Origin of the sequence: Streptococcus sp. SV2, assembly GCF_030440175.1 — a bacterium.
Lineage (GTDB): Bacteria > Bacillota > Bacilli > Lactobacillales > Streptococcaceae > Streptococcus > Streptococcus raffinosi.
Window position 1 is genome coordinate 1 of sequence record NZ_JAQFJQ010000010.1, and the last position, 57,671, is coordinate 57,671.

At 38.8% G+C, this 57,671-nt stretch carries 49 protein-coding genes (1 of these 49 running past the window's edge); 12 read left to right on the top strand and 37 right to left on the bottom strand.

What is annotated here, in order from left to right; translation table 11 throughout:
- Positions 1–96 (top strand): IS3 family transposase (locus tag PCY14_RS06540; RefSeq protein WP_227248006.1); only part of this gene is annotated, 96 nt, incomplete at its 5' end.
- Positions 97–147: 51 nt separating this feature from the next.
- Here the strand turns inward: PCY14_RS06540 and PCY14_RS06545 are convergent.
- Together PCY14_RS06545 and PCY14_RS06550 are read right to left on the bottom strand one after the other, a co-directional pair.
- On the bottom strand, positions 148–564 hold the full coding sequence (locus PCY14_RS06545) for a pyridoxamine 5'-phosphate oxidase family protein (protein WP_073685801.1): 417 nt from the start codon (positions 562–564) through the stop codon (positions 148–150).
- A gap of 111 nt (positions 565–675) precedes the next feature.
- Complete coding sequence (locus PCY14_RS06550) at positions 676–2,241, bottom strand: ABC transporter ATP-binding protein (protein ID WP_293920345.1); 1,566 nt, start codon at positions 2,239–2,241, stop codon at positions 676–678.
- A gap of 132 nt (positions 2,242–2,373) precedes the next feature.
- On the opposite strand from PCY14_RS06550, the gene PCY14_RS06555 reads away from it, so the two are divergent.
- Positions 2,374–3,207: a helix-turn-helix domain-containing protein gene (locus PCY14_RS06555; RefSeq protein ID WP_021145101.1), complete on the top strand. Its 834-nt coding sequence runs from the start codon at positions 2,374–2,376 to the stop codon at positions 3,205–3,207.
- 64 nt (positions 3,208–3,271) lie between these two features.
- A complete protein-coding gene (locus PCY14_RS06560) occupies positions 3,272–4,621 on the top strand; it encodes an MATE family efflux transporter (RefSeq protein ID WP_301363297.1) in 1,350 nt (449 codons plus the stop codon).
- A gap of 973 nt (positions 4,622–5,594) precedes the next feature.
- Here the strand turns inward: PCY14_RS06560 and msrB are convergent.
- The 3 genes from msrB to manA form a co-directional block, all read right to left on the bottom strand.
- The gene (gene msrB / locus PCY14_RS06565; RefSeq protein ID WP_021145098.1) at positions 5,595–6,545 is read right to left on the bottom strand and encodes a peptide-methionine (R)-S-oxide reductase MsrB; all 951 of its coding nucleotides are present in this window, start codon (positions 6,543–6,545) and stop codon (positions 5,595–5,597) included.
- A 131-nt stretch (positions 6,546–6,676) separates the two neighbouring features.
- Positions 6,677–8,005, bottom strand: coding sequence for a branched-chain amino acid transport system II carrier protein (gene brnQ / locus PCY14_RS06570; RefSeq protein ID WP_301363298.1), 1,329 nt, complete (start codon positions 8,003–8,005; stop codon positions 6,677–6,679).
- A gap of 215 nt (positions 8,006–8,220) precedes the next feature.
- Positions 8,221–9,162 (bottom strand): mannose-6-phosphate isomerase, class I, encoded by a 942-nt coding sequence (gene manA, locus PCY14_RS06575; RefSeq protein ID WP_021145096.1) that lies wholly within the window; start codon positions 9,160–9,162, stop codon positions 8,221–8,223.
- A 375-nt stretch (positions 9,163–9,537) separates the two neighbouring features.
- Here manA and PCY14_RS06580 point away from each other — a divergent pair, with 375 nt between their 5' ends.
- From PCY14_RS06580 to PCY14_RS06590, 3 genes are all read left to right on the top strand, one after another.
- Positions 9,538–9,990: a DUF3290 family protein gene (locus PCY14_RS06580; protein ID WP_021145095.1), complete on the top strand. Its 453-nt coding sequence runs from the start codon at positions 9,538–9,540 to the stop codon at positions 9,988–9,990.
- Positions 9,987–10,619 carry a DUF421 domain-containing protein gene (locus PCY14_RS06585; RefSeq protein ID WP_021145094.1) on the top strand — a complete coding sequence of 211 codons (633 nt, stop codon included), beginning with the start codon at positions 9,987–9,989 and terminating at the stop codon, positions 10,617–10,619. The genes PCY14_RS06580 and PCY14_RS06585 overlap by 4 nt, the downstream gene beginning before the upstream one ends.
- Before the next feature lie 66 nt (positions 10,620–10,685).
- Positions 10,686–10,883 (top strand): CsbD family protein, encoded by a 198-nt coding sequence (locus PCY14_RS06590; protein ID WP_014634703.1) that lies wholly within the window; start codon positions 10,686–10,688, stop codon positions 10,881–10,883.
- 71 nt (positions 10,884–10,954) lie between these two features.
- Here PCY14_RS06590 and PCY14_RS06595 read toward each other — a convergent pair whose 3' ends face one another.
- The 3 genes from PCY14_RS06595 to PCY14_RS06605 form a co-directional block, all read right to left on the bottom strand.
- The gene (locus PCY14_RS06595; protein WP_301363299.1) at positions 10,955–13,501 is read right to left on the bottom strand and encodes a carbohydrate-binding domain-containing protein; all 2,547 of its coding nucleotides are present in this window, start codon (positions 13,499–13,501) and stop codon (positions 10,955–10,957) included.
- Positions 13,502–14,130: 629 nt separating this feature from the next.
- Positions 14,131–14,388 carry a transcriptional regulator gene (locus PCY14_RS06600; RefSeq protein ID WP_143566794.1) on the bottom strand — a complete coding sequence of 86 codons (258 nt, stop codon included), beginning with the start codon at positions 14,386–14,388 and terminating at the stop codon, positions 14,131–14,133.
- Positions 14,389–14,750: 362 nt separating this feature from the next.
- Entirely contained in the window at positions 14,751–15,848 is a 1,098-nt protein-coding gene (locus PCY14_RS06605) for a DUF5937 family protein (RefSeq protein ID WP_060934037.1), read from the bottom strand.
- Between the two features lie 157 nt (positions 15,849–16,005).
- Here PCY14_RS06605 and PCY14_RS06610 point away from each other — a divergent pair, with 157 nt between their 5' ends.
- Positions 16,006–17,358, top strand: coding sequence for an MFS transporter (locus tag PCY14_RS06610; protein WP_021151687.1), 1,353 nt, complete (start codon positions 16,006–16,008; stop codon positions 17,356–17,358).
- A gap of 90 nt (positions 17,359–17,448) precedes the next feature.
- Here the strand turns inward: PCY14_RS06610 and PCY14_RS06615 are convergent, their stop codons facing one another.
- The gene (locus PCY14_RS06615; protein ID WP_301363300.1) at positions 17,449–18,834 is read right to left on the bottom strand and encodes an amino acid permease; all 1,386 of its coding nucleotides are present in this window, start codon (positions 18,832–18,834) and stop codon (positions 17,449–17,451) included.
- A 330-nt stretch (positions 18,835–19,164) separates the two neighbouring features.
- Between PCY14_RS06615 and PCY14_RS06620 the strand changes: the two genes are divergently transcribed.
- Both PCY14_RS06620 and PCY14_RS06625 read left to right on the top strand, forming a co-directional pair.
- Positions 19,165–22,314, top strand: coding sequence for a KxYKxGKxW signal peptide domain-containing protein (locus PCY14_RS06620; protein WP_301363301.1), 3,150 nt, complete (start codon positions 19,165–19,167; stop codon positions 22,312–22,314).
- Between the two features lie 138 nt (positions 22,315–22,452).
- Positions 22,453–22,935 carry a glutathione peroxidase gene (locus PCY14_RS06625; protein ID WP_014634708.1) on the top strand — a complete coding sequence of 161 codons (483 nt, stop codon included), beginning with the start codon at positions 22,453–22,455 and terminating at the stop codon, positions 22,933–22,935.
- Between the two features lie 107 nt (positions 22,936–23,042).
- On the opposite strand, the gene PCY14_RS06630 is transcribed toward PCY14_RS06625, so the two are convergent.
- The 24 genes from PCY14_RS06630 to PCY14_RS06745 all read right to left on the bottom strand — a co-directional run bounded on the left by PCY14_RS06630 (position 23,043) and on the right by PCY14_RS06745 (position 47,910).
- Positions 23,043–23,303 (bottom strand): SemiSWEET family transporter, encoded by a 261-nt coding sequence (locus tag PCY14_RS06630; protein ID WP_002885327.1) that lies wholly within the window; start codon positions 23,301–23,303, stop codon positions 23,043–23,045.
- Positions 23,304–23,634: 331 nt separating this feature from the next.
- Positions 23,635–24,558, bottom strand: a complete 924-nt coding sequence (locus PCY14_RS06635) for an aldo/keto reductase family oxidoreductase (RefSeq protein ID WP_301363302.1) — start codon at positions 24,556–24,558, stop codon at positions 23,635–23,637.
- 97 nt (positions 24,559–24,655) lie between these two features.
- Positions 24,656–25,870 carry an ABC transporter permease gene (locus tag PCY14_RS06640; RefSeq protein ID WP_293920312.1) on the bottom strand — a complete coding sequence of 405 codons (1,215 nt, stop codon included), beginning with the start codon at positions 25,868–25,870 and terminating at the stop codon, positions 24,656–24,658.
- Positions 25,867–26,760 (bottom strand): ABC transporter ATP-binding protein, encoded by an 894-nt coding sequence (locus PCY14_RS06645; RefSeq protein WP_049482268.1) that lies wholly within the window; start codon positions 26,758–26,760, stop codon positions 25,867–25,869. Before PCY14_RS06645 ends, PCY14_RS06640 begins: the two co-directional genes overlap by 4 nt.
- An 11-nt stretch (positions 26,761–26,771) precedes the next feature.
- Complete coding sequence (locus PCY14_RS06650; protein ID WP_301363303.1) at positions 26,772–27,575, bottom strand: DUF3169 family protein; 804 nt, start codon at positions 27,573–27,575, stop codon at positions 26,772–26,774.
- A complete protein-coding gene (locus PCY14_RS06655) occupies positions 27,572–27,781 on the bottom strand; it encodes a helix-turn-helix transcriptional regulator (RefSeq protein WP_021143931.1) in 210 nt (69 codons plus the stop codon). Before PCY14_RS06655 ends, PCY14_RS06650 begins: the two co-directional genes overlap by 4 nt.
- A 13-nt stretch (positions 27,782–27,794) precedes the next feature.
- Positions 27,795–28,103 carry a hypothetical protein gene (locus tag PCY14_RS06660; RefSeq protein WP_301363304.1) on the bottom strand — a complete coding sequence of 103 codons (309 nt, stop codon included), beginning with the start codon at positions 28,101–28,103 and terminating at the stop codon, positions 27,795–27,797.
- Between the two features lie 484 nt (positions 28,104–28,587).
- Positions 28,588–29,190, bottom strand: a complete 603-nt coding sequence (locus PCY14_RS06665; protein WP_301363305.1) for a nitroreductase family protein — start codon at positions 29,188–29,190, stop codon at positions 28,588–28,590.
- A 136-nt stretch (positions 29,191–29,326) separates the two neighbouring features.
- Entirely contained in the window at positions 29,327–30,181 is an 855-nt protein-coding gene (locus PCY14_RS06670; protein WP_301363306.1) for a VOC family protein, read from the bottom strand.
- Between the two features lie 134 nt (positions 30,182–30,315).
- Positions 30,316–30,765 (bottom strand): Rrf2 family transcriptional regulator, encoded by a 450-nt coding sequence (locus PCY14_RS06675; RefSeq protein WP_301363307.1) that lies wholly within the window; start codon positions 30,763–30,765, stop codon positions 30,316–30,318.
- Between the two features lie 186 nt (positions 30,766–30,951).
- A complete protein-coding gene (locus PCY14_RS06680; protein WP_008534994.1) occupies positions 30,952–31,815 on the bottom strand; it encodes an alpha/beta hydrolase in 864 nt (287 codons plus the stop codon).
- Positions 31,802–33,094: a PTS sugar transporter subunit IIC gene (locus PCY14_RS06685; RefSeq protein ID WP_008534995.1), complete on the bottom strand. Its 1,293-nt coding sequence runs from the start codon at positions 33,092–33,094 to the stop codon at positions 31,802–31,804. The genes PCY14_RS06680 and PCY14_RS06685 overlap by 14 nt, the downstream gene beginning before the upstream one ends.
- Positions 33,095–33,321: 227 nt before the next feature.
- On the bottom strand, positions 33,322–33,954 hold the full coding sequence (locus PCY14_RS06690) for a nitroreductase family protein (protein WP_060934050.1): 633 nt from the start codon (positions 33,952–33,954) through the stop codon (positions 33,322–33,324).
- Positions 33,955–34,046: 92 nt separating this feature from the next.
- Positions 34,047–34,733: a YoaK family protein gene (locus PCY14_RS06695; RefSeq protein WP_002888038.1), complete on the bottom strand. Its 687-nt coding sequence runs from the start codon at positions 34,731–34,733 to the stop codon at positions 34,047–34,049.
- A gap of 139 nt (positions 34,734–34,872) precedes the next feature.
- Positions 34,873–35,127, bottom strand: coding sequence for a type II toxin-antitoxin system RelE/ParE family toxin (locus tag PCY14_RS06700; RefSeq protein ID WP_021151667.1), 255 nt, complete (start codon positions 35,125–35,127; stop codon positions 34,873–34,875).
- Positions 35,117–35,332 (bottom strand): type II toxin-antitoxin system RelB family antitoxin, encoded by a 216-nt coding sequence (gene relB, locus PCY14_RS06705; RefSeq protein WP_008535010.1) that lies wholly within the window; start codon positions 35,330–35,332, stop codon positions 35,117–35,119. Before relB ends, PCY14_RS06700 begins: the two co-directional genes overlap by 11 nt.
- A 134-nt stretch (positions 35,333–35,466) precedes the next feature.
- The gene (locus tag PCY14_RS06710) at positions 35,467–36,309 is read right to left on the bottom strand and encodes an aldo/keto reductase (protein ID WP_301363308.1); all 843 of its coding nucleotides are present in this window, start codon (positions 36,307–36,309) and stop codon (positions 35,467–35,469) included.
- 93 nt (positions 36,310–36,402) lie between these two features.
- The gene (locus PCY14_RS06715) at positions 36,403–37,569 is read right to left on the bottom strand and encodes a hypothetical protein (RefSeq protein WP_301363309.1); all 1,167 of its coding nucleotides are present in this window, start codon (positions 37,567–37,569) and stop codon (positions 36,403–36,405) included.
- Positions 37,570–38,060: 491 nt separating this feature from the next.
- Positions 38,061–41,078, bottom strand: coding sequence for a glycoside hydrolase family 2 TIM barrel-domain containing protein (locus PCY14_RS06720; protein ID WP_301363310.1), 3,018 nt, complete (start codon positions 41,076–41,078; stop codon positions 38,061–38,063).
- A 3-nt stretch (positions 41,079–41,081) separates the two neighbouring features.
- Positions 41,082–42,986, bottom strand: coding sequence for a PTS sugar transporter subunit IIA (locus PCY14_RS06725; protein WP_021151663.1), 1,905 nt, complete (start codon positions 42,984–42,986; stop codon positions 41,082–41,084).
- Between the two features lie 110 nt (positions 42,987–43,096).
- A complete protein-coding gene (locus PCY14_RS06730; protein ID WP_021151662.1) occupies positions 43,097–44,143 on the bottom strand; it encodes a galactose mutarotase in 1,047 nt (348 codons plus the stop codon).
- Between the two features lie 68 nt (positions 44,144–44,211).
- Entirely contained in the window at positions 44,212–45,213 is a 1,002-nt protein-coding gene (gene galE / locus PCY14_RS06735; RefSeq protein ID WP_002888050.1) for a UDP-glucose 4-epimerase GalE, read from the bottom strand.
- 29 nt (positions 45,214–45,242) lie between these two features.
- On the bottom strand, positions 45,243–46,724 hold the full coding sequence (galT, locus tag PCY14_RS06740; protein ID WP_042771791.1) for a UDP-glucose--hexose-1-phosphate uridylyltransferase: 1,482 nt from the start codon (positions 46,722–46,724) through the stop codon (positions 45,243–45,245).
- 19 nt (positions 46,725–46,743) lie between these two features.
- A complete protein-coding gene (locus tag PCY14_RS06745; protein WP_014634733.1) occupies positions 46,744–47,910 on the bottom strand; it encodes a galactokinase in 1,167 nt (388 codons plus the stop codon).
- A 140-nt stretch (positions 47,911–48,050) separates the two neighbouring features.
- Here PCY14_RS06745 and PCY14_RS06750 point away from each other — a divergent pair, with 140 nt between their 5' ends.
- Positions 48,051–49,046, top strand: a complete 996-nt coding sequence (locus tag PCY14_RS06750) for a LacI family DNA-binding transcriptional regulator (RefSeq protein WP_014634734.1) — start codon at positions 48,051–48,053, stop codon at positions 49,044–49,046.
- A gap of 232 nt (positions 49,047–49,278) precedes the next feature.
- Here PCY14_RS06750 and PCY14_RS06755 read toward each other — a convergent pair whose 3' ends face one another.
- On the bottom strand, positions 49,279–51,444 hold the full coding sequence (locus PCY14_RS06755; protein ID WP_164376491.1) for an alpha-galactosidase: 2,166 nt from the start codon (positions 51,442–51,444) through the stop codon (positions 49,279–49,281).
- Between the two features lie 105 nt (positions 51,445–51,549).
- Here PCY14_RS06755 and PCY14_RS06760 point away from each other — a divergent pair, with 105 nt between their 5' ends.
- The gene (locus PCY14_RS06760; protein WP_301363311.1) at positions 51,550–52,377 is read left to right on the top strand and encodes an AraC family ligand binding domain-containing protein; all 828 of its coding nucleotides are present in this window, start codon (positions 51,550–51,552) and stop codon (positions 52,375–52,377) included.
- A gap of 534 nt (positions 52,378–52,911) precedes the next feature.
- Here PCY14_RS06760 and PCY14_RS06765 read toward each other — a convergent pair.
- Positions 52,912–54,417 carry a hypothetical protein gene (locus PCY14_RS06765; RefSeq protein WP_301363312.1) on the bottom strand — a complete coding sequence of 502 codons (1,506 nt, stop codon included), beginning with the start codon at positions 54,415–54,417 and terminating at the stop codon, positions 52,912–52,914.
- 51 nt (positions 54,418–54,468) lie between these two features.
- Between PCY14_RS06765 and PCY14_RS06770 the strand changes: the two genes are divergently transcribed.
- Entirely contained in the window at positions 54,469–55,953 is a 1,485-nt protein-coding gene (locus tag PCY14_RS06770) for a DUF1846 domain-containing protein (protein ID WP_301363313.1), read from the top strand.
- Between the two features lie 226 nt (positions 55,954–56,179).
- Here PCY14_RS06770 and PCY14_RS06775 read toward each other — a convergent pair whose 3' ends face one another.
- Together PCY14_RS06775 and PCY14_RS06780 are read right to left on the bottom strand one after the other, a co-directional pair.
- Entirely contained in the window at positions 56,180–56,524 is a 345-nt protein-coding gene (locus PCY14_RS06775) for a hypothetical protein (RefSeq protein ID WP_301363314.1), read from the bottom strand.
- Between the two features lie 171 nt (positions 56,525–56,695).
- Positions 56,696–57,671, bottom strand: partial view of a Gfo/Idh/MocA family protein gene (locus tag PCY14_RS06780; protein WP_301363315.1) — the 3' portion only. It continues 20 nt past the right edge of the window; only the last 976 of its 996 coding nucleotides appear in the window; the start codon falls outside the window, past its right edge — the gene reads right to left on this strand; it ends in the stop codon at positions 56,696–56,698.

The following is a 57,671-nucleotide window of genomic DNA, read 5'->3' on the forward strand; positions in this document are numbered from 1 at the left end:
ATTGTAGACTATATTGATTATTACAACAACAAACGCATTAAGGTAAAATTAAAAGGATTTAGCCCTGTGCAATACAGAACTAAATCCTTTGGATAAATTAATTGTCTAACTTTTTGGGGTCAGTACAATCCATAAGGGGAGTTTTTATTATAGTCTTAACGTACTGATGGTAGCAAGATCTTTGGTAACAATAGCGGTATCAAATCTCACCTCAAATAGAATCAGCGATTCTCCTGCGTAATCTATCGTCTTTTTATAATCTGGAACCTTTGCAATGAAATGTTCTGCCATATCAACTACAGTTTTCGAACTTCTTTTTGCGAGACCTTTGGCTTTGACATGCTGGTTTCCAGTGTGAGGAATAGTGGTAAAAGCGATAGAAGGATTTTCTTCTATTTCCTTAACTTTGTCATTATCTTTAAAGGACGAAAAATAAAGAATGTTTTCACAAGGGTCAAAATAGAAATTTACGATTCTCACATTAGGAACGTTATTCACAGAAGTTGCCAAGGCTATTTCTGTTTGTTCTGCCATTATTCTCAAAAATTCTGTTTTCGTGTTCATTTTCAAAGCCTCATTTCCTTAGATTAATTATATAGGTCTGTTCCAAGTTTGTAAATCGAAAGAAAAGACTAAGCAACTACTCTGTCTAACTTCTACTGAAAGTATCTGGTGTTATTTAATTCTTACGATTGACTTATTTTCAATTCTATAGACAGCATCGTAATCTTCCAGATCGTAATGATGGGCAATTTCAATAATACTATTAGGCAACTGTTTCAAGACATTACTTATTTCTTTTGAACTTGCTGCATCTAAAGAAGCCATCATCTCATCCGCAAGTAAAACCTGCTTTTCCCTCAAAATAGCACGTGCAATCTCAAGTTTTATGATTTGTCCACCTGAAAAGTTATCTCCAGTTAATTCATAGTCCAATTGATGACAACAAGCCTCCCATAGTCCAACTTTTTTTAGTGTTGAAATGAGCAATGAGTCAGAATAATCTTGATAAAGAGTTAGATTATGTCGCACACTTGTATGAAAGACATAGGGATTTTGATGAATAATTGCAATGTTATCTAAATTTGGAGTCAGCTCCCTTCCATCAATGCTTTTAAAAATGATTTTCCCACTATATGCCTTATCTTGCCCTGATATTAACCTAAAAAGTGTTGTTTTTCCAATACCACTATCACCAACCATAAGATTATGCTGAGACAATGAAAAAGTAACCGTAACATCTCGAAAAATCTCTTGATTATCATAAGATTTAGTGACGTTTTTTAACTGAATTTCTTCTAAAGTATGTATGTGAAGCCCTTTTGAAGGAATTTCTGACTCACTTCCAAATGTCAATAATTTATCTTTTATCACTTGACTTGATTGAATACTTGCAATAGCCTCCAGAATCTGTTGTAAGGGGTTAATAAGATATGTTGAAGCAGACATCATAGCAATAAGTGTAGTAATTGAATTTTGTTTCATGACAAGACCAATCACAAATGGTCCAATCAAGCCGACAGCTTTCAGAGGTCCTGTCCAAAACATAACTAAATTCTGAAGTGTATAATACTTAAATTGTGTCGTCTCCATCTCACTAAGGGTTATGAGAGTTTGCTTTACATTCTCTTTTTCTGCTTGGTTGCAAATAATCGTTTCAATCCCTTTACCAAAGTCTGTAATAGCTCTTAAATTTTTCTCTTTTGAGCTACTTAGTAATTCTCCTGACTCTTTCAATTTTCTCTTAAAAATAAACTGAGGCAAAATCATCAGAAAGGCACCTACAGTAAAAAGACTACCCACAATAAGATTTTGTTTGACCAGATAAATTACAGATACTAGGACAGAGGCGCCCCACACAGGCGAGATAAGAAAAGATTGAAGGAACTCCTGGTCTACAATTCCAAGATCTTGTGTCAAGAGTGAGCAAAGTTCAGAATCCGAGATGTTTTTAGGAAAGACAGCATGATTCTTTAAAATATTTTCTGATAGGCTCACATTAAACGCTCTAATAATAGAACGAAGCAGAATATTCTCTATATACATAAAAGCGTACACTGCCACCCAAAGAGAAATGCTCGACAATGTAAAAACTATTAAATCCCGACTATCACTACTATCTATATGACCTGCCATCTGGATAATTACAGGTATTACAATGCCTTGACAGGAATAAAGAAGCGCAAAAATGATATAAAGTACCATTTTCTTCTTGGGAAGTAGCTTAATAAATGTAACCATCATTGTGACACAGCAACTGATTTATTTTTTTCAATAATCATTGCTTTTACCTCCTTCAATTTGATACTATTATTTTAGTTTATTAATAGCAAAAACTATTGAAATTTCGGAAATCCGATAAGGAAGTTTTATATGGAACTAGGCCAAAAATTTAAGCAGATTCGAAAACAGAGAAAATATACTATTCAGAGACTCGCTCAAGTGGCTGGATCTGTAGCGAGTATTTCAGACTTTGAAAATGACAAAACATCACTCTCAAATGATACTCTTTTCAAACTTTTAAGACACCTAAAAGTCGAATATAATGAATTTTTCGGACAAGAATATCTTGTGGACGAAACCTACATAAAACTTGCTAATCAATACAATCAAGCCTCAAATAATTTAGATTTTGAAGCACTAAAACAAGTCACAGAAAGATTTCGCTTTTTAGGAGAAACTAATTATAGTGATTATCTGATTAGTCTTTGTATTACCTGTCAGGTTTCAAAACTTCAAAACCAGTCAGTTAACCAAGATATTGCTACAGAACTTCAAAACTATTTCTTTTCGATTGATATTTGGACACTTCTGGATATTGATTTACTGGATATGGTAAAGGATATCTTCACAGAAGATGCACTAAAAATCTACATTAAGGAACTCCTGTCAATTCTAGGTACAAATCCTAGAAATAATTTAGATAGAATCACTTTAGATGTTATTAGTCGTTGTATTTTCCAAATCATTCTTTACGGAAATCAAGAAGATAGTAATTACTATCTAAACGAACTAAAAACTATTCAATTACCAGATTATTTCATGTTACAAAAAATCTATCTTAAAGAACTAGAAGCCGCATTCCTTTATAAATTTATCGATAAGAACATGGGAAAGACTATACATAAAGAGGTTCTCCACTACTTGGCTTTTATGGGAGATGACGATAATTTGAGAGAATGGGACCAAACTTTCCGTCAATTATAGACTTTATTGGATAACAGTTGTACAATGAATTATATAATTTGAAAAATTTAGAAAGGAAAACAGAATGCACGAAACACATTCTCTCCGTGAGCGATTCCTTGTTTTCTTCAAGATTTTTGTGCCCATACTGATTTATCAGTTTGCCAACTTTTCAGCAGCTTTTGTGGACACTACCATGACTGGTCAATACGATCCCCTACACTTAGCGGGGGTAGCCATGGCAACGAGTTTATGGAGTCCTTTTTTCACCTTCTTAACAGGTATCGTATCTGCCCTAGTCCCTATTATCGGACACCATCTAGGGGCAGGTCGCAAGGACCGAGTGGCACCTGATTTCTATCAATTTCTTTATATGGCTTTGGGCCTATCACTGATCCTTTTTGCCCTCGTTTTTCTAGGAGCACCCTTGGTTTTGAACTATCTAGGTCTGGAGCCTTTGGTCAGAAAGGTCGCCCTTGGTTATCTACGATTTTTGAGTCTTGGGATTATTCCCCTTCTACTCTTTAGCGTGGTTCGCTCCTTCCTTGATGCACTTGGCCTCACGCGCCTTTCCATGTACCTCATGCTTCTGCTCCTACCTCTCAATGGTTTCTTCAATTTCCTCCTCATCTATGGCATTGCTGGTCTTCCAGAGTTGGGAGGAGCCGGAGCAGGTTTGGGAACTTCATTAGCTTACTGGGCCCTTCTCCTTATTTCCATAACGGTTATCAAAAAACATCAGAAGGTTAAACCCTACCACATCGAAAAGATTCAACCTCTTGATAAAGCAGCTCTGCTTGACGCCCTTAAACTAGGTCTCCCCATTGGTGGAACGGTTTTTGCAGAGGTCGCCATCTTCTCAGGTGTTGGTCTGATTATGGCCAAGTATCCATCTTTAGTCATTGCCAGTCACCAGGCAGCCATGAACTTCTCAAACCTCATGTATGCCTTTCCTCTCAGCATTTCCAGTGCCATGGCTATCATTATTTCCTACGAATTTGGGGCCAGACGCATGGATTCGGTCAAGAGCTACAGCAAGCTGGGACGGTTAACAGCCCTAGGATTTTCTATCTTTACCTTGATTTTCCTCTACTTCTTGCGTTATGATTTGGCTGAACTTTATGGGCATGAGCCTGACTTTTTGAGAATGACGGCCATTTTCATGACCTATAGCCTCTTCTTCCAAGTGGCAGATGTCTTTGCGGCTCCGCTTCAAGGAATCCTGCGTGGCTATAAAGATACCAAAGTACCTTTTTATCTCGGTGTCCTAACCTACTGGGGCATCACCCTCCCAGTTGGCTTCCTGCTTGAAAAAGCCACTGGCCTTGGTCCCTATAGTTACTGGATTGGTCTGATTGCCAGTCTTATCGTCAGTGGTCTCTGTTACCAATGGCGTTTAAATAAGATCGTTAAGCGTTACGAATTTCATCGTTGATATAACTTAAGCAGTCTCATCAGACTGCTTTTTATCTGCTCAAATCTTGATAACAAAGAAAAAGCCTCCTGCATATTGAAAACAGATGAACTGTTATCAATACACAGAAAACTTTTTTATGAGTGATTCTTTAGATTCAGATTTTCCTACAGCATTACCCAGATGAACTTATTAATGAAAACAAAGTTGTTTGATATGAAAAAAAGTGTCACAAAGTCCAGCCGGATCAACTAGGGCACTATAGAACATGACTAAACCACATAGTGCTAAGAAATGATAAAAATAAACGACCTTCTCTCCTGTTTTAGGGAGTAAGAGAAAAGACCAAAACCATAAGCCACAAATCGTTACTAATATGATTATTTTATCAACGCATTCCATAACAATTTCTCCATCATAGAAGATTTAGCACAATAAAATAGCCCAAAGGACTATCTGAATATTATCATAAAAACCTAACAAGTGCTGTCATATTCCCTAAGGGAAATCTCGGGGATTTTGTCGCTAGTTTTGTTTGAGTAAGTTTAGACATATAATATCATAATTGGGAGGTTGGGGAAGACTATTATTACACAAAGTACAATAATGTTTACAGACACCAAAACTAGTAATTAAAGGGAAAATCAATTCTTTACACTTGTTAGATTTCTCACTACTATAGTGTACTACTTTTTTGGTTTGATGTGTAAAACAATTTGTATAAAATTGTAAAAAAATGTAATGAAATGTCACTTTTTTGTCCTGAATGGTCATATCACATGACATGTTAGTTCTTGTAGCACATGGATTTTCCAATATTGAAACGCTCATTATTAAAGAGGCTGGCTCAAAAGAAACCAACCTCCTAAATAAAGTGTTAAAAAGCACTTAAACATGATGATTCGATTGTCAGATAGAGCCCCAAGAGCAAGCCAAACTAGAACTTTTGCAATTTCAATGCTTTTGTCCTGTATATCAGTTTATGCAACTCTCATCAGTCCACCTGATCAAGCAAGTAAGCATAACCTTCTTTTTCCATATCTGCCTTAGGAACAAATCGTGTTGCGGCACCATTGATACAATAGCGCAAACCACCTTTATCGCTTGGACCATCTGGAAAGACATGCCCTAGATGGGAGTCCCCCGCACGACTACGGACCTCGATACGTTCCATATTGTGAGAATAATCTTCCTTGTAGTTGGCTACCTCAGGACTAATCGGATGGGAAAAACTGGGCCAACCACAGGCAGAATCAAACTTGTCCTTGGATGAAAAGAGAGGTTCACCAGTCACCACATCCACATAGATGCCAGGTTCAAACTGATTCCAAAGGGGACTCGTAAAGGCACGTTCCGTCCCATTTTCCTGAGTAACCGCATAGGCTTCTGGGCTCAAACTTTTCTTAAGATCCTCCTGATTTGGCTTGTGATAGGCACTGGCATCAATGACTGGAGTTGAGGCTTGATTGACATTGATATGGCAGTAGCCCTTAGGATGCTTCTTGAGATAATCCTGATGGTACTCCTCAGCAGGAATAAAGTGTTGCAAAGGCAACAACTCAACCGCCAAAGGCTGACCGTATTGTTCGGACATCTCTTGGAAAACTTGCTTGATGACTGGTAGGTCATTGTCATCTGTGTAATAAACACCCGTGCGGTACTGACTGCCCACATCATTGCCCTGTTTATTTTTGCTTAGAGGGTTGATGATACGGAAGTAATGTAGCAAAATCTCTCGCAATGACACTTGGCTGGCATCATAAGTCACCTGAACAGTCTCAGCATGACCCGTCTGACCGATGAGCTCATAGCGAGTGGTCTCACTACGTCCATTAGCATAACCCGAAACAGCATCTAACACACCAGGAACACGTGAAAAGTATTCCTCCACGCCCCAGAAACAGCCACCAGCAAGATAAATAGTATGATTATTAGGATTTGACATTTTTAACACTCCCTTCAATAAATACTTGCATCTCCACGCCTTAAGTGTAACGCTTTTGAGAAGATTTCGCACTTATGGCGACTTGGGGAGAGAAAAAAAAATCCCACCACAATTGTGATAGGATATTATTTTTATTCCATTTCAAAGCTTTCGCTCTTGATCTTATCAGGTAAGATGAGAGACAAAAGGATACACAAGATGGCTGGTATCAACCATGGCAATGATGCTCTCGACAATGGGAGGAAGTTAATAAGGGCATTGAGTCCCGCAAGTTTAAACTGGCTTCCAATTACACTAAGCAAGGCAATCAGCGTGACTACTGCAACTGTCACTTGCATACCAGGTTTAGACAAGGCCACGAACTTGTTGGCAATCACAATCATGACAATCGCGATGGTAATTGGGTAGAGAATCAAAAGCACTGGTACTGAGAAAGCAATGATATTATTAAGTCCCAAGTTGGCAATCGCAAACCCAATCAAGGTAAAGATAATGGCGTAAGCCTTGTAAGATACTTTCGGAAATGCCTTGTGGAAGAATTCTCCTGTCGCAACGATAAGTCCTGCGGTTGTTGTGAAACAAGTCACTGTCACCATGATAGCTAGGAAAATCTGAGCAGCTGGTCCAAAGATAGCTTGTGTGGCTTGTGACAAGACGCTAGCACCAATATTGGCATCTTTTGGTAGTCCGGCCACTTGAAGTGGGAAATGATTTCCCAAAAAGGCTAATCCCAAATACAGAGCACCAAAGAGAATAGTCACTACAAAACCAACGACCCAAATCGTTGAGATATACTCTTTTTTAGACTTAAAGCCTAATTGGTTGAGTGTGACTACTGCTACTACACTAAAGGCCACAGAGGCTAAGGCATCCAAGGTGTTATAGCCTTCCAAGAAGCCTTTACCAAAAGCAGAAGCCTGATAGGCCTGACTAGCAGCCTGAGGACTATGACCACCGTATTTAAGTGCTCCTGCCACAATCACCATAACAATCATGATAGCAAAGACAGGTGTTAAGATGCGTCCAATACTATCTAGAATTTTAGATGGATTCATGGCAATCCAAAGTGCTAGAGCAAAGTAGATTACGGTAAAGACAAAGAGCCAAAGGCTAGTATGTCCACTTCCAATCAAAGGAGAGAAGCCAATTGAAAAGGCGGCGGCGGCCGTTCTAGGAATGGCAAAGAAAGGACCAATGGATAGATAAAGTACTGCCAAATAGACTAGGGCAAACTTAGGCGAGATTTTTTGAGAAATCTCATGAATGTAACCCTTAGGATTTAAAGTCCCGATAACCAGTGTCAGGATGGCAATACCAACACCTGATAGGACAAAGCCGGCAATGGCTGGCCAAAAATGACCTCCAGATTCAAAGCCTAACTGAGGAGGAAAGGTCAGATTTCCCGCTCCAAAGAACATACCAAACAACAATAAAGCTGTAAGGCTTCCCTTTTTTAACATAAGTTTCTCCAATCTAAAACAAACAAGATCTTATGCCCTAAATAGACACAACTTGTTTATTATCATTTTAGTCAACTTGTTTAGTATGACATGATTAGTTTGGAACTTCAAGCTATTGAAACGTATTTACAAAGGTTTTTAAAATTGCAAATTTTCTGTATCCTTGTACGAAAAAACTAGACAAGATTCTCATCTCGTCTAGTTTGATATTTTGATTATGGGTGACTGACAATCAATTCAAGCTCTCCCTTAATTTGCCATGTTTCAACATCGCTAGGAAGAATAAAGTGGCTGCCTTTTGCAATGTCATAATCTTGCCCATCTACTTTAAGGCTTCCTTGACCGTCAAGTACACTAAACAAACTGTAATCAGCAGTCTTTTCAAAATCAGCCTTACCTGAGATTTCCCATTTGTAAACGGCGAAGAAATCACTTGCTACTAAGAGCGTTGATTTGAGGTCATCTACTTTTGTTGTGACTGGTCGACTGTTGGCTGGCTCACCGATAGTAAGGACATCGATAGATTTTTCAAGATGGAGTTCACGCAGGTTACCTTGATCATCTTTACGGTCAAAATCATAGACACGGTAGGTCGTATCACTAGATTGTTGCGTTTCAAGAACCATGATACCTGCACCAATAGCATGCATGGTACCACTTGGCACATAGAAGAAATCACCTGCTTTAACTGGAACCTTAGTCAAAAGATTTTCCCAATCCTTACTTTCAATTTGCTGACGCAGTTCTTCTTTTGATTTGGCATTGTGGCCATAAATAATTTCAGCACCTGGTTCAGCAGCAATGATATACCAACACTCTGTTTTACCAAGTTCACCTTCATGTTCAAGTCCATAAGCATCATCTGGATGGACCTGCACACTAAGCCAATCATTGGCATCCAAAATCTTAGTCAAAAGTGGGAAGACAGGTTCTTGACGATTGCCAAATAATTCACGATGCTCTGCATAAAGAACATCTATAGTTTGACCGGCATAACGACCATTCTTAATAGTAGAAACACCATTTGGGTGAGCAGAAATAGCCCAGTACTCTCCGACATGGTCGCTTGGAATGTCGTAGCCAAAGACATCACGCAAATGCGTGCCACCCCAAATTTTCTCCTGCATAACAGATTGTAAAAATAATGGTTCAGACATAATAACTCCTTATATAAGAATGAATAGACTCAAAATCTATGTCTTAACATAGATGATTACCCACATCATGATAAATGAATCAGTTCCACTTTAAAGCGGATGTTCCAAAAATCACCTATAGCCAGTAAGCTCCATCATCAGCAAATCACAAACAGATTTTGACGAGTAATTACCTCAATTATAAGCATAATTTGTGAAAATATCAACAAAGTCCTTAAAGAAATCATAAGATTTTGGCTTAATGGCTGCAAGTCATTTCAATAGCAAATTTCCTTTAAGAATCCTACTCATTCCTTCATTTTTCGGATAGATTAATTGAATTTAAAGACTTTTTAATCTATAATGTTAGTGATACTATGAAAGGAAATCTTCTCAATGAAATTCTATTCCTACGACTATGTGCTAAGTCAGATTAGCCAACAAAACTGGGTTATGGTTGCCATTACTGCAGGACTTATTTTAGTGACCGGCGTATTTGCTTTTAAGGCCTTTAAAGAACGCCATGATACTAAGTTTCGTGAACTCTCTATTATTTCTATTTTAACCTTAGTTGCCGTGGTTCTAATTGCTATCAGTAATTTCCAAAGCAATCAATCAAACGATAACCAATTTAGAGCATCTCTTCACTTTATCGAGGTTGTCTCTAAAAATCTCGACGTTGATAAGAGCAAGGTTTATGTTAATACTTCTACCACTACAGATGGTGCTATTCTCAAAGTTGGAAACAAGTACTATCGTGCCATCTCAGGTTCAGAACCTGACAGCTACTTGCTAGAACAAATAAAACTTTACAAGTCTGATGTTGAACTCGTGGAGGTTAAAAAATGACATCTTTTTATCTTGCTGTTGCAATTAAACTAGCTTTGGGGCTTATTTCACTCGTCTTTGTTATCAATTTAACAGGTAAAGGAAACCTAGCACCTAGCTCAGCTACTGACCAAGTACAGAACTTTGTTCTTGGTGCAATCCTCGGTGGTACAATTTATAGTAGTACCGTTTCCATCCTTCAGTACATTGTTATCCTGATTATTTGGACTATTTTGATCTTACTTCTTAAATGGCTCATCACCAATATTCACTTTATCAAACATTTGATTGACGGTAAACCAACCGTCATCATCAAACAGGGTCAACTAGATCCTGAAGCTTGTCGCTCTATAGGACTTTCAGCTTCTGATGTCGCTTTAAAATTACGTTCTCAAGGAATTTTTCAACTCAAAGAGGTTAAACGTGCAGTTATTGAACAGAACGGCCAATTGATTGTGGTCCGTTCTGGCGATGAAAATCCAAAATATCCAATCATTACTGATGGGGTCATTCAAACAGAAATTCTTGATACTATTGGTAAAACGGAAGATTGGTTAAATGAAGAGCTTCAAAAATTAGGATATGAAAACGTTTCGGATATCTTTATAGCTGAATACGATAAAGGAAACATTAATGTCGTTACTTATTAAACAAATCACTTGCATTATCGTTTAATATTGTCTACAATGGTCTCATCATAAAAAGGAGGTTCTACTATGGGAATCGAAGATAAATTGAATCAAGCTAAAGGCGCTCTTAAAGAGGGTGCTGGCAAACTTTCTGGTGATAAAAAAACTCAAGCCGAAGGTGCTGTCGAAAAAGTGGTAGCAAAAGCAAAAGACGGTATCGAAGATGTTAAAGAAGGCGTTGAAGGTGCTGTTGAAGGCCTTAAAAATGCTTTTTCTAAAAAATAATAATAAATAAACAGAAGCTCTTTTCCTTTTTTGAAGAGGGCTTCTGTTTTTCTTTATGTTCTTAACTAGAATTACTTACGAGAATGCTTGCTTCCTTTTAAGGCAAATGAGGTTGTCATCATAACTGCTCCTAATGCGCCTAGTCCCAAACTGCTCACATCACCAGTATTTGGTAGACTTGATTTACTTGTTTGATTGCTTTGTGAACTTTTAGATGACTGATTAGCCTTAGAACTTGTTTGGGTATTTTGTTTCTGAGCAAGATTAGTTTGTACGACTGAGCTTACATTTTCCTTTTGACTCACGCCTACATGACCTTTTGATGCTTCAGAAGTTTGTTTTTGAGTAAGAATATTATCCAATTTCTCAGCAGTCTCTTGAGCTTGTTGTTGGGCACTGCTTGTCGCATTAGTCATTGTTTGTGTCGGTTGCTCTTTTGTAGGCTGGTTAGCAAGAGAGGTATTTGATTTAAGAGACGCTCCTTCAGAGCTTGAAGAATTTGATGTTGGCGTATTTTGATTTGATAAAGCTGTGTTTGTCGCTGTCATTGCTGGAGCATTGGTAGCTGAACTTGTACTACTTGTGCTAGTTGTATTCTCAGAACTTGTCGAAGCAGATTGGCCCCACGGTGTGTTTACGCTTCCGGTATTGGTAGAGCTTCCCCCATAGCTAGTCGGTCCACCGTAGCCTCCGAAGTTATCAGACATTGAGCTATTGCCAAAGCCACCGCCTGGGAAGCCGCCCATGCCACCAGCACCAGGACCATTGTTTGTGCCTTCTTCAGTAGCTGTTGCAGTCACACTAGCACCACTTGATGTCGTAATGGTATAGGTTTCACCCGAAGTTAGACTCTCGGTACTAAAGACCACATTTCCAAATGAAGTTGTTGCTGTTGTGGTCGCTACAACATTTCCAGAACTATCTGTAACTGTGATGGTATCTCCAGCACTACCAGAGATGTTGGCCATGATATAAGACTGGCTTGAACCCGTTGTAAAGGCCTGAGCCATTCCTTGGTTACCTATGGCCCAAACGGTACCGCCAGAAATAATACCTGTTCCATCGTAGTCGATAGCAGCATTATCTGCACTTGTCTGAGCGACGTAGAGAGAACCACTTTTCACTGTCACATTGCCGTTACTGTCGATACCATCACCGTCTGCCAGAATAGTTACCGTTGCACCGTCAATATTGATGCCCACTTCATTTTCCAAGTCAGAAGTCGAATTGGTTAAGCTTGAAGTATCAGCGCTGTCCTTGGTCGTCCACTCAGTGGCGTTAATACCATCATCACCAGCAGTGATATCAACGGTTCCACCTGTCAAATTGATATAACGCCCTTCAAGGCCTTCGTCACCTGCTACAACTGTTACTTTAGAATTGCCTTCGACAGTCAATTCATCTGTAACCGTGATACCTTTATCAGTTGCATTAATGGTTACCGTTGAGTCGGTAATCGTCAAATCACCACTGTTCACATCTGTTTCGTCTTCGACCTGAATACCGTCATCAGTTGCCGTGATGTTGACTGTGGCATTTTTAATAGTTACAGCTGTCGTCGCATTGATACCATCCTTTGCCTCAGAAGTCAAATCAAGTGTTACAGAGTCAACCGTTACACTGTCAGCCTTGATGGCGTGCTTTTCAGTGCTTGAAAGGGTCAAGTTACTTCCAGTACCACTGGTAATGGTCAAGGCTCCCGCTGCTTCAATCGCATTAGCAGACGTCGAAGAAATAGAACTGTCTGAAAGGACATTAACAGTCAATTCTGCTGAAGAATTGGAAGTAATAGACGAATCCGTTAAGGTCACACCATCCAAGTAGATTGTAACTGGATCTGTCACGCTACCTGACACAATAATGGTATAGCTTGAACCATTTCCGGTCAAAGTGTATGATCCTGCTTGATTGATGGTAATTGTCGTTCCATCAACTGTGACAGTACCGCTATCACTTGTTACCACGGTTGTTCCATTGAAAGTAATCGTTGTCGTTGAGCTTTCTGAATCACTATCTTCAGACTCAGTTGTCGTCGTTTCAGTAGCTGAATCTGAGGCGCTGTTGGTTAACACTGAAGCTGTTTCAGATGCAGTGGCTTCAGTGGTGCTTGAGCTTGTATTAGAGCTAGTGTTTTCGTCTGCATTGTTCGTTTCAGATGCTGAGGTTTCACTAGTTGTGCTTTCAGCAGTTTCAGAAGAACTTGCTTCTGGAGTTGCGGAAGTACTTGAATGATCAGATGTTTCACTGCTTGTTGATGTAGCAGTCGTGTCCTCTGTCGTACTTGTTGTACTTATTGTACTTATTGTTGACAAATCAGTGTCTGAAGTTGAAGTCGCAGTTGAAGTACTTTTAGCCGATTCTGTGCTTGTTTCAGTAGTGTCTGATGTATTGTCGGTCTGAGTACTTTCTTCAATTAAGTCAGCAGTGGTTTCACCTGTTGAAACCGTTGAGAGTGTTAATTCAGTGTTTGTCTCGTCTGCTGAAACCTTGCTGTCATTTAAGACAACTGAGCAACCAAAGATTAAGCTCGCTATCAGAACCGAGCCAGCAGTTTTCCATTTTGATGATTTCTTAATCGTATAACGTTCCTGTGTTTGTTTAGTTTGTGTGTATGTCATGTCTTGAACCTCTTACTTACTTTTGTGATGACTCTATTAAACACAAGAAACCTAAGATAAGACTTAAAGAAAAGTTAACCTTTCCTTAAAGTAAAAAATCCCCAAGATATTGGGAACATTCATACTATAGGATAAACCACTCTAACTTCTACCGAAACAATTAACCTTTCATCACTGAAGGTCATTCCTGTCTCATGCAGGCATTTGCTAAAGAGGTCTTCGTGGAGTTCTTGCCAATAGGATAAGCTTCAGTCTCCAAGGCCTTCCTTGTAGGATTCCCTCATTTGGTCAGCTTTCATATTTGTACTCCTATACTTCCTCTCTCTTCATTTTACCAAAAAACGCTAGGTCATCAGAAGTAAAATAAGGTTTCATAACATTTCAGTACATGCTAGGAATCTTGATTTTATGCGATTTTTAAAATTTTGAATTCCAACAGATTGCAGCACAAATTAATGAAATCTCTACTTTTTTCTCTACCTTTTTAGGTTTGAAAAATTGAATCGGATAACCAAATAAAAGACGCTCTAGTTTTATGATTAACTAGAGCGTCTTTTATTAATTAAATCAATAATAAGTTATTGGTACAACATACAACCAATAGTTTCAAGCAAAAATTTGATAGTAATTTACTTATAAAAATCCTTCATTAAGTTATTTAAGTCAGTTTTTAGAATAACCTGCCTATCTTGAGTTAATTGACATTTTTCCTCATGGATTAGTTTTTCTAATATCTTTTCTCCTAATACTCCACCAATATGAAACTTTCTTTCAGAAAAATCTAAACATAATTTGATATTAGGATTAGACTGATAACCCAACCATTGCTGTATTGCATTACTTCCTGCTTGAGTTAAAGAGTAGCTGATAGGGGATTCCTGTTCCATTAATTTATTTTGAATAAACCACTCAAATATTGAAACTCCTGCTTTCCCTGCTAAATGGTGAAAACATGTCCGTGCTTCACCAAGCTTAATTGCTTGAGGACGTCTAGACAGTTTTGCAATAGCTTGTCTTCCTTGCTCCGTGGTGAGAGTATTATCATTATTTAATTTATAGTAAATTCGGCCGTAAAAGTTAAATAAAACTATTTTAGGACTAGCCTTTAAAAAAGCAATTTCACTTTTCGATAAAGAATACCCTAAAGTTCTTTCAATCTCATTTTGGGTGAGAAAACGGTTAGATGATAAAACCGAGATAATTTGTGACGTTGACATAGTAGTTTACCACCTTTTTAATGATTAAAGCCTCAATTTTTAAAGAAATGGTAGAAATTCGGCATAAGTTGTGTAATGAGCTGTGTTGGCTCATAAAGAACGAATTTTTTAGCTTTAGTTGTCGTTAATAAGTTAGCATCCTTTAAAATTTGTAAATGTCTGGATATACTTGAATTACTCATTAATAAAATTTGAGCCAAAGATTGTGTCGTACTTGGTTTATCAATAACATAATTCATAATTTGTAAACGGACAGGGTCACTCAAAGCTTTAAAAATAGTAATCAAATTTTCCGGTGTGGAGTTATAGTAACTTGGCTGTTCTGTAATATCATAGGTAATAGCAATTCCTTGGTTGAAAGATTCAACAAACAGATGAGGCCAAATAAAATAACTTGGTAATAACATAATAGAATCACTATCTTGCAGTTGGATTTCTTGGTCAAAAGGTTTAATGATGGCCAGCCTGTCCTTTCTCCAATGAATGCGGTCAATTTGCAAATGATTAAACATTTCTTCAAAACCATTTTCCCTTAAAAAAGAAGCTTGATGTTGGATTTCTGTTAAGAGCTTTCGTTGAATACCTTTACTTTTCCAAGTTTCATCAAATATTTCTTGGCGGTACCAATCAATAAAAGAGAAAAGATGTTGATAAACACCAGAGGCATTCTTCCTCAAGTCTATAAGTAACTGATTATCCTCATTCAAAGAAAAATCCTTCCATTCTAATCCTTTTGCTAATGTTGGAATGAAGGAGTTTTCTCTGTCACTGGACACTTTCTCTAAATGTTCAATTAATTGAATAGTTGGGAATTCATCAAGAAATTTCTTTAAATTTTGTATCTCTTCTTCAATCGTTGTCGCATGATAGCGAAAATTACAAAGTAAAATAGGAGAAACACCAAGTTCATAAAAAAGTTGAAAATAGTGAAGCTTCTCATAGAAATCATCTGTCAATCTATCTTGTATCTCAATGACCCAATCAATATTTGTACCATGATGACGCGGGTTCAATAAGATATGTAAGCTTCTAAAAAGTTCATTTAAGGGTGAGTACACAAATTGTATCCTTTGTGTTAATGTTTCATCCGTTTTCAGAGCATAGTTACTAAATTGAACTGTAATAGTCATGTGCATGTTCCTTCTAAACGATTCGATATTTTCAGAATCGATTGATTAAAATTTTATTTCATTGTATCATATTTATAATTTTTAGAAAAGAGGTTATATTTATGATACACGATACCAAACATTTTATTTACACAGCTAAACCCAAGGAGGAAATTTTATGAGTAGACGGTTGCAGGATTTACTAATAACAGTTATCGCAGGTATGGGAATGTTATTATCAACTTTAGATACTGGTATTATCAATGTTGCACTATCTTTCCTAAAAGATCAATTCCATACAACAGCTAATACTGCAGCTTTTACAATAACTGGATATGCACTGGCATTGGCAATATTCATACTTCCTTTAGGCATTTTTAGTGACAAATTCGGCAAACTAAAAATTTCTTACTTAGGATTCGTTCTTTTTGGACTCAGCTCGCTTTTTTGTGGGTTTGCTAATAGTATTGGTTGGCTTATCGCTGGACGAGTAATTCAAGGAATTGGGGCAGCTGCCTTACAAGCTACTTCTGCAGCTTTGATTACAACATTAGTATCAGAAGAACAAAAAAATAGCTCTATTAGTATTTTAGGAGTTATGATAGGTTTAGGTCCTGTATTAGGTCCCTCTTTAGGTGGCATATTGCTATCTTTAAATGTTTGGCGATTTATTTTTTGGATAAATGTCCCTTTCGTAATTATTGGTATTATTTGCAATCACTATCTTCTTAACAAAGTTTCTGAGCAGACTAACAATCAAAAATTAGACACATCTGGAACAATTGTTAATGCAATAATATTAATTTGCCTATTGTTAGGACTATCATTATTAAGTAAGAGTCATTTACAAATAATCAGTCTTATTCTAATAACAATTAGTTTATTGATTGGTATTTTATTTTATCGAATTGAATTTAACCAAAAAAATCCACTTGTCAATGTTAAGGGACTTAAGGAGAATCCTAAAGTAATTTCTCACCTTTTACAGACGATTGCTTTTGGTTTTGCCTCTGCCATGATATTTTTACTACCTCCATTTATTTTTGAACAGTTATATCATTTAGGAGTAGGAGTTACTGGATTTCTTGTTTTGGGAGCTCCAGCTGGATTAGTTATCTTTTCACGAGTATCAGGAAAATTGAACGACGGGAGTAAAAACATAACTTTTAGCCACTTAGGTTTGGGTATTATTTGCCTGTCTTTAATTTTCTTAGTATTTCTTAACCCCAAATGGTCTTATCTGTTTCTAACTTTTGGACTTTTTATTTATGGTGTTGGTGGTGGCTATTTTCAGCCTGCAAATATCGCCAGTATTATGCAAGCCAGTCCCATGGAAATGCAAGGAAGCACGGGAGCTTTACAACGAATGGTACAAAATATTGCCATTTCGGCTGGTTCAGCAGTTGGTTCAACCTGTCTAAATCTTTGGCCAAACAATCTATTATTAGCTACTCGGATTGGATGGGGAATTACATTAGTGTTAGTTATTATGAGTTTAAAGGACATGATTTTTTCAAAACACAATAATTAACTATAAAAAAGATTTCAGTGACTACTGAAATCTTTTAGCTCTCTTCATTATACCAAAAAACGCTAGATCAACAGATCCAGCGTTTTCCTCTTAATACTTAGAATGTTTGTAACCGTAAAAGGCATAAATAGCTGAACCGATTAGCACTGCTATGCCAAAGGCTAACCAGGTCTGCCAACTATACTGACTCATAAAGGAGAGACAGACGATAATTGAGATAATTGGCAAGACCGGAACAAATGGGACCTTAAACTCATCCTTCTGCGGCAAGCCCTTGTCCTTACGAAGAATGATGAGGGCAATAGCCAAGAGAACCAGGTAAGCCAAGGTCGCAATGTTAACCAAAGATGCCATATTAGCCAAAGAGAAGAGTCCTGCTGAGATGGCTGAAAGAATACCAGTCAAAAGTGTCGCATGATGTGGAACCTTATGGGTCTTTGAAACCTTTTGGAAGGTTTGTGGAAGGAAACCATCACGCGCCAAGCTATAAACCATACGGCTAAGGGCATAGGCCATGGAAATACATACGGTAATCAAGGTCATAATGGCAACCACCGATACATAATTGGCAGCCCAAGGCACACCAATATAACGAAGGGCATAAGCTACAGCATCGTCAACATTTAGCTTAGTATAGTGAACCGCTCCCGTCAAGACTAGCGAAACCACTGCATAAAGTGCAGCGACGATAATCAAGGCGAGAACAATGCCTCGAGGAACATTCTTTTGGGGTTCCTTAATCTCATCTACTGTCATAGAGATAGATTCAAAACCAAGAAAACCAAAGAACATGAGAGAAGCCCCCGCCATAATCCCCGTCTTACCACCATAGATTTGGCCAAAGCCAAATGGTGCGAAGTTAGCCCAGTTGATTGGATTCAGATGGAAGAGACCAACTAGGATAAAGACCGCCAAAGCAGAAAACTTAAGCACCACTAAGAGCGAGTTCAAACGAAGGGCTTGTTTGGAATCCAATAGGAGGAGAGCCGTCACTAGCACCAAAACCAAGACTGGCAAGAGGTCAATATAAGTCCCTTGACTCGGATTAAAAGGGCCACTGATAGCTTGAGGAAGCTGTAGACCAAAGCTTGCCAGGAGTCCCTTGAGGTAGGCTCCCCAACCAGAGGCAACACTAGACACGGCATTCATGAAAACGATCATTGTAAGCCACCCCCCCATCCAAGCAGGGTACTCACCCCAAGAGGCGTAGAGATAACCGTAAACACCACCAGCCGATGGGTAACGTGAGGCAAACTCAGCAAAGAAAATAGCTGACATACCCACACAAACGGCTGAAATCAAAACCGAAATAATCAGGGCAGGACCTGCCAAGGTTGATGCTGCGGTACCAGTAATCGTAAAGATTCCTGTTCCCACCATGGCACCAATTCCCAAGAGGACGACATCCCTGAGGGTCAGATGACGTTTCATCTCGGTTTGAGCGAGACCGACATCCTTTTTACGAAAAATACTCATTTTTATACTCCAATTTTTGAGAAATACCGCACTATTATACCATATTCCAGGCCAAAAAAAGACCTATTTCTGTATTTTTATACTCCTATTATTAAAAAGCATGTTCAAGATTAGGATTTCGTAAAAATGATTTTCTAATGTATTGCCTATACCTATCAAAAACCACCTGCTCAAAATCTTGATCTAGTCGCCCATTTCTTCTACTGTTTTAGCAGATTTCTAAATATTTAAAATATTTAGAAAAGGCTATAAAAAGGATGCCAATTGCGTTTGATTCTTCTAATGAAAGATGTTAGAATGAGGTCATAAAAATGGAAAAGGGGAACTTTTATGGAAAATAAAGTTCATTTTAAACTTCATAAAGTGAAGAAACAATGGGTTACCATTGCCGTGTCTGGTTTGGCACTTGGTGCCTCATTGATTGGAGTTGGCGTCTCTGCCGACGAACAAGCTACGAATCAAGCCACCTCATCAAGCACACCTGAAAGCGTCAGCCAAGATCCCGATCTTGTCATCACAGAGACAACTACAACTACGACTAAATCTGAAGACGCAGCAACTGCTAAACCAAGCAATACAAATCCCACTGTCACGGCTGACAAACAGCCAGTCCTTAAAGAAGACCAAGCAAGTAGTTCTTACAATTTGTCCAGTGGCGAAATGAGAACTGCTCCTTCAACTTCAGAAGTCGCTAGCACAGCTACTGACGTAAACAGTCAAGCACCAGAATCTGTTGAAACTACTATCGTTTCTGGCGGTCAATTCAAGAGTGATGCTGAAGGCAACTGGTACTACCTTAAAGACGGGAAAAATCTGACAGGTGCTCAAAACGTTGACCATTTCGACCTTTATTTCCACGAGGATGGAAAGCAAGCTAAGGGCGAGATCATCACTGAAAATGGACAATCTTTCTACTATGACAAGGCCAATGGACGTAAGGTAACCAACACCTCTATCAATATCAACGGTCAAGCCTATACTGCTGATGCCCAAGGACGCCTGACAGTGGTTCTGCCTGAAACTAACAAACGCAACCAGTTTATCGAAGACAACAACCACAACTGGTATTACCTTGGTAAAGATGGCAAGCCCGTCACTGGTGCTCAGACCATTGATGGCTTTAACCTCTACTTCCACGAAGACGGTCGACAAGCTAAAAACGAAATCGTTACTATTAATGGTGATAGCTACTATTTCGATAAAGACAATGGTCGTCGTGCAACAGGTCACCAGGCTCTTGACAACGTCAACCATAAATACTTTGGTTTTTACTACTTCGACAAAGATGGCAAGATGGTCAAAGATGACTTCGTCACCGAGAATGGCGATCTTTACTACTTTGATGCTACTGGCAATCAACCTAATTTTGTCTTTGTTTCAGATAAAGCTGGTCATTGGTATTACATGAGTGACTTCAAGGCAACTAAAGGTTTCTCAGCCCCATTTGGTTTCGATACCGAATTCCTAGACCGTAGCCAATCCGACTATAAGACAAGCGTGCAAAACCTGAACGGCCAACAGTATTACTTTGATCCCAAGACTGGTATCATGGTAACCAATCGCTATGTTTCTGACGATCAGGGGAATTGGTATTACTTTGGCAAAGATGGTAAAGCGCTTCACGGTTTTCAAACAGTGGACGGTAACCTTCATTACTTCAATGATAGTGGCCAACAAGTCAAAGGTGACTTCCTTTACTACAATAACGATATCTACTATTTCGATAAAGACAATGGAAATCCAGTAACTAACCAATTCGTTAATAGAGACGATGCTTGGTACTATTTCGGAGCTGATGGTAAAGCCGTGTCTGGTTTCCAAACCATTAACGGACAGAACCTATATTTCTACGAATATGGTGTCCAAGCCAAGGGACAACTGGTTACTGTTGACGGCAAAACCTACTACTTCGACCCAAATACAGGTGAAAAGTGGGTTAATCGTTCACTTACCTTAAACGGTACGGTCTATAACTTTGACAATAATGGTGTGGCGACGACTAAAGCTGACCAAACCACAAATCGAAACCAATTTGTTAAAGGTACCGATCAAGAATGGTACTACTACGATGCTAATGGTAAAAAAGTCACTGGTTTCCAAACTATTAACAAGGACCTCTACTTCTTTAACGAGAAAGGCCAACAAGTTCGAGGAGGTATTTTCAACCTAGGTGATAACTACTACGTCGCCAACAAAGATACTGGTGCTATCCTTCGCAATGCCTTTTATCACGATACATCAACTGGACCTTATGGCAACTTCTCTGAAAACATCTACTACGCTGGCAATGATGGTGCCTTCAAGACAGGCTGGTTAGAAGTCAACGGTAATCGTTACTACGCTAGCGACTATTCTGATGACGACACCCCTAAAGGAAACCTCTACACAGGAGTTATCAACTCTCAACTATTTAGCCCAGATGGGAAACTCTTGACAAACGGTCTCTATCCTGAGTTCAAGCGTACTGGTGAAAATGCTTATGACCTTGAAGGTGTCTATGTCACAGATACTGACGGTAATATCAAAGAAGGTCCTTATCAGTATGATGGCAAGATTCTTGGATCAAAATATAGTAGCGTCCGCCAATCACAATGGTCAACTTTTGACGAATGGGATATTCTTAATGGACACCTCTACCATTTCGACTCAACACCTATGACCTTCACAGCACCAAATGGTCAAAAAGTGACCACAAACGTTGCCATTGCAACAACCAACAAGTCCCTTACCTATCGTGGTGTAACCTTTAATTTTGATGCCAAGGGTATTGACGCGACAAAAGAAAAAGCCATCCACTTTGACCAATTGCAGACAGATCCTAGCGGCACAAGTTATCTCTATGAAAATGGCCAAAAGGTCACTGGCTTGAAGACCTTTGATGACGTCTGTTACTATTTCTATGACGATGGCCATCAAGCCAAAGGTACTGAGGTCGCAATCAACAATAATGTTTACCAATTTGACCAATTGACTGGTATCATGACACGCAACGCCTTTTCAAAATCATACAACTACGAAGGTTCTCCACGTTTTCCATACTACCCAACACGCTACTATGGCAATGACGGAGCTGCTCTGACAGGTTGGCAAACCATCAACGGCAAGGACTACTACTTCCGAGATAGCGGAAACCTTGAAACAGGACGTTTTATCATCGGGGACAGAGCTTATAATGCTGATGACAATGGCGTGGTTGCTGATCGCAAGGGTGAACCAGCTTATCGCAATCGTATTGTCTACGATAAGGGCGACAACTATTATTACAATGACAAAGGTGAGAAAGTTACCGGCTTCCAAGAAGTTGACGGCAAGGTCCTCTACTTCGACGCTGAAGGCAAACAAGTCCTAGGACGCTTTGTCACAGTTGATAATTACACCTACTATTTAGACCCTAAAACAGGTGAAAGATACACTAACCGCTCTGTCCTCATCGACGGTAAACTCTATACCTTCGATAAAGATGGACATGTGGTGTCTTAAGATGAGATGAAACCTGAAACCGAGACGAAAGTCTTGGTTTTTTTGGTGGGGAAATGCTAAAAGCTCTACTGTAAGAGTACATTTCTTATGTCTCTATTTTTGCTATAATAGTCTCAAATAAATAAAAGGAGATTTTCTATGACATCCTTATACGATTTTACAGTTTCAGATCAAGCTGACCAACCCGTGTCTCTCAAAGACTATAAGGGCAAGGTCGTCTTAATCGTCAATACAGCAACAGGATGTGGTTTGACGCCACAATATCAGGGCTTGCAGGAACTTTATGACAAATACAAAGACCAAGGATTCGAGATTCTTGATTTTCCTTGTAATCAGTTTATGGGTCAGGCACCAGGTAGTGCTGAGGAAATCAATACTTTCTGCACCCTCAATTACCAGACAACCTTCCCTCGATTTGCCAAAATCAAGGTCAATGGTAAGGAAGCTGAGCCACTTTTTGATTGGCTAAAAAAAGAAAAATCTGGGCCACTTGGGGCAAGAATTGAGTGGAATTTTGCTAAGTTTTTGATTAACCGTGAAGGTAAAGTCGTCGAACGCTTTTCTTCCAAAACTGATCCACTGAAATTGGAAGAAGCTATCAATACTCTTCTTAATAACTAAAAACAAAAAACGAGAGTAAAACTAGAACGACAAACACTGACTGTCGCTAGTTCTGCTCTCGTTTTCTGCGTTAAGAAAAATAGTATATAAAGAAATTTTGCTTTATTTTAGAACAAAGCTGTCAATGCTGTAATTAAACCAAAGATAATACCTGGTGCATTGGCCGCAGCAAGGGGAAGGTCACGTTCTTTTTTAAAGAGACCATAGTAAACCCAAAGGCTACAGTTGACTGCAGCTACCAATGGTTGGATAAAGTTTCCTTTATGACCAGACAAATTGTCCATGATTTGTGGTACGTATGATACATACATCATAACTGACATGAAGGTTGCCACCCAACCAAGGGTTTTCATTTGTTTATCTGACATTTTGATTCTCCTCTTTCATAAAAAATTCACTCTGTCCTTTAGACCTGTGAGAATGGTCTCAGGACGTGTTTCAATCCTTTAAAATTAAAACAGAGTCTATCTTACGCTACCAGAGCAGAGAATGCAAGGATTCTGGGACAATGTTAATAAGATGTAAACTATCACAAGATTGTGATTGGTCACAATCTTGTGATAGTGGATCTGGTCTCTTATGTAGCGTTTGCATAAAAAAAAGACCTCAAAAAGTAAGGCTTGTCAAGAAAAAACTGAAGACCACAAAACAAAAAACCAGACTACCGATAAGAGTGGAATCTGGTTTACTAACAAGATTCTAAGGCAAATCATTTCCTGCAGCCAGGTAGATTTGGTACCATTCCTTGCGGGTTAGGGTAACTTCTGCTGCTTTCCCTGCTTCAAGGACATGTTGGGGCTTGGTCGTTCCGATGACCGCCTGCATCTTACCTGGATAGCGAAGGACCCAAGCAAGGGCAATAGCTGTCGGAGTGACTTGGTATTTTTTTGCCAAGTCATTGAGGACGTGATTAAGGGCCGCAAACGCCTCATTGCCGACAAAATTCCCCTTGAAATAGCCATGCTGGAGGACAGACCAGGCCTGAATCACCGTGTCGTTTAAGCGACAATACTCAAAGACACTGCCATCTCTCACAGCTGCTTTCGGCCCCTCCATATTGACATGAAACCCTGCATCAAAACTCGGTGTAAAGGCAGCACTCAACTGCAACTGGTTGATCTTGAGAGGTTGTTTGACTGCCGTTTTGAGCAATTCCATCATCATAGGATTTTGATTGGACACCCCAAAATGACGGACCTTGCCCACTTGCTCCAAGTGATCAAAAGCTTCCTCCACTTCTTCAGGCTCCATGAGGGCATCCGGTCGGTGAAGGAGGAGACTATCCAAGCGCTCGATCTGCAGACGCTCGAGGATGCCATCGACGGAGTCCAAAATATAGTCCTTCGAAAAATCAAAATAGGTAAAGCCGTCTTTGCGAATCCCACACTTGGACTGAATCCACATCTGGTCCCGAAGATCCGGACGGCGCTTGAGAACCTTCCCCAGCAGGACCTCACACTGGCCATCGCCATAGATATCCGCCAGGTCAAAGGTGGTGATCCCAATCGACAAGGCTGCCTCCACCAAGGCCTCCACCTCATCTTCACTCATCTGACTGATCCGCATCATCCCAAGGACAATCGTGGACAAACGCTCATTTTCAGCAAAATCAATATACTTCATCTCTGCCTCCTTTTCTGTATCTCTATTGTAGTGAAAAGGGTTTCAAAAATCAATTGGGAATCAAAAAACCCTCAGCTGTAACTGAGAGCTTGTTTGATTAGCGATAGCTGAGAGCACGTTTGATGGTCTTCCATGGTCCGAGGTCATCGGTCTGGAGGATTAAGCTCGCGTAGATTCGAGCGATGAGAACTGTTCCCACGATGGTAAAGAGCACCGCAATTCCTAAAGAAGCCCAAGATTCAAGACCAGTCGCATAGCCATTGATGGTACGGAAAGGCATAAAGAAGGTTGAGAAGAAAGGAATGTACGAACCGATCTTCAATAAGAAGACATCACCGGCACTTCCCAAGGTGGTTACCCCAAGGAAGCTAAAGATAACTAACATCATTAGTGGCGAAATCGCTTTCCCTGAATCTTCAGGTCGTGCAACTGTGGAGCCTAAGAAGGCAGAGAGCACCACATACATAAAGATCCCAAGGATAATGAAGAAGACCGTATTGAGCGAGATTGACTCTGCTAGGTGCTGGGTAATTGGAGAGTTTGGAGCGAGAAAATCCTTGACAACAGGGATATCTGCTCTAAAGATCCAAACAGCTACTAAACCAATCACATAGACAAAAATATGAGTAAAGATCACTCCGAAGAGTCCGAGCATGCGTGCGAAGAAATAGTCGGTTGCTTTGATACTAGAGAAGACCACTTCCATGATCTTGGTTCCCTTTTCACTGGCCACTTCTTGGGCTGTGATACTAGAGTAGAAGATCAAAATCATATAAAGCAACATTCCTAGACCACCTGCAACCATGGTCTGCACCATTTTTAAGCCTTCTTTTTTCTCATCAATTTTTTCTTTGAGAGAGACCTGTTGAGACAAGGCTGTGACTTGCTCTTTACTTAGATTGGCACGCGCTAGATTAATCCCTTGTTGAACTTGGCTTAATTTTGCGGCGACAAGGGTTTTCAATTCTGTTTTCATGGCTTGGTCGCCCACATAAGTGGCTTCTAGCTGGCCATCTTTTTCATCGACCGTTAGGTAAGCAGCTGCTTTCTCATCCTTGATGGCTTTTTTAGCTGCAGCTTCATCTTTGTAGTCCAAGGTCAAGCCATCAGTTCCTTTGAGACTTTCTTTGACAGCTGGCACTTCGGTCACCAAGGCCACCTGATTCTTCGCATCTGTAGAAGAATCCGTTAGATAACCGATTCCAACGCCCAACCCTAAAAAGAGGAAGGGACCGAAGACCATGAAGAGAAAACTCCATGATTTCACTTGTCTGATATAGGTTTCTTTCATTACGACAAACATCTGTTTCATACTTCTACTCCTGATTCAAGTTTAAAGATCTCATCAATAGTTGGGGCTTGGTGGTCAAAGGTCGCAAGGTAGTGGCCCTTGGTCAAGCGGTCAAATAATTCTGGACCCGCTGACGCGTCATCCAAGATTAGCTTCCAAGTCCCTTGCTTGGTCATGCTGACTTTGGTCACGTGTGGCAGAGCTTCTAGCTCTTCTTTGCTAAAGTCGTTAGAGACAAAGAGGCGAGTCTTGCCATAGCTATTCCGGACCTCTTGGACAGGTCCTGAAAGGACCACCGAACCATCACGGATCATTAGGATATCATCACACAACTCTTCGACGTTGGTCATGACGTGGTCAGAAAAGATAATGGTAGCCCCACGCTCTTTTTCTTCAAAGATGACCTGCTTGAGCACTTCTGTATTGACCGGATCCAATCCGCTAAAGGGTTCATCTAAAATGATCAATTTAGGTTCATGGATCAAGGTGATGATCAGTTGCACCTTCTGTTGGTTCCCTTTTGAGAGACTCTTGATTTTATCAGTCAATTTCCCTTTTACTTGGAGTTTTTCCATCCAGGTCGGTAATTTTTCCTTGACCTCGGCAGTGCTCATTCCTTTTAAGGCAGCCAAATAGCGGACCTGCTCAAAAATCGTGAGTTTTGGCATGAGACTACGCTCTTCCGGCAAATAACCAATTTCTTTGTAAGTTTCTTGCGTAATCGCTTTGCCATCTAGGCGGATCTCACCGCTGTAGTCCAAAAAGCGCAGGATGCTGTGGAAAATGGTGGTTTTCCCAGCCCCATTTTTCCCAACCAAACCAAGTATATGCCCTTGTTGAGCTGTTAGATCTACTCCAAAGAGGACCTGCTTATTCCCAAAGCTTTTTTCTAAATTTCTAATTTCTAACATGGATGATACATTTATTCTTTATAATAACGTTTGGTAATCTTGTATTGTGAAATAAGGATATAAATATAGATGATGGATACAACACTCAAAGCCAAGAGGATATCCGTCTGGAAGGCAATCCCAATGATTAAAATTCCAATTAGCATGATAGGTAAGATATAATTACTTAACTTAACCACCACTTCGAAATTTTCCTCGTAGCTTATCTGTTTTTCTGCCTCATCCATCATACTCATCATAAATTCACGCACTTCCTTGGTATTGACATTGCGGGGAATTGGTTTTCCATAAAGCAGATGGAAGGTCTTGCGAAAGAAGATATCTGATAAGAAAAATAGGACAATCAAGACAAGAAAAAGATAGAGCATGGTAAAAGTTCCAAAGATAAAAGCTAAGTGCCCTGTGGAAGGTCTATCCATATACACCCATTGACTATAAAAGATGATGACTAAAAAGTATGGCAAGATCATGACTCCTTTAAAAATGGTCGCTAACCCAAACAGTTTTTTATTCTGGATGTCATAGTGATAGGCTTCCTCTTCGTCTTCTATCTGGAGCATTTTTTGATGGACTTTTCTCGCGCTTATTAGTAAGGCTATCGTGACCATAAACAAGATAAGAAACAAAAGTATTGAGCCCAAAAGGAGTACTTCTTTACTAAAGAAGGATTGGATTTCAAGGGGCTTTTCGGATCCGAACATGCCTGTCAAAAAACTAATGACTCCTCCAATCAAGCCGGAACCTGTGATGATTCCGACATTTCTCCAAAAACGGTAACGTGGAGATCGTTCTTGTTGTTGCTTTTTCATAATCATTCCTCTTCCTCTACAAGACTAAAAACATTTTCCACAGGCTCTTTAAAAACCTGGGCGATGGTGATGGCAATAATTACAGAAGGGGTATATTCCCCTCGCTCCAAGAGACTGATGGACTGACGTGAGACCCCTGCTAACTTGGCTAGTTCGGATTGGTTGAGCCCATCACGCGCCCTCAGTTCTTTCAGTCGATTTTTTAAGATCATGGCTTTCGCCCCCTTATAGTTGAATACCTTGAATATCTTCGATACGGACTAATTTAGTTTCTCTTTGTTGTTTATTAATTTCACGACTCAATTTGACCCAATCTTCATCGATATCTATAATTTCATACTCAAATCCAACACCATCTACTGTAACAGTGGCCGTTTGGCCTTTCAATTCTTCTAAAAGTCTAGACATTTCTTTATTTCCTTTCACTTGTTTTTCTAATCGTCTGATACGTCTGTTCAATCCTTTTATCTTCTTTTCTGAGCTTGCATAAAATATAACTATAAAAGGGATAAAAAGAATCCATATGGCTCCCATAAGAATACCTCTCCTTCTTTCGTCTAAAACTATTGTAACGCTTCTTTTTATTTTTGACAAGTATCTTTGTCAAAAATAAAAAGGATATTGTCAAAATCATTGGAAATATGATATAAATAACACAACTTTTCTAACATCTTATAGCACTTCTCCTTCAAAAAAATGACTTGGAAAAATTGATATGCAAGATGCCGTTACGCAAGCGCCCGAAACCAAATAGTTTCAGATACTCGGAAATTGGGAAAATTGTCTTAGCCCGAGCCTAAAAATTTAAAATCTAGAAACTTAAAACTTAGTCATGAAACTTCGAAAAAGATTGCTGACGTCCGGTGTCACCTTAGCAAAATTCAAGCTATAACTTTCCTTGGGTATTACTATTTTTAAGATAAAAAAATAACAAGATTTCTCAATCTTGCTAATTTTTTTGTCTTATCATTTTGATATTGTTCAGTCATTGCCAAGCCGACTGACTAAATTAAAGTGATTATTTGTCGCCAAAAACTTTGAAACGACCTTCTGTTTGGATGTCTTTATCTCCTGCTGGTGCAACGATTTGACCAAATGGCGCTTGAACACGGAGTTTCCAGTTAGCTGGAATGTCATATTTTTCAGCTAATTGTACATCAACAAGTGGGTTGTAGTGTTGTACGTTCATGCCGATATTCTTCTCAGCCAAAGCCAACCACGTTGCATAAAGAGCGATTCCATGACCTTGCTCTGACCAAATTGGGAAGTTTTCAGCGTAAAGTGGGAATTGCTCTTGAAGGCCTTTCACTACATCTTGATCTTCATAGAGGAGGATTGTTCCCTTAGCTTGAGCAAAACCTGCCAAACGTTCTTTTGTTGCCTCAAAAGCTTCTGCTGGCGTTACTTTTTCAAGCTCTGAATAAGCGATTTCATTCCAGAAAGCATCTGATTCTTCATCCAGCAAAATCACCACACGTGATGTTTGTGAGTTAAAGGCTGTCGGTGTGTTAAGGACAGCTCCTTGAATGGTTTCAATCAATTCTTGGTTAGAGAGCTCAAGGTCTTTTCCTAATGCGTAGATAGAACGGCGCTTTATTTGTAAGTCTGTAAAGTAGGTCATAGTTATTCCCTCTTTCTTTGTGATGAATGTTAATTGTTAAAATTGTTAAGTTTATTTGTAATGACTTTGATTACAATAACCATTATAGGCCTTTCAAATGTAATGTCAATAGTTACGACTTAAAAATCACTAATTATTAATATTTTTTTCTCACTCGTGTCAAAATACCATCATTATCCTCGAAGATTAACGCATTAGAAGATAACCATTTGACCTCTGCTCCACGATTCTTAGCACGTTCTGCTATGGTAATCAAATCTTCTTTGTCTTCTACTTCAAGGACGTAGTAGGCAAGACCAATCATCCCTTTTTCACGTTTGGCTAAGTTTTTGCCACCCCATTCATTGACAGCCAAGTGGTGATGGTAATCACCTGAAGCAATCCAACTAGCACTTGAAATGGTAAACTTATCTGCCAACTCCAAAACATCCTGATAGAAAGCCGTTGCTAGCTGACTATCTTTGACCGATAAATGAATATGCCCCATGCGAGTATCTTTAGCTATCACAAAAGGCTCAACCTTGCGTCCCATCTCGTAAATTTCTTGAGCTGATAGTTCTTCTGTTACACCAACGATGCGACCATCCTCACGAATATCCCATTCAGCAACAGGCTTGTCTCTATAGAGCTCAATACCATTGCCTTCAAGGTCTTCCAAATAAAGGGCTTCACTATAACCGTGGTCAGCTGCACCGACAAATGGATAATCTAGCTCAGCAATATGTTTGAAAACATCTGCCAAATCCTCGCGAGATGGCAACAAAATTGCCATATGGTAGAGACCATAACTGGACTTGACCGCTTCCTCACGATTGGTTTCAATCAAGTGAACTAGCGGCTTATTTCCAGCACCCAAAACAACTTCTGTTGCAGTTTGAGATAGGATTTCAAGTCCTATAACCTGTGTATAAAAAGCTGTCTGACGTGCCAAGTCCTTCACATTGAGTACCGCTTCTGCGAGGTAAATCTTACTATTGTAGTCGTATGTCATATGTTTTTCTTCTTTGTTGTAATCATTCCTATGACATTATTATACTTAGTTTTATTGTAATGTCAATTATTACATCTCGGAAATAAAAAAGAAACCGAATAACTTTCGATTTCTTGGAGTCTCATATTTAAAAATCAAGCCCCTGCTTCCTTCCAATGAGTCTTGGCATCCTTTAAAATACCAGCTAGGGTTTTCTTTTGCAGTTCTTTTTCCATTGCCATTTGAACGTCTTCTAGGCTCTGATCCAAAATCCCATGAATATTACGTCCTACTGGACACTCTGGATTAGGATGGTCATGGAAACTAAAAAGTTGACCGCTTGGACCGATGCTATCCACCGCACGATAAACCTGAAGAAGATTAATCTCCTCCGGTGATTTGACTAATGTGGCCCCACCTGTTCCCCTTTGAACTGAAATTAAGTCTGCTTTCTTAAGTTGCGACAAGGTTTTTCGGATAATAACCGGATTGACGCCTACACTACCAGCCATAAAGTCACTGGTTAACTTGGTTTCATTGTCCTTGTTCAGTGCAATCAAGGTTAAAACGTGAACAGCAATGGTAAACCGACTTGGAATTTGCATATTAGGGACCTCTCATTCTTCTTTGTTATTTTACTTGATTATAACAAAAAGAAAGTTGTAAATCAATAAGTTACAACAACTTATTGAATCAATCTTAGGACTAAAAAAGATAGAGCCATCATAGACTCTATCTGATTGTGACTTCTAAAAATGATAACTAGAACTGACCAACCATCCTATGCTGACTCACTGTGGCTCTAGCTTAGTCTTTTGCTTCTTACGGACACCTTGCCCTTCGATATGTTGTTTGACAAGTTCTACAACTTCATCATTGGTTGGTAAGTCCGAGTGCTGAGCATCTTCGCCCGTAACAGTGATTTCAGTATAGCTTTTTGCTTGATTCTGATAGATGTACTTCCCAGCTGAAACACTGGCATCAGGAACCAACTCGTCCGAGTCATAGGTGATAGTCCCTGCTACCGAATAGACATGTAAGGTTGATGGGATATTTTTCTTGGCAGCTATGAAATCCGCCAGCATGACCGATTTATTTTTGATATTAGTTTCAGTGAAATTATAAGGTGTCCCGATGGTCATCAAGGAATTTATCTTGACATCGTAATCGCTAAGATAATTTTCAATAAAGGCCGTATAAATCAAACCACCATTTGAATGTGCTAGACCTTTGAAATTATTAAAATTATATTTATTTTGCAGGGCTTCAAAGGCCTGATTCATCATTTTGGTTTGTTTTTTGATATTGCTGTAGCCGTCGTTGTTATTTTCAAAGCCGATAACAATAATAGGTTCATTGTCATTTTTCTTGATTTTTCCTTCAAAGGTAATACGCCCATTGTTCCAAACCTTAACCTTGAGGAGGCTATGCTTAGTTCCACGACGGTCTTGGTTTAGCTTACGCACGAGACCATCAAAACGATTTTCCGTAGCGGAACTCCCCGGAATCATGATAATAGGAGACAATTTCGAGTTGTAGAAAGTCTCAATTTCCTTGACATTTTTTTTGGTCCAGCTATAAGAAGGTACCGCTAAGCCGATGAGAAAGACAGCAACCAAAACAAAGACCAACTTCATTTTTTTATTGAGCTTCATTAGTTTCTCCTTCCTCTTTTAAACCGTGTTGTACCTTATTAGAAAGTCTTACGAAAGGAATAAAGATAGCGACATCAACCGCAAAACAAAACAGACTAACAGCCAAGGCACGAAGGCTACCACCAGTACCAATGAAAGCATAGAGCAGGCTAGGGGTACCATCTGGTACAGGATAAACTGCCGCCGGCATAAGACGAAGCACCAAAGCAATTGCTGCTATACCCATGTTGACCATTGGTGCTAACAGAAAGGGAACAAGATAGACCAGATTAAGCAAAACTGGTACACCCACCATCAAGGGAGCGCCATTATTAAAGAGACTAGGAAAAACGCTGAGAAGACTGACTTTCTTGTCCTTATAACTGGTTGAGGTTAAAAGAAGGGCTACCAAGAGAGCCAAGACTGATCCAACGCCAGCAACCAAACCATAACTGTGATAAAGATTTGTCAGAGTAAAAAGATGGGGAAGCCCTGTCGTCGTATGATGGGAAACCGCATAAGTCAGATTCTCCAAAGCAAAGCTATCTTCAGCTATAGAATTGAGAGCGAAGGCTTGACTATTCCCAATCCAAGCAGAAAAAGTGCTCAAAAGGCCCATCATAAAGGTTGAGAAAAGATGATTACCAGTGACGGTAATGGTCGATGTAAACTGTCTAATAGACTGAAAGATATTTTCCCGTTCACCAATAACCAATAGAATATTAAGCCCAATTGCCAAAATTAAAGATAAAAAAATAGGACGAACCGTCTTAGGCTGATAAATATAGTCCTTATCTACAATTTGGTCATCACTGGCTCTTGAAAATCGGAAGATCTGACCAACCAAATAGCCCACGAAGATAGCCAGCATAATATTAATCGAAGCCGGTAAATTGATACGCGTCAAATCGCCATCGTTAAGTGGAGACATTAGTAACTCTTGCGATCCTATAATCAAACTGACCAAAAGAGAAGTCACACCAGCCGTACCAGTACTTCTACCATAGTGGCCAGCTGTGTATTTTCCAGCGAAATAAGTCGATAAGGGACCTGCTAATCCACCGAGAAAACTAGAAAGATTAATAAGTACCTGACCGGACGTCTTAAAGGCCGGCAACCAATCAGAAACTGAAAAAAGTTGGTTAATATAACCCATCTCCGAAAAAACAGATAGTGAAATCACCCGAATAATCCCTGAAAATAGGAAAAAGGGAAAAAGCGAAACCAAAGTTTTCTGCGTAATTTGAACAAAACCACGCTCACGAAACCAGAGAAAACTTCGGATCAAATAGTTTGTCATAAAAGACTCCTAAAAGAGGCCACACTCGGCCCTGTATTAAACATTCACTATCATTATAGCACAAAGGAAAAGGACTTACCTTAACCGTGGGTTAAAGCACAAATAATCACTTTCTCAATACTCCTGGCAACCATTTTCCTATTTCTTTATAGTTTTTAGAACCCTCTTTAGTCACCACATACAAAAACCGTGAGCCTCCACTTCCGAGACTTACGGTCAATTATTTATTAAGCAAAAGTCGTCACATCAGAAGCATTCAAACGAACAGACTCGAAACCTTCTTCATTGGACTTACCAAGGGCAATGAGTAAGATTGGTACATGACGATCAGCGTCAAGTCCGAAGGCTTTGGCGAGACCTTCTTTTTTATAGCCACCAATGGCATTAGTATCGTAACCATAAGAACGAGCGACCAACATCAACTGCATGGCAGCTAGACTAGCATCAATATGAACAATTTCATTCATCATTTCACGAGGAGCATTTTCATACATTGGTACAATGCTTGATAGTTGTTTCTCCTTGACTTCTTCAGGCATTTTTCCTTGCGCAACGGCCTTACCATAGATTTCTTCTGCTCTTTCTTGGCTCTTCAAATCCGCAAAAATGAGAACCATGGCTGATGATGTTTCGTTTTGTAAGCCATTGTAGCTGACAAAGGGTTCCAATTTTTCCTTGCCTTCCTCACTCTCCACGACGACAAAACGCCAAGGCTGCATGTTGACTGATGATGGTGCTGTAACAGTCTTGTCTAGGATTTCCAACAGTTCTTCTCTCGGAATCTTAACAGATGGATCAAAGTTACGAATGGAACGACGGTTATAAACGATATCTGAAAAATCATTGCTTACTACAGGCATCTTATGTCTCCTTTTTTTGATTAAATGAAAATAATATAATCAAAATTATAACACAAGACAATTGTTATCAAAAATAATTACTACAAAAATGCCTAAAGATTAGTTTCCTTGAGTCCCAGACGTTTCACCTCTGATGAATAGTAAACCATAATCGTAATCAAGCTAATCGTAATTAGCCAGATGGACTTAATATGAATAAAATGCATCAGAAGAGCTGATACAACTGCACCAACCACAAAACTACCTACGATAAAACCATAATTGACCGCCTGGCGACGATATTCTTTCTGATCCTCGCTCCCCTGAATAACATAGTAAAGTGCCGTCAGCATCCTTCGATAATTGCCTGAAGTCATAAAAATCACAAAGGGGTGATTTTCAATCTGACTACCAGTAAAAGTCTTCATCATGACACCTGCAGAAAAAGCAATAATCGGAAGCTCTAATAGAGCATTTGGTGTTAAGAATGGTAAAATGGCAGTCATCACACACAGAGGAAGTAGACCATAAACACGCCAGTAAGCATTCTTACGATGATCTTTAAACCACATGCCAAAAAGAAAACCTAAGGAAAAGAAAAGTATGGAAAAGCATCGTAACATATTATGGTACATGCTACTACTACGCCAGTCAGCAACTAACAGGAGAATATTCCCTGTCTGAGTGGCAACCAAACTATGGTAATACATATGACAAAAGACATCCAAAGCTCCTCCTGAAAAACTGAGCAAATTGGCCATCATACGTGTATTCTGAGGCAAAAGATTTCGAGACTCCATTACGTAACTCCCATCTATAAATAAACAAATGACAGTTTCATTATAGCAAATCAAAAGAAACAAGCAAAAAGCAACCCTCACGAGTTGCTTGCAATCCTATTAAAAATTTACTGAATCGGGGTCATCCTGAGTCTTGATTCTAATAAATATCACGTCTATGACCGACTTCGAGGGCAAGTATGATTAGTTCATTGTCCTGAATATTGACAATAACACGATAGGCACCAATACGATAGCGCCATTGTCCAGTGCGATTGGCAACCAAGGCCTTACCCTTGGCTCTTGGATTCTCTGTCACGAGATTGAGATAAGCCTTAATTTGTTTTCTAACAAAAGGATCCAACTTTTTAAAACTTTTGGCAAATTTAGGGGTTGGTACTATCTTATAGGTCATCCCAATTGAGCACCTCCCCACCGTTTTCTAGATACTCTTCATATTCTGCTAAGGCCAAATCAGCGACTCTAGCATCGTATTCATCCTCAATAGCTTCTAAAGTTTTGGTACGAATTAATTCTGACAAGGATACCCCTTCAAATTTCGCAATTGCCTGCATGAACTTCTTATCTGCTTCTGAAACTTTCAATGTAATTGTTGTCATGTCCTTAACCTCGTTCTCTTTTGTAACACCATTGTATTACCACTCCTCCATTTTGTCAATTTCGATGATAGATTCACACTTTTATTCGTAAAACAGAAGAAAAAAGCAACCCTCACGAGTTGCTTGCAATCCTATTAAAAATCTACTGAATCGGGGTCATCCTGAGTCTTGCTGCCTTGAATCTTATCCAATACTGCCATATCTTCCTCTGACAAATCAAAGTCAAAGATATCCAAGTTGGCCTCGATATTTTTTGCTGTCACTGACTTAGGTAGTGGCAAGAAACCTTTTTGAAGGCTCCAACGTAAGGCAACTTGAGCAACAGATTTTCCGTTACGTTCAGCCACTGCTTCAACGTCTTCATTTCCAAAAATGCTACCAGTACCTAGTGGACTGTAGGCTTCAAGAAGAATGTCACGCTCTTGGCAATAGGCAACCAAATCTTCTTGGGCACAACCTGGAGCCAAAAGAATTTGATTGACATGTGGCACAATTTCAGCCGTTTCAAGGAGAGCATCAAGGTGATGCTGCATAAAGTTAGACACACCGATAGCACGCAACTTACCATCTTTGTAGGCTTCTTCCATTGCCTTCCAAGCACCTGCATTGCCAACCTTCCAAGCATCATTCTCACGAAGAGCCTTTGGATTAGGCCAGTGGATGAGCAAAAGATCCAAATAATCCACACCTAGTCTTTCAAGAGACTCGTCGATAGAGGCCTTAGCCAAATCGTAATCGTGCTTGTCATTCCAGAGTTTAGTCGTTAGGAAAATATCCTCACGCGCCACATCACTATCTGCAATCGCCTTGCCTACAGAAACCTCGTTACCGTAGATTTGCGCCGTATCAATATGTGTGTAACCCGCCTTAAGTGCGAAACTAACGCTGTTATAAGCTTCTTCCCCTTCTGGAATCTGCCAAGTCCCAAAACCAATTTTAGGAACCGTAACGCCATTTGAAAGTGTATATGTTTCCATCCTGTTCTCCTTTTCAAGTTGTAACAGAATTATCTTAAAGGATATAAGATAAAATTGCAAAGATTTGCTACAGCTTGTTTGATGAATAGTTCCTTACTTCTTTTTCCGCTTCATTTTAAAGACAACACCATTTTCTTTAAGGATTTCCATGCTCACCTTTCCAACTCCTCTAATCGCTGCTACTTCCTCTTCCGTTTTCTTTTTAAAATCTTTAAATTCTATTAAGCCATGTTGACGAAGTATACGCTCCACACTTATTGAAAGACCTTGGAGGGCTTTGCTTGGTTCTATACTTTTTTCCAATTCTCTAATTAGTTTGTGCAATTCTGGATTTTTCTTTTTCGCAACATGTCTTTGTGGACGTTTTGCACAATATTTTTCGATTAACCAAGTAAAATAATATTCTGACTGGGACAGATCAACGACTTGATTAAAAACCATCAAAAGACTTTGCATACTATTGGCTTCAAATAAGATAGGGTTGACTTTAAGCGTTTCGGCAACTAGACGCTCTTCATCACCTTGTTCAATCATTTTTAAATAATTTTCGAACTCTGGATTTTTTGCATAGAGAAGATCAAAATAGAAATCCGCATCCTCAATATGTCCCGTCATTAGAGAGACCGTCATCATTGGTACTATCATCAAATCTTCTTCATGATATTCCATTTGCTCACATTCGAAAAAGTTTTTAGCCTTATCAAAATCCTCCAGATTACAATAGGTAGCCATCAATTCGTAACGGACTCCCATGTGATCTTGAACATCTATCTCTAGAATCTCTTCAAATTCCTTAATAGCAAACCGCTTCATACTGTTGCTTAAATAAAATTTAGCAAGATTATACTTCAAAGACAAATAAGGACGCTCGTCAAGATTAGCCCAGCCCATTTTTGGACCTTGATCCCACTTGGACCTTTGCTCTTTTTCTAAAGCAATTAGGCCTTTTAGATGTTCAAGAGGACTTTGAAAAGTCAAGAGCATCTGCTTAGCATCAAGATTTTCAGGATCTAGTTTTAAAGCTTCTGTCAAAAATTCCTGACTTCTTGAAGGATCGTCCTCATAATAATGATAAGCCTCTTCAATAAGTTTCCAGGCTCTCTCCTGCTTTGAATCAGGGGAAGTAATCTCATCAAAAAGCCCTTGGTTGTATTGTCTTGCAAAATCTTCAAGAGCCATGTCCACACTGAGATACTCTGTAATATGTTCTTCTAAGAATGCTTCTGCTTTTTCTGTGAAGTCTTCAAAAGATGGTGTCATCAATCTACTCCAATCTATGTTTTATTCTCTAATTGCTATTGTACACGTTTTCATAGAACATTACTATAGTCTCAGTGAAATCAACAACCTCCTAAATTTTTATTGACAAGAATAGTCGCCAATCACAATACAGATAAGAATCCATAGAGTCTTATTTTGGGACATCTAAACTCAAAGTTGTATACTTATATTAGATAGAGTGCCATTGGACGATTAACGTCAAGGCATAATCTTCAAGTTTCATTTAAAGCTACAAAAAATCATTAACGCCTTGGGAGTGGTTTAGTCCCTTCTCTATATCAATAACTTTAACTCACTTTTTCATAATTTTACTTGACCACTCCCATTTTTAAGGGAATTGAAAACTGAGTTATATTTTAAAAGGAAACAGAGGTCTGTTTCCTTTTTTCTTACTTCAAACCATGACAAAAGGAAACCCTTTCGAGTTTCCTTTATCAAATATATCGTTGGAGGCAAAGTCCAATAATACTTTAGTTGAGTGGTTCAATCACGAAGCTCAATTGATAGCTATCTGCTGAGTTAACCAAGAATTCGTCATGAACTGGAGCACCCCATGAGTCGTCACCACCGACACCCATTTGAGCAGCAAGAACTTTAATCCATGTAGCATCAGATTGTTGCAATTCATATTGATGACGAGCATTTTCAATTTGTTCAGTACTGTTACGCAAAGCACTGAATTCGAATGCCTTATTAAGTGCGGTGAATTTAAGACCATTATGGTTATCATCAGATACTGTAAATTCACGAGTACCATAGTGATTACCAGATTCTTGTGGCATTAGATATGGAGCAAATGTCTTTTCAACAGATGTTTCATATCGACCAAGATAGGCACCAGGAAGTTTATCAAGGTAGCTTTCTTCTGCACCGTATCCATAATAGCTTAGGTTTGTAAATTGTGAACCGATAGCAAATTCTAGACCAAATTCAGGGAAGTTTGTCAAACCTGCTTTACCTTCATAATCTGCAGTAACAAAGATTCTACCTTTGCTGTCAACTTGATAAGTTACCTTAACTTCGACATCAGACAAGCCAGGCAATTCATGAACATAAGTCACTTTAACAGAGTCATCTTCAATTTGAATTTGAGTATCTGTAACCTTACTATAGTTTCCAGCAACTTTCCAGCCTGCCATTTCGAATGGATATCCAGCACCACGGTCGTTGTCAGTGTAAGCACGAGTAAAGTTAAGTTTAGGACCTTTCTCAATGAATTCAACACCATTATACTTAGCAGATACTAGCGTATTTTGTGCACGTGAAAGCAAGATAGAGAAGTTTTGTCCGTGGATTCCGATGTTGAAGTCGCCTTCAACAACATTCAAAGGAGCCTTAACTGGTGTTTCAGTGCTAATCTTTTCAGCAACATATTGACCACGAACAATTTCATGTCCTTTTGGAGCCCATTCAGTTGCTTCATTCTGAACACAAGCAACTTCATAAATTCGTTCAGCATTTGAAGATCCAACAGCGAATTCTACTGGGAATGTTGCTTCTTCACCTGGTTTAACATCAAAGTGATATTCACTTTCGCTAACTTTTCTACCATCTTCGTAAACTCTAGCTAGGAAAGTATAAGCAGAAAGATCTTCAAAGACATTATCATTCTTGATAGTTACTGATTTTTCATCAACAGCAATCTTAATATTAGAGTAAAGATGTTTAACTGTTTGAAGTTTTGGAGTTAGGGTACGATCTGCGAAGACAATACCATTTCCACAAAATTCGTAGTCAGAAGGTCTATCATGCCAGTCACCACCATATGATAGGAATTCGCTACCATTTGGAAGTGGTTTGTAAATAGCTTGGTCAATGAAGTCCCAAATAAATCCACCTTGGTATTCTGGATATTTCTCTAAGTCAGTGTAGAGTTTCAATCCACCACCAGAGTTACCCATTGTGTGCATGTATTCACATGAAATATAAGGTTTTTGAGGATTGTTAGTGAGGTATTCTTCAATATCAGCTGGTTTCGCATACATACGACTTTCGATGTCTGTAATGTAATCAAATTCACGACACCATGTAACACCTTCATAGTGAACTGGACGAGTATTATCAACACTACGGAAGTAATCAGCCATGTCAGCAATATCTTTACCAGCATATGATTCATTACCACAAGACCAAATGATAACACTAGCATGGTTCTTATCACGTTGGAACATGTTATTGGCACGATCCAAACAAGCAGGCAACCATTCTGGTTCACTAGCTGGGATATTCCATGAAGGTTCGCTTAGACCAAGTTTTTGCCATGTACCGTGTGTTTCAAGGTTGGCTTCATCGATAACATAAAGTCCATATTCATCACACAATTCATACCAACGTGTTTGGTTAGGATAGTGAGACGTACGAACAGCATTGATGTTATGTTGTTTCATCACTTTGATATCCCAAAGCATATCTTCTTCAGTGATACAACGTCCTGTTCTAGCGTTAAATTCGTGTCTGTTAACCCCTTTAAAGACAATTCTCTTACCATTCAAAAGCAGGAGTTTATCTTTAATTTCGAAGTGTCTAAATCCAACTTTAACTGGAACGACTTCAACAACTTGGTCATCATCCAAAACATGAAGGGTCAAATTGTAAAGTTTAGGACTTTCAGCACTCCAAGGTTTAATTTTCAGATTTTCAAGACTTACAGATAGTTCACCGTCACCATTAACAGATGCATCACCTTCTGTAACGATGCCTTCATAATCTGAAAGAACATATTTAATCTTCTTATCTTCATAATCACCAACAGTCTTCAAATCAATATCCAATTGACCTGCTTTTGTTTGGTAATCATAATCTCCCTTAACAAAGAGATCTTGAACGTGAACTTTTGGAATAGCATACAAGTAAACATCTCTGAAAATACCGTAAAGTCTCCAGAAGTCTTGGTCTTCCAACCAGCTTGCTGTAGAGTAACGATAAACAGCTACCGCCAACTTGTTATCACCTTCAACAAGGTAATCACTAATTTCAAATTCACTAGGTGTAAATGAATCTTCACTGTATCCTACAAAGTTACCATTGACCCATACAAAGATGGAAGTGGCAACCCCTTGGAATGAGATAAATACTTTTTTATCTTTTAATGCATCATTCAAGGTAAAATGTTTAACGTATGATGCAACAGCATTTGATTCTTGAGGAACTTGAGGTGGACGAAGGAATTCTTTACCATCCCAAGGATATTGGGTATTCACATATTGTGGAGAACCAAAACCTTGAAGCTCTAAATGACCTGGTACATTGATGAAATTCAAATCAGTTTCATCAAACTCTGTTTTATAAAAGTCTTTTAAAACCTGATTTGTATTCTGAGCATAGTGAATTTTCCATTTTCCATTAAGAGATTGTCTTAACTTCATCTCTCCTTCAGAAAATTCTGCAAGAGATTCAAAATACTTATGATCTGAGTGAGCGTCAACAGTATTAACGCTAACAATCTTTGGATCGTTTAAGTAAGTTTGAATTTTTTCAGTCGTGTTCATAGATTACTCTCCTTTTTTGAAAGTAATAACTTCAGACAAAGCTTCTACCTTTTCTCCAACTTCTTTTTCAAGATGGAAAGCACTGAATTTTTCTGAATTAGTTACAGTGACAAGTACTGTGTCATCAAGACCATTTTTCTCAATAATTGGTGGCCAGAACTCAAGAAGTTTATCTCCAACTTCAACATGTTGACCTTGTTCTACGTAACTAATGAATCCTTCACCTTTAAGTTTAACTGTTCCGATACCAACGTGGATAAGAACAACGACACCATCTTCACTTTCAATACCAACTGCATGGCGAGTAGGAAGAACTTGGCGAATGGTACCACTAATTGGTGCAAAGACAGCTCCATCAGTAGGTTTAATGGCGAAACCTTTACCCATGCTACCTGAAGCAAAGTGTTCATCATTAACACTTGAGAGGTCAACCAATTGACCAGTTGTAGGGTTTACAAGAGATACGACGTTAGCTTTAACTTCATTTTCAGAAGTTGCTGCGCTAAAGCGATGTTCCAATTCTTCGACGATTTCAGCGTGACGTGCTTCAGTCAAAGTGATCTTACGAGCAATAATGAAGGCACCGATAAGCATAGCTGCTGCTGGGAAACCAAACATGCTAAGTTTAAAGACAACTTGTTGATGAACTGTAATATCAGCTGCTTTAGCACCAGTTGTCATACCTGCGGCAACGGCAATCAAAGATACAAGCCAGTTTGACATTGCTCCACCAAGTTTATCAACAAGTGGACGAACTGACAAAGTAAGAGATTCATCACGGTGTCCCAATTTCCATTGACCATATTCTACTGAGTCAGAGATAATCATAAGGATAACAAGGAACACAAGAGGTTGTGGAATGAAGAAGAGTTCAGCTGCAGTCAAAATCAATGGAAGTGATGTACCTGCAATACTAAAGATTCCGATACCACCGAGCATTACTGCAATACATCCATAGAACAAACGTTTACGGTTGAATTTACCAGCAAGACTAGGGAAGAGTGAAACTGAAACCAAACCAACAATAGTGTTTAATCCGTAAAGGATTGAGTATTTACCTGAATCACCAAGGATGAATGTGAAATAGTAAAGTTGTAGGGCATTAAGTGAGTTAATACCAAGACCGTAGAACCAATATCCGAGAGACAACCACATCAATTGGTCGTTTTTACCAAGAACCTTAAAGACTTGTTTAAGGCTAGTTTTTTCTTTATTATCACGAAGTTTAGATTCAACTTCACGAGTACCAATACCAACAGCGATTGATGTGATCACACCAATAAGAGCAACGATGAAGGCAAACCAGAACCAACCAGTTTTATCTCCTGAACCACCAGTTTTAGTCATTGAGAAGAACAAAACAATTGGCATGATGGCAACACCGACAATGTTAGCACCGATTGTAGAACCGATACGGGCAAAAGTTGCCATTTTTTCACGTTCGTGACTGTCAAGAGACAAGGCAGGAATCATTGACCAGAAACCGATATCTTTAATTGAGTAGAAGACATCCATTACAAGGTAGATAATTCCGAAAAGTACAAGGTACAAGAAAGGATTTGTTTTATTCAAACCACCTAAATCGGTGAAGAGAAGCAACAAGGCGATAGAACTGATGATACCACCACCAACTACCCATGGTTTGAATTTACCATACTTAGTATGAGTGTTATCAATCATGTTACCAATCAATGGATCGATAAATACTTCCAAGATACGCAAAATAGCGATGATGTTAGTAATTAATAGTACGTAGTGACTATTTTGCTTTGGATCACCTGTGTTAAACAAGTGAGTTGTCACAAACATGATAAAGTATGTTGACAACGTTGCATAGAAGACGTCGTTACCAAAAGCACCAGCTGTATAGGATAGACGAGACTTCATCTGACCGTTAGATTTTCCCATTACGAAAACCTCCTGTTAGTTGTTTTTTGAATACGCTTACATTATATAAGTATTAGTTTAAATTGTCAATAGTTTTAGTGATTTTTTACTAAACTTTTACTAAAACATGATTATTTTGATGAATTAAAATATTGGAAACCGATTTCATAGCTTACACTATGCCCCTCCTCCAAGAGGATATCTCCAAAATCTGTATGATTAACGGCATCTGGGAGTGTTTGAGCTTCCATAGCTATAGCTTCTCGTCCTTTTGCAATTGTTCCTCGATCTCTCGCAAAGTAAATATTATCCTCTATAATATCCATAGTATAAATAACTAAACCATTTCTGTTAGAGAAGATTTCAATACCATCTCCGCTTTCTTTGTCATGCAAAATAGCTACTTCTTTCACATGATCACAAGTTTCCCCTCCAACTACAAAGGAATCATCAAAACCATTATTTGCTTCAATTCGAGGTAGCAAGTCAGTTGTCTTTCTGAAATCATAATTCGTTCCATCTACATTAATTTTTTGTCCTGTTGGAATTAACTCAGAATCCAACTCTAAACGATAGTCTGAATAGATTTGTAACTCATGACTTGATAAATCCTGTTTGTCGCTAAGATTAAAGTAAACATGGTTTGTCGGATTAAAGACTGTTGACTCTGTAACATCGAAGGCTTCAAAGAGTATTGTTAAGCGGTTATTATTGTTAAGTCTATAACTAATAGAGACTGTAACATCACCAGGAAAGCCATCTACACTTGAATAAAGTCTTCTAACAAACTTTGTCTCAACATATTCATCATTCAGGTTTGTGACATAGTTCCAATTTTGAACCTGCATTCCCTTTGGACCGCCATGTAAACAGTTTTCTCCCTCATTCTTAGGAAGGCTATAAAGAACCATATTATGAGTATACGAAGCTTTCCCAATTCTTCCAGCAACCCTACCAATAGACTGGCAGGCACATAAATTATTCTTATAGTAATCCTCGTAATCACTGAAACCAAGTACTATATTTTTAAGAGCACCAGTTTCTGTTGGAACCAAAAACTCCTGAAGTGTAGCACCTGTTGTGAGTGTGGAAATGACAACACCATTATTATTTTCCATTGAAATTTTACTGACATCGCCTGAATCAACTTTTCCAATAATTTCGCAGTTTATTTTCATACTATTTCCTCAAAAAACAAAGAGTACAATAATTATATATACTCTTTGACCTTTTTTTATTATTTTAATTATCCTCGATCATCGTACCCTTTTGGATGGCTAGAATGCCATGCCCAAGCACTTGCGATGATTTTTTCGATGTTATCAAATTGTGGTTTCCATCCAAGAACTGTACGTGCTTTTTCAGATGAAGCAATCAATGTATCAGGATCACCAGGACGACGATCAGCTTTCTCAGCTGGGATTTCTTTACCAGTTACCTTACGAGCGGCTTCAAGAATTTGAAGGTTTGAGAATCCCGTTGATGAACCTAAGTTAAAGGCTGTAGATTCATTACCTTTACGAAGATATTCAACAGCAAGGAGGTGAGCATCAGCCAAGTCAAATGGGTGAACATAGTCACGAACATTTGTACCATCAGGAGTGTTGTAGTCATCACCAAAAATCATGATTTTTTCACGAACACCTTGAGCTACTTGAAGGATAATTGGGAGAAGGTGAGTTTCTGGACCATGGTCTTCACCGATAGATCCATCAGGTTTTGCACCAGCAACGTTGAAGTAACGAAGTGGCACATATTTAATACCATAAGCTTTATCAGACCACTTCATGATAGTTTCCATCATCAACTTACTTTCACCATATGGGTTGATAGGATTTTGTGGTGTTGTTTCAAGAATTGGAATTTCTTCTGGGATACCGTAAGTTGCTGCTGTTGATGAGAAGACAATGTATTTAACACCGCATTCGTTCATAACTTCAAGCAATTTAACCATTCCAGCTGTATTGTTATCAAAATATTTGAGTGGTTTTTCCATTGATTCACCAACCAATGAATAGGCCGCAAAGTGAATAACGGCATCAACATCAGGATTTTCTTTGAAGACCTTTCTCATAAAATCTTGATCAGAGAGATCGCCTTGGTAGAAAATAGCATCTGGATGTACGGCAGCACGGTGACCGGTTACCAAACTATCTACTACTACTACTTTTTCTTGACCTTTTTCAACTAAGCGATCAACCATGTGAGAACCGATATAACCAGCTCCACCTAATACTAAAATTGCCATTTCTTATCTCCTTTCTTCAGAAAAAACAATTAATCAGCTAAATTTACAAAATCTACAAATGCTTTAAACTGATCTAAGCCTTCACTATTAGTCTTATAAACACCTGCATCTTCTAGTACACGAGCAAAGATATCTGCAACAGATTGTCGAACAACTTCTGTCACTTCCTCAGCCGTAACATTCGGATTTTGAGCTTTGAGTTCATCTGCCCATTCTTGGTGAATTGGAGCTACTTGATTGCCTTGACCCAATAGATAGTCTTCAACATCTTTAAGTTCTGTTTTCAAACGAGGTGGAAGAATGGCCAATCCCATAACTTCAATCAAACCAATGTTTTCTTTCTTAATGTGTTGAACATCTTTATGTGGGTGGTAGATACCGTCTGGATGTTCTTCAGAAGTTTGATTGTCACGAAGAACCAAATCCAATTCAAATTTGCCGTCTTTTCTACGAGCAATTGGGGTAATGGTGTGGTGAGGTTGTCCATCAGACTCAGCCAAGACACCAGCTTTTTCGTCTGAATAACCACGCCAACAATTTAAAATTTTGGTTGCAAGAGCAATAAGTCTTTCCTTGTCTTCACTTCTAAGACGAAGAACAGACATAGGCCAATTAACGATACCAGTCTCAACATCAGAGTATCCATCAAAGCTAACTTTTTCTTTAATGCCTGCTACTTCCATTGGGAAAGTGTGGCGACCACCTTGATAGTGTTCGTGTGTAAGAATTGAACCACCTACAATTGGAAGATCGGCATTTGAACCTGCGAAGTAACCAGGAAATGCTTCAACAATTGATAGGAGACGACCAAACGTCAATGGACTGATGTGCATTGGTTCGTGCTTACCATAAAAGAAGATAGAATGTTCATTAAAGTAAGCATATGGTGAATATTGGAAGCCCCAATCATTTCCTTCCATTTGGAAACGAATAACACGGTGATTACTACGAGCTGGGTGATTGATGCGACCAAGATAACCTTCATTTTCCATACAAAGTTGGCATTTTGGATAATCAGAAGCTACCGCATTTTTAGCTGCAGCGATGGCTTTTGGATCTTTTTCAGGTTTTGAAAGGTTAATCGTAATTTCCAAGTCACCGTATTTAGTAGGTGCTTTATAAGCAATATTTTGTGCAATGGCTTTGACTTTCACATAATCATTGCGTTTACTTTGTGCATAAAAGTCAGCAATTGCTTGCTCTGGGGCAGATTTATAAGTATCCCAGAAGTTACGATTGACAGCACTAGGGCTTGGTGTAATCAAGTCCATGAGTTGAGCTCCAATGATATCTTGCTCTTCATTAAGATCACCTACAGAACCAGCTTTAACACCTGCTTGAAGCAACTGGTCTTTAAGGTCAATCAATTCAGAGCTATCTGTTTCAACATCAGCAACTCCTTCTCCAACCAAAGCAAAAACTTTGTTTGTCAAATAGATACGGTCCAATTCCTCATAATCACTATTTTCAATAACCAGAGTTACAAAAGTGTTTACTAAATTTTCAGCCATAATCTCTACTTCTTTCTCATTAATCAAGTACTCGTGAACCGCCAGCTACTTCAGCAATATAGAAGCTTGGTGCATAACCAACGACTTCTTCATAACGTTGACCAACTGCTTTTTTGAAATCTTCAACTTTATCTTTGTTTACTAACGCGATGGCACATCCACCAAATCCCGCTCCTGTCATACGAGCTCCAAGAACACCTTCTTGTTCCCATGCTGTGTGTGCCAAAGTATCAAGCTCAAGACCTGTAACTTCGTAATCATGTTCCAATGACACGTGAGAAGCATTCATAAGACGACCAAATCCTTCCAAATCACCTGATTCAAGTGCTTTACGAGCTTGAAGTGTACGTTGATTTTCAAGAACCGCATGACGGGCACGTTTGATACGGTTTTCATCTTTAATCAAGTAGCTGTATGCATCAAATGTCCAAAGGTCCAATTCACCAAGTGTTTGGATATCAAGTTTTTCTTGAAGTTCAGATACAGCTGCTTCACATTCAGCACGACGTTCATTGTATTTAGAATCAGCCAATTCACGACGTTTGTTAGTGTTCATGATAACAACAACATTGTCTTTAAGGTCAAGTGGTACCAAGTCATACTCTAAAGTATTTGTATCCAAGTAAATCGCACGTTGATCAGCTCCCATACCAATAGCGAATTGGTCCATGATACCAGAGTTAACGCCGATAAAGTCATTTTCAGTTTGCTTACCGATTTTAACCAAGTCAAGGCGTTCCAATTTAAGGTCATAAAGTTTTTCAGCAATAACACCAATCAACAATTCCAAAGATGATGATGATGACAAGCCTGATCCATTTGGAATGTTACCATAGATGTAAATATCCATACCTGAATCAATCGTATGACCAGCCTCTTGCAAGAAATGAAGAACACCTTTTGGATAGTTTGTCCAGTTGTGTTCTTTTTCAAAACGAAGATTTTCAAGTGGTACTTCGATGATGCCTTTATCCTCAAAGTTACCTGAGAAGAAACGCAAAACTTTGTCATCACGTTTGCGGGCCGCTCCGTAAGTACCTAGGGTAATGGCTGCTGGAAATACATGACCACCGTTGTAGTCCGTATGCTCACCAATCAAATTAATACGACCTGGAGAAAAGAAAGTATGTTCTGCTTCTACACCAAAAACTTCTTTAAACTTTTCTCTTAACTGTGATGTCTTCATAGGATGTACCTCGCTTATTCTTTTTTACACTAACAGTGTAACCCCTTTCACAAGGAAAATCAATATTTTTACTGTTTTTTTAGTAAAAAATAGGTAAAATTTTAGAATTTATGATATACTTTGGATGAAAGGAGAACAATATGGCTACATTAAAAGATATCGCAAAATTGGCTGATGTATCAATCGCAACTGTTTCACGTGTTCTCAACCAAGATGAAAACCTCTCCGTTACTGAAGAAACCAGGCACCGTATTTTAACTGCGGCAGATGAAATCGGATATACCAAACATAAGAAAATCGGAACCTTGAAAAAAGAAAAACATCAAGTGGCAATTATCCAATGGGTAAGTGAGGAAGATGAGTTAGACGATCTCTACTACTACAACATTCGGCTTGGAATTGAAACAAGAGCCCATGAGCTAGACTACGAGATGCTTCGTTATTTCAATGACATTCCTTTTAGTCTCGCTGAAGAAGTCATAGGTATACTTTGTATCGGAAAGTTTAGTCGTGAACAGATTACTGAATTGGAATCATTGGGTAGATCACTGGTCTTTGTAGATAGTGATACCCTACTTCAGGGACATCCTTGTGTGACAACTGACTTTGAAAATGCTGTTCAAACGGCACTAAGTTATCTCACTGAGCAAGGGTGTAAGAGCATCGGTCTTTTAACAGGGCAAGAAAAAACAACGGATTCAACTGAAATCGTTCCGGAGCCTCGTTTACGTTCTTATCGTAACTACTGTATTGAAAAGAGCATCTATGACCCTCTTTTGATTCTTTCAGGTAATTTTACAGTTCGATCTGGCTATGACCTTTTAGCCTCTAAAATAGCAAGTGGTACACCCCTACCAGATGCCTACTTTGCAGCTAGTGACAGTCTGGCTATCGGTGCTCTTAGAGCCCTTCAGGAAAATGGCATTAATGTCCCAGAAGATATCCAGATTATCTCCTTTAATGACACCAGTCTAGCCAAACAAGTTTATCCGCCACTTTCTAGTGTTACTGTTTATACCGAAGAAATGGGACGAACGGCCATGGATGTCCTCAATAAACAAGTCTTGGCTCCAAGAGAAATCCCGACACTTACTATGTTGGGCACTAAACTGACTCTGAGAGAAAGTACGAAATAATTTCTTACTATTAAATATCTTCTAAAATTGAAAACGCAAAAAGAGACTGGAATTTCTTCCAGTCTCTTCTATTGTTCTCTCTTAGAAAACAGCTTAAATGTCAAATCTATAAAAATTCATACCACCCTGACAACAAGGCTAATTTATTAAAGAACCTTGTTAAAGTTTACAAACATTTTTGCACACCTTAGTTCAAATTAACATCCAGATAAACACCTATACCACTAAACACTTAATCTACTTTGACAAAATAAAATTGTTTACTGAGGAAGTCTCCCTGTGGAAGAACGACTGTGATTCCTGCATACATCAGTTCAGCACCAGAATAAACTTGGCCTGTTCCTTGTAACATGTAGTTGGCATCTTGATCGAGATTTTTTAGTTTGAGAGTCGTTTCAACCGTCTCAACTGTTGAAAGAACTCGGATATAGGTTGCTAGAACCTTATTTTCATAGTTAAATTGAACAGCTGCTTCATTGCTTCCAGCTTCAGGATTTATGAGGCGGTATTGCTGACCAAATTGAACCACTGGACGAATATCCTTATAATGAGCGATTTGTCCAGCAATGACATCTTTTTCTTCCTGAGTCAAGCTCGTCAAATCCAATTCGTAGCCTAAATTCCCCATCATAGCTACATCTCCACGTGTTTCCAAAGGCGTTGTACGTTCCATTTGGTGATTAGGAACAGCTGATACGTGAGCCCCCATAGAAATAGTTGGGTAAAGATAGCTTGAACCATATTGAATTGGTAAACGTGCAATAGCATCCGTGTTATCACTCGCCCAAACTTGTGGGAAGTAACGCATCATACCGAGGTCGTTTCGACCTCCTCCACCTGAACATGATTCAAAGAGAATATTCTCATGCTTACTTGTCAGGAATTCTACCAAGTCATATAGTCCCAACATGTATTGATGACTCTGCATCTGGCTTTCAAGGTAGTTTGCACCATTTCCGATGTTAGTCATGTTACGGTTATAATCCCATTTAACATAATCAATAGCATTATCTGTAAGAATCTTATCTAAGACATCTTTCAAGTAAGCCACCACATCTGGATTAGCTAAGTTCAACATAAGTTGGTTACGTGAGTAAGTATGACCATAATTAGGCACTTGGATGGCCCAGTCTGGATGTTTACGATAAAGATCGCTATCCACCGAAATCATTTCAGGCTCAAACCAAAGACCAAACTTAAGCCCCTTGGCATGAACTTTTTCAATCAAGTCTTGAAGCGGTCCACCAAGTTTTTCTTCATTGACGAACCAATCTCCTAGAGCACGGTTGTCGTCGAAACGATTTCCAAACCAACCATCATCCAAAACAAAGAGTTCAACACCTACTTGTTTAGCATCTTCAGCTAACTCAAGCAGTTTTTCTTTTTCAAAATCAAAGTAGGTTGCCTCCCAGTTATTAAGAAGAATAGGACGCTCCTCATGGGCAAACTGCTTAGGAATGATGTAATCTGTAACAAAGGCCTTACTTTCTTGACTAACTCCAGTCAAACCTTGATGGGAGTAGGTAATGAGGGCAACTGGTGTCTCAAAACTTTCGTTTGAAGCAAGTTCCCAGGTAAAGTTCTCATCCTCAATTCCGATAGCTACACGGACTTCATTGATCTGACTCTTTTGGACAAATGTTTGGAAGTTACCGCTATACATGAGTTGGAAAGCCAAGGCCTCGCCTGATCCTTCACTAGCTTCGTGATCACAAAGAATCAAAGCTGGTGTCTGAGCATGACCTGAAGCCCCACGGTTAGAGGCAACTTTAAAGATACCTTGCTCAACTCTTTGGCGACGAACCGTTTTCTCACGAGCGTAAGCGCCTTGGAGAGTGACCACATCATAGTCACGGGCAGGTACATCAGCCATAGCGCTGAGCGCTCGGTGGATAACCACCGCTTGATTAGAGTTATTGATGACTTCGCTATAAGTTACGATGGTGTTGTTGTCTTCAACCACTGTGTAGTAGAGTTTTAACTCCAAATCAGCAACTTTATCGACTAAGGTGAAAATCAGCGTTTCTGCTTTTTCCAAAGAATGGGGATATGGCAGTTTGCTTTCTGGTGATATTCCTTCGACCACTTCTGCTTTTAAAAATTCAAAGCGTGTCACATCTGAGACCCCATGCTGGATTTTTAAAGACGGTTGACGAAAATCTCCCAAGCCATGTAGACCCAAAACCTGGCGTTGTGTATCATAACTATATGTTCTGACGTCTGGATTAAGCTGTCCTGAAAAAGCGTGATCTCTTTCATTTATAGCATTTGAGCCATGATAATTTGTAATCTTACGCCCAAGGTGTCTCAGTAAAAGGTCTCCTTCCCTTTCTTCAATGATAAGTGACAATTCTTTACTGTTGATGTAATAATAGTTCTTGTTAATAGTAATACTCATGATATTCTCCTTTTTTACAAGCTTTATTATAGATGATGTATGCGCTTTCTAAAATGGAATTTTGTTGCAAATATATGGTAAAATGTTAGGTAAGGAGGTTGTGCTATGATTATTTTTTCAGAACTTGAAACAGGAACCTTAGATTTACGTCTTGATTTTTACGGCTATGAGGATTGTTTACCAGACCAGTTCTTTGGTCCTGCCATTCGGGAAAATTACGTTCTCCATTACATCACTGAAGGCAAAGGCTGCCTTGAATACAAGGGCCAAAAAATCCCCCTTCAAAAGGGAGACATTTTTTTACTCATACCAGGTGAAGTCACCTACTATTTTGCGGATAATCAGACTCCTTGGTCCTACTATTGGCTGGGGATTAGTGGTATCAAAGCTCAGGAGTACTTTCACCTCTCACAAATCCATGAAACAGCCTATCTTAAGTCGTCCCCTCACACCGAAGCATTAGGTAGCTTCATAGAGACTATTGTCAAAGATGCAGAAAGGTTCGACGAAAGTAAGTCCTCGCAACTGCATGTTATCAGTCAACTCTATGAACTCATGCACCGATTAAATGACCTCTCACCTAACCTTGATCAAGAAACCATCTCGCCCAGTTGCAAACTCTATCGTGAAGCCAAACACCTCATCGATATAGGTTATAACTCACAAGACATTAGTATCCAAGAGATTGCCGATAAGCTAGGCGTTCATCGTTCCTATTTGTCCTCCATCTTCAAAGACTTCCACAAGATTTCTCCCAAAGAATACCTGCTCGAAGTACGCATGAATCGAGCTAATGAACTCTTGAAAACCACTGATCAACCTATAAAAATTATCGCCTATTCTGTAGGCTATCTGGACCCTTTGCATTTTTCAAAAGCATTTCGGCAGTATTATGACTGCTCACCGAGTCAATGGCGGATCTCTATACAATAACGATTAACTCAATATTTCTACATGAGTATTCTATAATGATAAATATATATGGATTTAAAATTGCAATAATTCCTATTCTCTTCAAAAGACCAGTCTGATATAAAATTAAATACTAATAGCCCCTTAAAACAAATCTAGTTCAAAACATGGCTTAAGGTATCAGCAATTACCAGTTGTCAGCAGAGGAAAGTAAAATTTTAGCACAACTCCTTTATAAGTTAGCTATGTAATGAGGCAATAAAAAACCGTTCGAAATCTCCAAAAAATATAGTCAAACTTATCTGAAACTTTTTAGAAAACAACTTCTTCTACATACAAGACAAGATTTTGAAACTCGGATCACCAACGTTGTTTAAAGATCTATACGCCTTTATCCAAAAAATAGGAAACTTAGATTCAAGATAATAGGCAAAATCACTTGTAACTTTTAACATTAGATGACTGAAAAACTTAGTACATCTCTATCAAAATAATCAAACACTTTTCTAAAGAAAAGTATTGGATTATTAACAAAATACTATTGAATGTTTAATCTTATTGATTTTTAATTTCAATATACCTTACACCACCAACAATTATCTCGCGTTTGTCAGGTTTATTAATGTATACTATTGGTATATCTTCACTGCTATAGAGAATGCTTTGTTCTGGTAATTCTAAATTAGTTATTTCCTCCGCTACAAAATAACATTTTTTTTGAAATTTTAATCGTGTTTCAATTAATTTATTATTCTGCATATCCAAACAAAGTACATTTTCCTTATCTGCTAAATCTTCACCTAACAAAATTTTTTCATTTGATTCTTTAAAATATACTTTGTTTCCAAACCTATTCTTTGGAACCTTATATTTTACAAACAAATCTTTTTTCTTTTTAGAATATGAATGTATAAACGTATATTCGTCGTACTTTATAGTATAGTCATCTATAATCTCAAAAGAGACTCCCGGTTGCGATTTTATGCTTATTTTATCATTTTTTTTAATTAATTGATAAACTTCTTTTCCTATGTATAATAGATTACCTAGAATATAAAAACTTGACACTGAAAATAAGAACTCCCTATTATCAAATTCATACTTATTCAACAAGAACCAATGACCTTGAATATCAATACCCGATTTTTCACGACTAATAAATTTTAACAACCAATTTTCTTTGGGATTTCTATAAAAGCAACGAAAATAAACATTTATACATACCATTCCAATTAACTCAATAAAAATAAATCTAAGTAGAGATGTCAATAACTTAGCAATTGTCTCGTTATTATTTAAGTTTCTTTTATGCACAAATAAATAGTAAACTCCCATTTGCTCATCAAAAGTAACATTTTCTATCTTAAAATCAATGCCTCGATACTTTACAGTTAAATCTTTAAATGAATATAATTTATTTATTATTTTATCAAATTCTAAACTTATTATTCCATGTCTTACATGTTCTCCATCAATAAAATCAAGAATGTACTTTGTATTCCTTAAACTACTATCTCCAATTGCCTTTATTTCTTTACCATTTTCAAATAATTTAACTTCTTTAGGGTCATATTTAATATACTCTAATTTATTATGTAGAATTTTTTCCTCAACACATTGTGATGTTATTAGATTTACTGAGATAAATAATATTGGTGCCATTAGAACTATTATCACTCTTCCACGTACTAAAATAGAGCTTGCTCTTAAAGATAATTTAACTCCAAAAAATTTTGTAAAAAAATCTTCTGTAAATAACATAGAGCCAACTGCCAAGGCAGCAGAAAGAAATCCCCACTGAGAAGTAGTAAGACCACCAAATGCTATCAAAATAATAACAAGTATAATACTAGGGCCAATGGCTAATATTCTATTTTTCTTAAAATATGGAAATAGAAAAATACAAAACACAACTGAAAATAACAATATTGTAAAAATAATACTCATCATGATTTCTATTATATCAAAATGCAATAACCCACTCAAATACACTATTGTTGATAAAAAGAAAAAGATATACATTGGAGTTATTTTAAAATCCAACAAATCGTCTTTCGCCAATAGCATTTACCTCAGGCATTTGATATAATTTTTCTCAGAGGTATTTTTTTTATGAAGAAACAAGCTTTTAGTTCAGAACAGTATTTGAATCTGCAACGCGACCATATTTTGGAGCGCATTAACCAGTTTGACGGCAAGCTCTACTTGGAGTTTGGTGGTAAGATGTTGGAAGATTTCCACGCTGCCCGCGTCCTTCCTGGTTATGAACCTGACAATAAAATCAAGCTACTTCAAGAGCTCAAAGATCAGGTTGAAGTGGTCATTGCCATCAATGCCAGCAATATCGAGCACTCTAAGGCTCGTGGTGACCTTGGCATTTCCTACGACCAAGAGGTGCTTCGTCTGATTGATAAATTCAACGAGCTCAATATCTATGTAGGTTCTGTTGTTATTACACAGTATTCTGGTCAACCTGCAGCCGATGCTTTCCGTAACCAATTGGAAAAAAATGGCATCACGTCTTACATCCACTACCCTATCAAGGGCTACCCAACGGATATGAACCATATCATTTCACCTGAGGGTATGGGAAAAAATGACTATATCAAGACTAGCCGTAACCTTATCGTCGTTACTGCTCCTGGTCCTGGTTCTGGTAAATTGGCGACATGTATGTCTAACATGTACCACGACCAAATCAATGGCATCAAGTCAGGTTATGCTAAATTTGAAACCTTCCCAGTTTGGAATTTGCCGCTTCATCACCCAGTTAACCTGGCCTATGAAGCTGCCACTGCCGACCTTGATGATGTCAATATGATTGACCCATTCCACTTGGAAACTTATGGCAAGACTACTGTAAACTATAACCGTGACATCGAGATTTTCCCAGTCCTCAAACGTATGCTTGAGCGTATCCTTGGTGAGTCTCCTTACGCTTCACCTACAGATATGGGTGTTAACATGGTTGGTTTTGCCATTACGGATGATGAGGCCGCCAAAGAAGCTTCTAAACAAGAAATCATCCGTCGCTACTATCAAACTGTACTTGATTTCAAAAATGAACGTGTTCCTGAGACCGCTGTCAAGAAGATTGAGTTGCTCATGAACGATCTTGGCATTACTCCTGAAGATCGCCAAGTGGTCGTTGCAGCACGCGCTAAGGCTGAAGAAACAGGTGGTTCTGCTCTTGCCCTCGAATTGCCAAATGGACAAATCGTCACTGGTAAGAATTCAGAACTCTTTGGTCCAACTGCGGCTGCTTTGATCAATGCTATCAAGACTTCTGCAGGTATTGATAAGGATACTAAACTTATCGAGCCTGAAGTGGTTAAACCTATCCAAGGTCTGAAAATTGACCATCTGGGTAGCCGTAACCCTCGCCTCCACTCAAACGAAATCCTCATTGCCTTGGCCATCACAGCTGCTAACAATGCGGATGCGGCGCGTGCCATGGAGGAACTTGGTAACCTCAAGGGTTCTGAACTCCACTCAACCATCATCCTTACTGATGAAGATAAAAATGTTCTCCGTAAGCTTGGTATCAATGTGACCTTCGACCCTTACTATCAATACGACAAATTGTATCGTAAATAATAAATCACTAGAAACATCAAAGACCTCAGTTTTACTAACTGGGGTCTTTTCAAAATGGACAAGGAAACTGGCTTAATAAAAAAAAGGAGAACTCTATCAAGTTCCCTTTTTGACAACCCACTTTCTCGTCTCAACCTTTTCTCAAAAAATGGAGAGCAGCCTAGCATTTTTATGAAAAAGTGAGTTAAAAGTATCAAACAGAGGGCTAGGCCACTCCCGATTCTAATTAGTCTACGATTTCTAACTTGAGAAAGGGTAAACTAAAAAGCAAAATTATAGTAGATAGAACAGCAATGAGTGGGAGGTAACGACCTCCAATAAAGTATAGAAACAATGGTGCTACCGTTATGAGGCGATTTATAAAATTACTGGTAACCCGAACAGTTTGGCCATCCTCAACAGTAATCGTATTAGACTTATAGCCCCATTTGCCAACTCTTAGACGAGCTTTTGTTGAAGGTAGGGAGACTGTCACATCTTCAACCCCAGAAACCGTTCCCACAAGACTAGTATCAACCCTAATAGGACTCTTTCTAGCCACCTTGCTCGCTTCAATTGTAATACTAGACACTACACATCTCCTTTTCCTATCTTTCTAACTATATTATACACGCTTTGAAACGCTTACACAAGTGAAAGTCCCCCTCTTGCTACCTTTCTAACTGTCATACAAGAATTGTAACCATTTGTTAGAATTAGCAGTTCTTGTCACCCAAAAAGCTTTTGTTTAGTGTCAGTGGGGTTATAGTGGGTAATACTCTTCTTCTGGGTAGGTCAAACCCCAGTCTTTACGGAGTTGTGTCATGAGATCCATGACATCTCGGCTGTAATTGAGGTAAGTATGATCATCCTCGCCTGCAACAGCTGCTTCCATATCGAGGACCTCATACTGGAGAGCTTTAGCGGTTTCTCCTGCTTCGATGACTTCTTGTGAGCCATCTTCCGTATAGGTGATGACCGCCTTTTGCCCACGTGGGTATTCATAAAGTTCGATATAGCCCTTGTCATAGGCGATAGTACCACGTTTAGGTTGTTTAGCATGAAGGCTTAACGTCACCGTCGCCATTTCCCCTTCTGCATTGGTAAGGAGAATGCCCGCTTGTTCATCAACACCAGTTGGGGCTAATTTAACCTGTGAAACCATCTCTGTCGGTTGCGACGTCATGAACCAACGTACAAAGGAAAGGGCATAGACACCGATATCAAGTAGGGCACCACCAGCCAGATTACGATTGAAAAAGCGGTTGGTCATGTCATAATCTTTGTAAGAACCGAAGTTCATCTGGATAACCTTAAGAGGTCCCAACTTACCACTTTCCACGATTTCAGAGAGTTTTCGATAGATAGGCATATGGAAAATGGTCATGGCTTCTGCCAGTTTAACATGATTTTCTTCGGCGAGTTGAATAGCTTCTGCCAATTCCTCACTATTTAGGGTGATAGATTTTTCACAGAGGACGTGCTTGCCAGCTGCTAAGGCCTTGCGAAGGTAATTAATATGCGTATTGTGAGGCGTTGAGATATAGATAATATCCACTTCAGGATCTTCAAATACTTGGTCAATCTCTTCATAAACCTTTTCAATGCCATATTTTTCAGCGAAGGCTACACCCTTGTCATAGGTACGATTGGCAACGGAATAGAGTTTCCCTCCAAGAGCTTCCAAGGCTTGTGCCAATTCGTTGGCAATTACGCCAGTTCCAAGACTAGCCCAGTTG

Coding starts and splice junctions, on each gene's coding strand:
- PCY14_RS06755 (WP_164376491.1), bottom strand. CDS start 51,444: ATGAGTATTACTATTAACAAGAACTATTATTACATCAACAGTAAAGAA.
- PCY14_RS06675 (WP_301363307.1), bottom strand. CDS start 30,765: ATGCAAATTCCAAGTCGGTTTACCATTGCTGTTCACGTTTTAACCTTG.
- PCY14_RS06725 (WP_021151663.1), bottom strand. CDS start 42,986: ATGGGAAAATCTAACGGTCAGATGAAGTCTCGTCTATCCTATACAGCT.
- msrB (WP_021145098.1), bottom strand. CDS start 6,545: ATGTCAAATCCTAATAATCATACTATTTATCTTGCTGGTGGCTGTTTC.
- PCY14_RS06760 (WP_301363311.1), top strand. CDS start 51,550: ATGATTATTTTTTCAGAACTTGAAACAGGAACCTTAGATTTACGTCTT.
- PCY14_RS06720 (WP_301363310.1), bottom strand. CDS start 41,078: ATGAACACGACTGAAAAAATTCAAACTTACTTAAACGATCCAAAGATT.
- galE (WP_002888050.1), bottom strand. CDS start 45,213: ATGGCAATTTTAGTATTAGGTGGAGCTGGTTATATCGGTTCTCACATG.
- PCY14_RS06695 (WP_002888038.1), bottom strand. CDS start 34,733: ATGGAGTCTCGAAATCTTTTGCCTCAGAATACACGTATGATGGCCAAT.
- PCY14_RS06770 (WP_301363313.1), top strand. CDS start 54,469: ATGAAGAAACAAGCTTTTAGTTCAGAACAGTATTTGAATCTGCAACGC.
- PCY14_RS06620 (WP_301363301.1), top strand. CDS start 19,165: ATGGAAAATAAAGTTCATTTTAAACTTCATAAAGTGAAGAAACAATGG.
- PCY14_RS06710 (WP_301363308.1), bottom strand. CDS start 36,309: ATGGAAACATATACACTTTCAAATGGCGTTACGGTTCCTAAAATTGGT.
- PCY14_RS06580 (WP_021145095.1), top strand. CDS start 9,538: ATGAAATTCTATTCCTACGACTATGTGCTAAGTCAGATTAGCCAACAA.
- relB (WP_008535010.1), bottom strand. CDS start 35,332: ATGACAACAATTACATTGAAAGTTTCAGAAGCAGATAAGAAGTTCATG.
- PCY14_RS06670 (WP_301363306.1), bottom strand. CDS start 30,181: ATGACATACGACTACAATAGTAAGATTTACCTCGCAGAAGCGGTACTC.
- galT (WP_042771791.1), bottom strand. CDS start 46,724: ATGGCTGAAAATTTAGTAAACACTTTTGTAACTCTGGTTATTGAAAAT.
- PCY14_RS06700 (WP_021151667.1), bottom strand. CDS start 35,127: ATGACCTATAAGATAGTACCAACCCCTAAATTTGCCAAAAGTTTTAAA.
- PCY14_RS06680 (WP_008534994.1), bottom strand. CDS start 31,815: ATGAAGCTCAATAAAAAAATGAAGTTGGTCTTTGTTTTGGTTGCTGTC.
- PCY14_RS06660 (WP_301363304.1), bottom strand. CDS start 28,103: ATGGGAGCCATATGGATTCTTTTTATCCCTTTTATAGTTATATTTTAT.
- PCY14_RS06585 (WP_021145094.1), top strand. CDS start 9,987: ATGACATCTTTTTATCTTGCTGTTGCAATTAAACTAGCTTTGGGGCTT.
- PCY14_RS06590 (WP_014634703.1), top strand. CDS start 10,686: ATGGGAATCGAAGATAAATTGAATCAAGCTAAAGGCGCTCTTAAAGAG.
- PCY14_RS06690 (WP_060934050.1), bottom strand. CDS start 33,954: ATGCCTGTAGTAAGCAATGATTTTTCAGATATCGTTTATAACCGTCGT.
- manA (WP_021145096.1), bottom strand. CDS start 9,162: ATGTCTGAACCATTATTTTTACAATCTGTTATGCAGGAGAAAATTTGG.
- PCY14_RS06625 (WP_014634708.1), top strand. CDS start 22,453: ATGACATCCTTATACGATTTTACAGTTTCAGATCAAGCTGACCAACCC.
- PCY14_RS06635 (WP_301363302.1), bottom strand. CDS start 24,558: ATGAAGTATATTGATTTTGCTGAAAATGAGCGTTTGTCCACGATTGTC.
- PCY14_RS06640 (WP_293920312.1), bottom strand. CDS start 25,870: ATGAAACAGATGTTTGTCGTAATGAAAGAAACCTATATCAGACAAGTG.
- PCY14_RS06555 (WP_021145101.1), top strand. CDS start 2,374: ATGGAACTAGGCCAAAAATTTAAGCAGATTCGAAAACAGAGAAAATAT.
- PCY14_RS06655 (WP_021143931.1), bottom strand. CDS start 27,781: ATGATCTTAAAAAATCGACTGAAAGAACTGAGGGCGCGTGATGGGCTC.
- PCY14_RS06750 (WP_014634734.1), top strand. CDS start 48,051: ATGGCTACATTAAAAGATATCGCAAAATTGGCTGATGTATCAATCGCA.
- PCY14_RS06645 (WP_049482268.1), bottom strand. CDS start 26,760: ATGTTAGAAATTAGAAATTTAGAAAAAAGCTTTGGGAATAAGCAGGTC.
- PCY14_RS06730 (WP_021151662.1), bottom strand. CDS start 44,143: ATGAAAATAAACTGCGAAATTATTGGAAAAGTTGATTCAGGCGATGTC.
- PCY14_RS06745 (WP_014634733.1), bottom strand. CDS start 47,910: ATGAAGACATCACAGTTAAGAGAAAAGTTTAAAGAAGTTTTTGGTGTA.
- PCY14_RS06605 (WP_060934037.1), bottom strand. CDS start 15,848: ATGACTATTACAGTTCAATTTAGTAACTATGCTCTGAAAACGGATGAA.
- PCY14_RS06550 (WP_293920345.1), bottom strand. CDS start 2,241: ATGGTTACATTTATTAAGCTACTTCCCAAGAAGAAAATGGTACTTTAT.
- PCY14_RS06610 (WP_021151687.1), top strand. CDS start 16,006: ATGAGTAGACGGTTGCAGGATTTACTAATAACAGTTATCGCAGGTATG.
- brnQ (WP_301363298.1), bottom strand. CDS start 8,005: ATGTTAAAAAAGGGAAGCCTTACAGCTTTATTGTTGTTTGGTATGTTC.
- PCY14_RS06665 (WP_301363305.1), bottom strand. CDS start 29,190: ATGACCTACTTTACAGACTTACAAATAAAGCGCCGTTCTATCTACGCA.
- PCY14_RS06545 (WP_073685801.1), bottom strand. CDS start 564: ATGAACACGAAAACAGAATTTTTGAGAATAATGGCAGAACAAACAGAA.
- PCY14_RS06595 (WP_301363299.1), bottom strand. CDS start 13,501: ATGACATACACACAAACTAAACAAACACAGGAACGTTATACGATTAAG.
- PCY14_RS06600 (WP_143566794.1), bottom strand. CDS start 14,388: ATGGAACAGGAATCCCCTATCAGCTACTCTTTAACTCAAGCAGGAAGT.
- PCY14_RS06650 (WP_301363303.1), bottom strand. CDS start 27,575: ATGATTATGAAAAAGCAACAACAAGAACGATCTCCACGTTACCGTTTT.
- PCY14_RS06715 (WP_301363309.1), bottom strand. CDS start 37,569: ATGACACCATCTTTTGAAGACTTCACAGAAAAAGCAGAAGCATTCTTA.
- PCY14_RS06630 (WP_002885327.1), bottom strand. CDS start 23,303: ATGTCAGATAAACAAATGAAAACCCTTGGTTGGGTGGCAACCTTCATG.
- PCY14_RS06560 (WP_301363297.1), top strand. CDS start 3,272: ATGCACGAAACACATTCTCTCCGTGAGCGATTCCTTGTTTTCTTCAAG.
- PCY14_RS06615 (WP_301363300.1), bottom strand. CDS start 18,834: ATGAGTATTTTTCGTAAAAAGGATGTCGGTCTCGCTCAAACCGAGATG.
- PCY14_RS06685 (WP_008534995.1), bottom strand. CDS start 33,094: ATGACAAACTATTTGATCCGAAGTTTTCTCTGGTTTCGTGAGCGTGGT.